The sequence below is a fragment of the Klebsiella sp. R390 genome (assembly GCF_051131745.1).
GTDB lineage: Bacteria > Pseudomonadota > Gammaproteobacteria > Enterobacterales > Enterobacteriaceae > Klebsiella.
This window is the reverse complement of record NZ_CP180445.1, coordinates 1,602,664-1,659,545: the sequence shown is the minus strand read 5'-3', so window position 1 is coordinate 1,659,545 and position 56,882 is coordinate 1,602,664. Positions and strand designations below refer to the sequence as shown.

The following is a 56,882-nucleotide window of genomic DNA, read 5'->3' as shown; positions in this document are numbered from 1 at the left end:
TACGGGTTATCTAATGAGGAACGCATTACCCCCTGGCTGCTTGAGGCGTGCAGGAAATTGTGCTCCGTATCGTAGAACCCGACGTGCATCCCGCCGTGGATCCGGAAGAACACCAGGTCCCCCGGGCGCAGCTGCTGGCGGCTTACGCGAACGCCCATATGCAGCAGATCGCCGGTGGTCACGCGTTCCATCGGCAAATTGAAACGGTCTTTGAGCGTGCGCCAGACAAAGCCTGAACAGTCGACGCCGCTTTGTGCCGTGCCGCCCCATTCATAGGGTGTGCCGTCCCAGGTGTGCATTTGATCGTGCAGGGCCGCGACGACCGGGATCAGATCGTCCGATCCGCTATCGATCGGCTCATAGTGATGGTGGGCCGTCGTTTTGGGTGGTTTTTTAGATGACGATGAACATCCTGCCAAAATCAAAAAAGGAATAAATAATAAAACAAGGGACAGTTTAGGCTTCATATCATTATTTTCATGTCAGGGGATCGACCGTCGTCTTTTATAGCGTATTCTCCATATCGCCAGAAAGGGTTAGTGAAAAATTTACGAAACCTTACGTAGGGAAAGCCATCATATTTCTGTTTTTTAACATGTTGATTAAATATCCGGGAGCGAACAGTGTCGTTGTTTATTAATAAACAATTTCACGCTGAAACCATATTGAGTGAAAAATAATAAGACTCATCTTATTTAACTTTATCTCCCGGCGGTGAGGCAGGTGAAAGATCCTCATCATCCCGCCATTGCGCGACGGGGCTGGCGTCCAGTACTTTGTCCGTTCAGGGAACTTAAGAGGCCAACTTATGCATCTGGATTTTCGCCAACTGCGCAACTTTGTGGCGTTGGTAGAATATGGCAGCTTTCACCGCGCGGCAGAGGCGGTATGCCTGTCGCAATCGGCATTCAGCCGCAGCATTCAGGCGCTGGAGCAGAGCGTCGGCCATCCGTTATTCGACCGGCAAAGTAAACTGCCAACGCTGACGCTGCACGGACAAAAGCTACTGCCTTACGCTCGGCGTTTCCAGGAGCTGAACGTTGAGCTCAGCAGCCTGCTGTGTGAGGCGGATGACGACCAGAATGGTGAAGTGGCGTTCGGCTGTGGGCCAGCTCCCGCGGCACGCCTGATCCCGGCAGCCATCGGGGCGTTTCATCGTCGTCTGCCGCAGGCCAGAGTGCGGTTTCAGGTCGATAACTGGTTTGCCCTGCATCATGCGCTGACCACCCAGCAGTATCCTTTCGTGGTGGCCGATAGCTGGCACGCCGAGTTGGATCCGCAGCTGCGGGTTCAGCCGCTTAGCCCACAACGTTGTTTCTTCGTTTGCCATGCCGATCATCCTCTGGCCCGCCGGGGGCCGGTCTCCATTCAGGAGATGCTGCGCTACCCCTTTGCCGCGCCGTACCTGCCGCCGGGCGTCAGAAAAGTGCTGGCGACCCTCAGCCAGCAGCAGGATTTCACGCCGACGATCCAGTGCGATCACATCTATGCGCTGCTATCGACGCTGGCGGCGACTCAGGCTATCAGCTTTGCCAGTGAGGATGGCTTTGCTCTGTGCCAGCACAGCCATCGCCTGGTGAGGCTGGAGCTCAGCGACCTTCCTGAAGAGTGGCGGCTGATGCAGACCCGGTTTGCCATTATTTCTCCGGTGCACGCCGCCCGCCTACCGCTGGTGGACGCGCTGATCGATATTATTCTGCACACCGACCGCCAGCATCAGATCGCGCTGCTGGCGCAGGAGGAGGGGGCTTAACCGGCGTGTGCCGCCTGGCCTTTCGCATCGTACTGCGGCCAGTGATTTTCCAGCTGTTGCGCCTTCAGGGCCTGTTCGACAAACTGGCCGTCTACCCACTGGCTGACCTCAACGCTGTTACGGATCAATCGGCCCGATTTGGCCTGCTCAACGCTGCTGCTGAAACTGTCGGTGAGGAAAGGATCGATCCGCGGCGAGGTGGTAAAGTTGAGATCCTCCGGGCGCAGATCTTCAAGGAACAGCGCCTGCGGGATCTGGCTCTGCTGCGCCATCTCCGCCGACCAGGCTTCGCGATTGGCCGGATCGCTGATTTCGGCCGCGTTTTTCACTAGCACGTCAATAATTTGCTGGGTAGCCTGCGGCCAGGCCTGGATAAACGCCTGGGTGCCGAGGAAGCCCGCCTGGGTTGTGTTCTGGCGGCCTGAATCACCGCTTTTCACTACCACCTTAATCTTATCGCCACGCAGCGCCAGCAGGGAAACGCCGCCCCATACTGCATCAACACGGCCGGCCGCCAGCGCGGCTTTTCCGGCGCTCCAGTCAAGGTTGATGACCTGCATACTGCGTTCGCTCAGCCCGACGGTTTGCAGCGCCCGGTCGAAGGCCAGCTGGTCCGCCGTCCCGCGATAGACCGCCACGCGCTTACCTTGCAGATCCGCCAGCTGCTTAATTCCCGATGCCGTGGTCGCGGCGAGGTAAGAATCAGAACCCCGGCTGCCCAGCAGCAGGCGCGTCGGGAGGCCGTTGGCCTTGCCGATTATCGCCGCCAGGTCGCCGAGATAGACAAAATCGAGCTGGCGGTTCGCCAGTGCTTCATTCACCGCCGGGCCCGCCCCTTTAAAAAACTGCCACTGCACCTCTATGCCCTGCGGTTTAAACACCGCTTCCAGCTGATGGCGGATAAACGCCATGCCGACCGGGCCTTCAATGAATGGTTTGCTGCCGGCGCTCTGATCCGGCACGCCGATACGAATGGTGCGCAGGCTGTCGGCCTGCGCGCTGGCGACCAGGGCGATGACGGCGGTTATCGCGACGGCGGTACGGATCAAAAATGCTTTCATCATAAAGGGTGACTCCTGAGTTTTTTTCTCACCCTAAAGAGGCTAACTGCCTGCTGTTAAATGCTTTTATTGGCAGAGCAAAGGTAAAAAAAAGCTAAATCACGGTCCGCGTGGTCGCCAGGCTGAGATGCATTTTCTGCATCGGGATTATTCAACAAACGCAATGGTGATAGACGGCATAACACGTTTTTATAGCCACATGATTTCACAACACGTGGACCGTTATGTCGCTGATTCTCATGAAAAGACGCAGATTTTTCTGGCCCACCTTCAGTCTGAACGGTTGGCCCTGGCTGCTGCCCGCGCTGGTGTTGGGGTTGTGGTACCTCGCCGCCGCCGGGCACTGGATGCCGGAACAAATTCTGCCGGCACCGGCGGTGGTGGCAGATACCGCGCTGTCGCTGCTGGGGAGCGATCTGATTGGACAATGGGGCGTCAGCCTTCAGCACCTGGCGAGCGGGCTGCTGTTGGGGGTGATGGCGGGCACTCTGCTGGGGGCGCTGTTTGGCCTGGTACCGGGCGCCGCCCGACGCATTGAGCCGCTGTTTTATGCGCTGGCGCAGATCCCGACCCTCGGTTGGATCCCGTTGTTTATGGTGCTGTTTGGTATCGATAACGGCCTGAAGCTGGCGGTTATCGTCAAAACCACCATCGTGCCGATGACCATCAACACCCAGCAGGCGGTGACCAGCGTGCCATTAACGTTGGGGGAAGCGGCGCAGGTGATGAACTTCTCCCGCTGGCAGCGCCTGCGCTGGCTGGTGATCCCCGCGAGCCTGCCGGGCTGGTTCACCGGTCTGCGGCTGGCGCTTTCTCAGGCCTGGGTCTCGTTGATTGTGGTTGAACTGCTGGCCTCTTCCGAAGGCATCGGCTACCTGATGGTCTGGGGCCGTCAGCTGTTTCAACTGGATATTGTCTTCGTCACCATCGCGGTGGTGGGCCTCAGCGGCTTGCTGATGGAGTGGGCGACCAACCGTCTCTACACCCGGCTGGTGTTCTGGCCGCAGCCTGCGACCGGTCGGCTGGCCTGGAAACCGCAGGCCAGCTGGCAGGCGTTTCAGCTGCCGTTAATACTGCTGGCGCTGTGGCAACTGGCCAGCCAGTGGGGGTGGCTTGATACCGCCTTGTTCTCATCGCCGCTGGCGGTGGCGCAGCGCGCGCTTGCAGGAATGCTCAGTGGTGAGTTGACCGCGGCGATGCTGGCAAGCCTGGGGCGGGCCTGTGCCGGCGGTGCGCTGGGGATTGTCGCCGGGCTGCTGTGCGGATTGCTGCTGGCCTTGCGTCCGCGCGCCGGACAGATATTCACCCCGACGCTGAACGTCCTGCGCCATATCGCGTTGTTTGCCTGGCTGCCGCTGCTGACGGCATGGGTGGGTAACGACAACGGCGGCAAAATCGTATTCATCGCGCTGGCGGCTTTCTTTCCCATGTTCTTCAGTACGTTACAGGCCGTCGGTCAGCGCGATCCGCAGCTTGACGACGTGGCCAGGGTATTACGTTTTGGCGCTGTAACCCGCTTGCGGCAGCTGATTCTGCCGGGAGCCGCGCCGGGGATCTTTGCCGGCCTGCGTCTGGCTTTGATCTACGCGTGGCTTGGCAATATCGGTGCGGAATATTTCATGTCCTCCGGGACCGGCATCGGCAGCCTGATGATTAATGCGCAGCAGCTGCTTGATATGCCGACCATCCTTTGCGGGATGGTGCTGATTGGCCTCACCGGAGCGGCGCTGGATAAAGCCGGACGTTTACTGGAATTTCGCGCCACCCGTTGGCGCCAACAGGAGCAACGATGACCGCATCGACTTTGGTCTCTTTTCACCATGTGCGTAAGTCCTGGCAACAGGTGACGGCGCTACACAATTTTAGCCTCGATATTGCCGCCGGCGAGCTGGTGGCGCTGGTCGGCAGCAGCGGATGCGGTAAATCGACGCTGCTGCGGATGCTGATTGGCCTTGAACCGGTCACGCAGGGGGAGATCCGCGTGAACGGCCAGCCGGTGGTTGGGCCAGGAAAAGATCGCGGCATCGTGTTTCAGGAGCCGCGGCTGTTTCCCTGGTTGAAGGTTATCGACAACGTCATGCTTGGCCTGGCGGATGAACCGCTAAGCCGGGCGGAGAAGCGCCAGCGCGCGCTGGAGATGCTGGCGCGCGTTCAGCTGACAGAGTTCGCTGATGCGCTGCCGGCGCAGCTTTCCGGCGGCATGGCCCAGCGGGTCGCGATTGCTCGCGGGCTGATCGCACGTCCGCAAATTCTGATGCTTGATGAACCCTTCGGCGCGCTGGATGCCCTGACACGCCACACCTTGCAGCAGGAGCTGCTGCGCATTCACCGGCAGGCGGGGACCACCACGTTGCTGGTGACCCACGATGTGGAAGAGGCCGTGGCGCTGGCCGACCGGGTGGTGGTGCTCTCGCCGCGCCCGGGGCGGATCCGTGAAGTGGTGACGCTGGCGCTACCGCATCCCCGTCAGCGCGACGAGGCGGGCTTCGCTGCCGCCTGCCGCCAGATTCGTACATTGATTACTACTGCCTGATTTGACTATTTAAGGAGTGACAACATGGGACATCCTTCCGTCTACCCGACCGGGGCCACGCTTTACGATCCGCAGCGGGCGTGGAGCGGCTATACCGTTTTCCAGGCGACCGAACATGGCGCAGTGCTGGTAGACATGAACGGCAACGTGGTCCGCGAATGGCCTGAGCTACATGGCTTTCCGAATAAAATCCTGCCCGGCGGGGCGATCCTTGGCCACAGCGGCGAGCGCGATCCCCGTTACGGCATGCAGGATATGCTCGATCTGATTCAGGTAGACTGGGAAGGCAATATCACCTGGCGATTTGAGCGCTATGAGCAGGTCAGCGACCCCGGTCATCCGCCGCGTTGGATGGCACGTGCGCACCATGATTATCAGCGGGCCGGGAACCCGGTGGGCTATTACGCGCCGGGGCTGGAGCCACAGGTAGAGGGCGGCAATACCTTAATTCTTGCCCATACCAACCTGGTTAACGAGGCGATTTCCGACAAGCTGTTGCTGGATGACACCATCATCGAAGTCGACTGGCAGGGCAACGTGGTATGGGAATGGCGATGCAGCGATCATTTTCACGAGCTGGGCTTTGACGAGGCGGCGCGGACGGCGTTACGCAATAACCCCAATATGCGTGCCAGCGGCGGCGGCATGGGCGACTGGATGCACATTAACTCGATGTCGGCGCTGGGGCCCAACAAATGGTATGACGACGGCGATGCGCGTTTCCATCCAGACAACATCATCTGGGATGCGCGGGAATCCAATATCATCGCCATCATCGACAAACAGAGCGGGCGGATTGTCTGGCAGCTGGGGCCGGACTACAGCAAGCCGCAGCTGAAACATCTGGGCTGGATTATCGGCCAGCACCATGCGCATATGATCCCTCAGGGCTTACCGGGCGCTGGCAATATTTTGATCTTCGATAACGGCGGCTGGGCCGGATACGGCGCCCCCAATCCGGCGTCGGCGGACGGCGTGAAAAATGCCTGGCGCGACTATTCGCGGATCCTCGAGATCAACCCAGTGACGCTCGATATCGAATGGCGCTATTCGCCGTATGAAGCGGATCTTCCGCAGCCGACCGATTCGTACCGCTTCTATAGCCCTTATATCAGCAACATGCAGCGCCTTGAAAACGGCAATACCTTGATTAACGAAGGGTCCAACGGACGTGTTTTTGAAGTCACCCGCGATCATGACATCGTCTGGGAATACATCTCACCGTTCTGGGGAAAAACGTTAAATAACAATATGGTTTACCGCGCCTATCGGATTCCGTACCACTGGATCCCGCAGCTGGCGCCGCCGGCAGAAACCGCGATCGCGGCGGTGGATGTGCGCACCCTGCGCCAGCCCGGCGCGGCGGCGGCAGGTCCGGCTCAGAGCGTGGTGCGCGTTGCCGGTGTGCAACCCTACAGCAAAAGCGCCGATGCGCTGTGTGTAGCAACCGACAACGATACCCTGCTACGCAGCCCGAAACTGTTCCGCGTTGCCGAGAGCCGCTTTGAACCTGTGAGCACGCCAAGTGAACTGGCTGGCGAGCATCCGATCCTGCTGTTTGTCGGGGCCGAGCGCTGCGTTCACTGCCGTAAGCTGTGGCAACGGCTGAGCCATGAGACGCTCGCCGACCAGATTGCGCCTCTTGAGACGCGTTACCTCGATGCCGATCGCCATCAGGCGCTGGCGCAACAGCTTGGCGTTCGCGGGTTGCCGGCGCTGCTGGTGCTGAAATCTGGCAAGCCGACGGCGCGGGCCCCGGCGGACCCGTCCGTGGACAGCCTGATTAACTGGCTGCAGAGCGCGGTACTGTAAGTCTGGCGCGTCAGGCGCAGACAGAGCAGGGCGGCCCGCGATCGTGGCGGGCCGCCGTCTGGCAAATGTGACCGTTTTGCCGTTCGTTTTGCTACCCTTTGCCCTACGTACAGGCGAGTCATTCTCCTGTCATCTTCGTTAAGCATGCTCTGGCGAGCCAATTTTTGCTGAGTAGGGAAAGTGCATCATGTCCAACAATCTGACGATTTTCGACCTGGATAATACCTTGATTAAGGGCGACAGCAGCACGGTCTGGAGCCGCTTTCTGGTACGGGAAGGTTGGGTGAGCGATCCGGCGTATCTGGCGCGGGAAACCCTGCTGATGGATGATTACGATCGTGGTGAGATGAATATCGCCGACTATGTTGCGTTACTGCAGGCGCCGCTGATCGGCGTGCCGCAGGCTGAGGTTGACGCGCTGGTGGCCCGCTGCGTGCGCGAAGAAATTATGCCGCGGGTCTACCCGCAGGCGTGGGATCTCCTGCAAACCTTACGCGCACAGGGCGAACAGATGCTGGTGATTTCGGCCTCGGTGAGTCTACTGGTTCATGCGGTGGCGCAGGCATTGGGGATTGAGCAGGCGCTGGGTATCGATGTGGAGATGGCCGATGGCGGCTACAGCGGCGTGATTGCCGGCACGCCGAGCTATCAACAGGGGAAAGTGGTGCGGCTGGCAGCGTGGCAACGGGCCCATCCTGAATATTCGGGTGAGGTGACCTTCTACACCGATTCGATTAACGACCTGCCGCTGTGCCTGCATGCCGACCATGTCCGGCTGGTCAATCCCTGCCCGCAGCTCACGGCGGCAAATGCCCGGCACCAGTGGCCGGTGCTGGAGTGGCGGCTGTAATCTCCCCGGAGGCGGTACTGCGCACCGGTCCGGGCTACCAGACTGCACTGGCCTGTAGCCCGGACAGGCGCATTGCGCCGCCTCCGGGAAACGCTAATCAGCTTTAAATAGCGGTACCACGCTGCCGCCAATATACCGGCGGCGCAGCCACGCGGAGAGCGTATCCATCGCCATCACCACCGCGACCAACAACAGAGTAATAAACATCACCACGTCCCAGTTCCACAGGCGCATATTCTCCGCATAAATCAGGCCGATACCGCCGGCGCCGACGAAACCTAACACCGCGGCGGAACGGGTATTCGACTCAATCTGATACAGGCTCAGCGCCAGAAACGTCGGGAACGACTGGGTAAAAATGCCGAAGCGATGTTTCTGCAAGCCGTTGGCGCCCACGGCGGTCAGCCCGCGCCCTGGCGAACGGTCGACCGCTTCATGCCCTTCGGCATACAGCCGCCCGAGCAGCCCGGTATCCTGCATGATAATCGCCAGCACCCCGGCCAGTGGCCCCAGCCCCACGGCACGCACAAAAATCAGCCCCCAGATAGCCATATCAATACCGCGCAGGACGTCAAACAGACGGCGCATCAGCAGAGCGATAAAGCCGGGGATAAGCCCGCGCATGATGTTGCGCGCCGCGAGGAAAGAGAGCAGCAGCGCAATAACCGTAGCGGTCAGGGTGCCGACGAAGACAATCGCCAGCGTGATGCCGATTTGCGTGAAGTAGTAGCGGAAGGGCCAGTTCCAGAAATCATGCCAGACAAACATCCGCAGCAGATAACGGCTGATTTGCTGCAGCCCGGTCGCCAGCTGCTCGCTGCTGATACCGAACTGCATAAAGAACCAGATGTAATAGAGCACGCTCGCCAGCGTCAACAGCCCGACGAAACGCAAATAGCGCCCCTGAGCCCGATACAACTGCCGATGCTGCCGACGGCTGGCGGCCACATCCGGTTGGTTTTGCCATTGACTCATTTTTTCCCCTCGAGAACCCACTGTCGCAGGCGGCCGGACAGCATATCCAGCAGCGACACCACGATAATAATCAGCAGCAGCGTGATGCTGACTTGATCGTAACGATCCAGTTTGATGTTGGTCATCAGTTCCTGGCCGATCCCGCCGGCGCCCACCAGCCCCAGAATGGTGGACGAGCGGAAGTTAATCTCCAGGCGCATAAAACCGTAGGAGAGAAAGATCGGTTTGACCTGCGGCCACAGCGCAAAACGGATCCGCTGTATCGGCGAGGCACCGCACGCCAGTAGCCCGCGCACCGGCTTGTCCTGAGCACTCTCTACCGCTTCGTAAAACAGCTTGGTGAGGCTGCCGACGGTGTGCAGCATTAGCGCCAGAAAGCCGGGAATTGCGCCAATGCCGAAGGCCATCACGAAAATCACCGCCCACGCCAGCTCCGGCATGGTGCGTAAAAAGGCCACCACCACACGGATGGCAAAGCGCAACGGCGGCGGTGACCAGGCGTTGTTGGCGGCAAGAAACGCCAGCAGGGTGGCGAGAGCTACCGCCACCAGCGTCGACGCCAGCGACAGCTGTAAGGTTTCCCAGATCAGCGGCAGCTGAATCGGCAGCCGGTAGCCCCAGTAGGCCAGCGAGCCTTTAGTGTGGGCGTCGGCAAACAGGGTGCTGATATGGAGCGTCGGCAGCGTCTCATACATGTAATCGAGAAAATTCGGCAGCGAGTGCCAGATGGTGAAGAGATTAAATTCAGCGGCGCTGCCGGCGGCGAAGTAGAGCACCAGTAAGAGCAAGGACCAGCCAAAGGTGTCGCGCTTTTGCCGCGACCGTACCTGCTGGTAATAACGTTCAAATTCGGTGTTCGATATATTCATACGTCGATGGGTCTTCAGCATGCCGCCGCCTCACGCTGGTGGTCGCGGAGGCGGCGTGGGGGCGGGATTAACGCGCGCTCACCAGCTCGCGTTTCATATCGATAATCTGCTGGAAATCGGCCACGCTGCCCGGGCCGATATGCTGGGTACCGCCCATGGCTTTGATAAAGCAGGCGTGGTCTTCGGTATCCAGTTTTTTGATCGCGGTGACCACTTTGGCTTTGAAATCAGCCGGCAGCGCATTGCTGACCAGGATCGGGCCGTTGGGGATCAGCGGCGATTGCCAGATGATGCGGATCTGCTTCATCAGATCGGGATGATCCATACGAATCAGGCGGTTAAAGGCGCCAACGCTGTAGCCGCTGTTGTAGTCGCCGACCATCGAGGTCCAGGTGACCGCCCCTGCGAACTGGCCGTTCAGAACGCCGAGAATGTCCTGCTCGTGGCCGCCGGAGAAGGTGACGCTGGAGAAGAAGTTTTTGTATTTATCATCCGACGTGCCACCGAATTTCTGTTTAAAGGCGTGGTTCGGGATCAGGAAGCCGGAAGTGGAGTCCGGGTCAGCGAAGCCAAACGCTTTGCCTTTCAGATCGTCTAACGTTTTGTACGGGCTGTCGGCTTTCACGATCACCACTGAGTGGTAGCCGCGGGACTGATCTTTATCATCCACGGCGATCCCGACAATATCGACCGCTTTCGGGTTATTGATATAAACGGAAGCGTAGGACGAAGGCGACATGCTCAGCACCACGTCAACTTTACCGCCCAGCAGACCCTGGATAACGCCGGAATAGTCGGAAGAGTTACGTAATTTAGTATCGACGTTCAGCTCTTTATCGAGGAACTGTTTGACGCACTGGTTATCACCAATTTGCTGGGTGGCGTTCTGGCCCCCAAGGATCCCCAGATTTAATTCTTTTGGCTGTTCCGCAGCACCTGCCTGCCAGGCCATCATTATTCCCGCAACCGCTGCGGATAAACGAACTGCACCAGTGATGTATTGTTTCATTATGTTGTCCGTGTGAGTGGCAATTAATGCAATTGGCTAATTTCATCCCCGTACAGCTGATGCAGAATGTCCTGCGTCAGCCGTGAAGGATGGTCGTCAAAAATAATGTTGCCCTTCGCCACGCCAATAACCCGCGTGCAATACTCTTTCACCAGCTCCACCGAATGCAGGTTCACCATCACGCTGATGCCCTGTTCGCTGATTTCGCGCAGGACATTCATGATGCGCTGCGTATTTTTGGGATCGAGAGAGGCAACCGGCTCGTCGGCCAGTAAAATGCCAGGGTTCTGCATCAGCGCGCGGCAGATGGCGACGCGTTGCATCTGGCCGCCGGAGAGATTTTCTGCACGCTGTAGCGCGTGGGGCAGCATGTTCATCCACTCCAGCAGCGAAATGGCGCGCGCCCGGTCGGCGTCAGGGAAGATCTTAAACAGGGATTTCAGCGTTGAGGTCTGGCTCAGGCGGCCCAGCAGCACGTTGGTCAGCACGTCGAGGCGTGGCACCAGGCAAAAGTCCTGGAATATCATGCCGCATTCGCTGCGCCAGGCGTTTAACGCCCGGCCCGTCAGCTTCGCCACATCGTGGGGCATGCCCACTTCCGGGTAGCTGAGGATCTCGCCGCCGGTGGCGCTGTGGGTGCCGTTCAGCACATGCAGCAGGGTGGATTTCCCGGCGCCAGAGCGGCCGATCACCCCCACCAGTTCGCCGGCATGGAGATCGAAACTGATGTTATCCAGCACGGTTTGCTGCGCGCTGTAAGACTTATTCAGGTTGCGCACGCTTAAGACTTTCCGCTGCCGGGCGCCATCCGGCTGAACCGCTGGCGGATAATCGCTGTCGCTGACCATGGCAAGAGAACTATTCATCAGAGTGTCCAGATTCGTCATTAAACTGGGCACTATTAATGGTGTTTTATGTGATCGTTATATGACGGTAAGGCGAAAGAATGGTGAACGGCGCGGTTATTGCGTGAGCACAGACGGCGAAACCGACAGGGAAAAACGGGCCCTGGCGCAGGATGCCAGGGCCAGGCAGACGGCCCGTCAGGCGGCCTGGCCGCGGGCGTGGCGTCGGGTAAAGCGGCGGTTGGCCAGCAGGCTCAGGCCACAGCACAGCAGATAGTAGACCACGCCGGTGAAGACAAAAATCGCCAGCGGGTAGATCTGTACCCGGTTGTTGACCTGACCGGCGACGGTGGTCAGCTCCGGGACGTTAACGATAAACGCCAGCGACGTGTCTTTCAGCAGATTGATAAAAATCCCCACCAGCGACGGCTGCACGTTGCGCAGCGCCTGGGGCAACAGGATAAAGCGCAGCGTTTGCCCGGCAGAAAAGCCCTGGCTGCGCGCGGCTTCAGGCTGACCGGCGGGTAACGACTGCAGGCCGGCCAGTACCGAATGCATCACCGACGCGGCGGTAAACCACGCCAATGCCAGGGTGACCGTTACCGCGCCCGGCAGGTCGCTCCCGGTGAGCATCGGCAGCAGATACCATAGCCAGAAAATAACGAAAATTAGCGGAATACCGCGAATTAGCTCGGCCCACAGAAACAGTACCCGACGCACCGTGCCGCCGTAACGCCAGGCAGCCCCGGCCAGCACAATGCCGAGAGGCAACGCCAGCGCCGCCGCGCCAATCGCCATCATTAGCGTCAGGGCAACGCCGCCGGGAATGCCTTCTGCCAGTCGGCCCCACAGCAGGTAATCGAGGTTATCGGCGATCACCGCCAGATTAGCGTTCATGCGACAGGCTCCTGAGCGGCGTTTTGCCCGGGCCGAGACGCGTCAGCACCATCCCCATGATCACCCCGAGCGCCAGATACAACGCCGTACCGACGGCAAAAGCCTCCAGCGCGTGGGCGTTATAGCTCTCGATTTGCCGTACCTGGTAGGTCAGTTCAGCAAAGCCGATGCCGCTGGCGAGCGACGAGAGCTTCATCAGGTTCAGATACTGGCCGACGATCGGCTGCCAGGCGTTACTCAGCCCCTGGGGCAGCAGGATATAGCGCAGTTCGCGCCACGGCGTGAAGCCTTGCGCGAGGGCCGCTTCCCGCTGGCCGTGGCTGACGGCACGTAGCCCGGAGGCGATCTCTTCCACCAGAAACGCCGAGGTGAACACCCCCAGCCCCCACATGGAGCAGAGAAACTCCGGCGTCAGCCACCAGACGTTGCCCGGCAGAATGGACCAGGCGTGGTCAGCATTAATGAAATCCCGCACCGGCAGCGGCAGCAGGTTCCAGGCAGCGAAATACCAGAACAGCAACTGCACCAGCAGCGGGGTGTTGCGAAACAGCGAAACCCAGCAGGCGACCAGGCTGCGCCCGGCTCGCCCGCCGCCTAAACGCAGGGCCAGCAGCACAATGGCCAGCAATGTGGCCAGCAGGATGCCGGCGACGCTGACCCACAGGGTGGTGAGAAAGCCGGAAATAATCCACTGTAGCGGCTGCCCGCTCAGCACGCCGTGCCAGTCGAGTAGCGGGGTCATTCGAGGCTCTCCTGGTGCAGCGGATCCAGTACTTTTTGCAGAAAGCGCCGGGTGCGGGCGTGCTGTGGCCGGGCGAAAAAGTCCGCCGGAGGTGCCACTTCGAGAATATCGCCGCCGTCGATAAACACCACCCGGTCGGCAATATCGCGGGCGAACTGCATCTCGTGAGTGACCACTACCATGGTGATGCCGCTGTGGGCCAGCTGTTTCATGACCAGCAACACTTCGCCAATCATTTCCGGATCGAGCGCTGAGGTTGGCTCATCGAAGAGGATAATTTGCGGCGAGGAGGCGAGCGCCCGGGCGATAGCGACGCGCTGTTGCTGGCCGCCGGAGAGCTGAGAGGGCATATGTTGCGCCTTGTCTTCCAGCCCGACCTGTTGCAGCAGCTCCAGCGCCCGCCCGCGGGCGGCGTTTTTTTGCCAGCCGTGGACGCGCTCCAGCGCGAGGGTGATATTTTCCTGTGCCGTCAGATGGGCATAGAGATTGAACTGCTGAAACACGAAGCCGACGCGGCTGCGTAGCTGACGCAGGGCGCTGCTCGTCAGCTGGCGGGTGGGTTTCCCGTCGATCAGTATCTCGCCGCTGCTGAGGGATTCGAGCTGGTTGATCAGGCGGATCAGGGTTGATTTCCCCGATCCCGACGGGCCAAGGATCGCCACCACTTCTCCCGGCTCAATCTGCAGGTCGATCCCGTTGAGGACCTGATGGTCGCCGTAACGCTTGGCCGCCTGGCGAAATTCGATACTGGCGCGCTGCAAATGCGAAAAATCCGCGGCCGAAGCCGCGGAGCGTGAAAACAGACCCGATAACATATTATTTCGCTTCTATGGTAAACGCGCGCGGCTGTGGGGTTTTGGTGGCAGGACCAAACCAGACATCATAGATTTTTGCCGCCTGGCCGGACTGCTCCAGCTTCACCAGCTCGTCGTTGACCGCCTTCAGCAGCGCGGGTTCACCTTTTTTAACCCCCACACCAATCTCCTCTTTGCTCAGCAGGTCGGGGATGATTTTAAAGCTGGCTTTGTCCGGGGCCTCCGCCAGCAAACCGGCCAGAATGGTGCTGTCCTGGGTAATGGCCTGGACGTTGCCGTTGCGCAGCGCGGTCAGCGCCAGCGGAATATCGTCATAGGAGAGCACTCGCGACTGCGGGAAACGTTGGTGCAGCGCCTGTTCGCCGGTGGTGCCTTTGACCGCGCCGATCCGCGCCTTGCTGTAGCTGTCGAGCTGGTCCGGCGATTTGACCGGCACGAGGAACTGCTGGCCGGTAACAAAATACGGTGTTGAGAAATCAATCACCTGAGCGCGTTCCGGGGTGATAGTGATGTCGGCGACGATCAGGTCAGCCTTGCCGGACTGCAGCAGTGGAATACGGTTGGCCGGGTTAGTCGCGACCAGTTCCAGTTTTACTCCCAGCGACGTTGCCAACGCTTTGGCAAAATCGACGTCATAGCCCACCAGCTGGTGGGTTTTTGGATCAACCGAGCCAAACGGCGGGTTGGCATCAAAAGTGGCGACTTTGACCACGCCTGCGGCCTTGATATCGGCCAGTTGGTCTGCCTGGGCCTGGGTGGTCAGCGCCAGAATCCCCAGTGCTAACGCGAGTGTTGTTTTTGCCATGCGCATAATCTATTCCCCTGAATCCCTGTTTTTATGTTGTGGCTATTACGCTCCCACAGATTCACCAGACCGGGCAAAGAAGAAAAAATGCTTATTTATATCGAAATACACATAAGGAAGTTATGGGTATCGCTGCGCCGGCTATGTGGACATACCGGGCGATGGGATCGCGGGCAATATGCATCTTCTGGGATTCGAAACCCGGAATTGATATTTCCCGCCCGACGTCATCTGTGGTTGAAATAACGTCAGACACTTTGCGTCCCAACGGAGGAAAAATGAAAGTAGCACTTTGGCAACGGATCACGGGCTGGCTGGCGTTTTTATCTAACGGTGAAGCCGGGCAGCAAGATACCCAACGCATGATGGAGGCAATATTGCCGGTCGCCAGCCTGTACGGCGTGGATATCGCAAATGTTGAAACCGGGTGGTTCCGTCATGATAAAACATACTGAGCGACGCAGGACGCGTGAAGCCTACTGGAATGAGGTGTGCTTTGTGTAGCGCGAGGCTACTGGCGGTTGCGGTAAACGGGACAGAAGCCGCAGCCGCCAGCAGCTTTAATTGTTGCCAATCCCTAACGGTTTGACCTTGCCATGCAGCGCCGGATTATCGCTTTCATCTTTGAGATGCACGCCGGTAAGACGACGTAAAAACGCCTGCTCCAGCAGCCACGCCAGCTTAAAGGCGGCGGCTTCATATCCCAGCCCGTCCGGGCGAATATTCGAAATACAGTTGCGCTCTGACTCCAGCCGCTGACGATGCGGTTGCCAGGTCAGATAGACCCCGAGGCTGTCCGGAGACGAAAGCCCCGGGCGCTCGCCAATCAATATCGCCACCGCTCTGGCCCGCAGCGTTTCGCCAATATCATCGCCCAGCGCCACCCGCGACTGGTGGGCCAGCACCACCGGCGCCAGGCTGATGCCCAGCGTCTGCAGGTAGGGCAGCAGGGCGCGAATCAGCGGCAACGCCTGACGGTGTACGGCATACGATGACAACCCGTCGCCAATCACCAGCAGCAGGTCCGCCGGACGGGCACCGCTGGCGGCCAGATCGGCACGGCTGGTATCGCTCAACCGCCGTCCGAGATCGGGGCGATTAAGGTAAATATGGCGATCGCTGGCGGCGCTGTGCACCGTTAACGATGACAGCCCCATCTCCGCCAGCGGCGGCTCCAGCTGCTCACTTTCAAATGGCCGATGAATCGCATCGCGGGCCCTGGCATGGGCAAGGCCGAAATTGAGCACTTCACGAGTGGGCAGGCTGGCGCCGCTGCGCCCCAACGCGATCCGCGCATCGGTAAATTCGCGTAGCGGGTTCCAGGCATCGGGTCGGTTCATACGGGGGCTCCTTGCGGCAGGACGGAGAGCAGCGGATGGCGGGCATCGGTCAGGCGCAGGGTGCCGTCCGGGTCGATAATCTGCATTTTCGCCAGCCAGGCGGCAAACTCAGGGGCGTGCTTTAGCCCCAGCAGGCGGCGGGCGTACAGCGCATCGTGAAACGAGGTGCTCTGGTAGTTGAGCATGATATCGTCGGCGCCCGGCACGCCGATGAGAAAGGTCAGCCCGGCGTTGCACAGCAGGGTCAGCAGCGTGTCCATATCGTCCTGGTCCGCTTCCGCATGGTTGGTGTAGCAGACATCGCAGCCGATCGGCAGCCCCATCAGCTTCCCGCAGAAGTGGTCTTCCAGACCGGCGCGGATAATCTGCTTACCGTCGTAGAGATACTCCGGGCCGATAAATCCCACCACCGTATTGACCAGCAGCGGCTCGAAATGACGGGCCACGGCGTAGGCGCGGGCTTCGCAGGTCTGCTGATCGACGCCGTGATGCGCGTTGGCAGATAGCGCGCTGCCCTGTCCGGTTTCGAAATACATCACGTGGTTGCCCAGCGTGCCGCGATTGAGGCTCAGGGCGGCCTCGCGCGCCTCCTGCAACAGTGCCAGGTTGATACCAAAACCGCTGTTGGCCGCCTCGGTGCCCGCCACCGACTGAAACACCAAATCCACCGGCGCCCCGCGTTCAATCAACTGCAGGGTGTTGGTGACGTGGGTCAGAATGCAGGACTGGGTCGGGATGGCGAAGCGCTGGATAATATCGTCAAGCATATGGTTGAGCTGCGCCAGGACCGGCAGGCTGTCGCTGGCCGGGTTGATGCCGATCACCGCATCCCCCGCGCCGTACAGCAGGCCGTCAAGCATACTGGCGGCGATCCCTTTCATGTCATCCGTCGGATGATTGGGCTGCAGGCGGACGCTAAGGTGCCCCGGCAGGCCGATGGTATTGCGAAAGCGGGTGATGACCCGACACTTGCTGGCCGCAAGGATCAGGTCCTGATTGCGCATCAGTTTGCTGACCGCCGCCGCCATTTCCGGAGTGATCGCCCGGGCCACCTGTTGCAGGGTGGCGGTATCGGTGGCGTCATCCAGCAGCCAGTCGCGAAAATCCCCCACCGTCAGGTGACGAATGGCGGCAAATGCCGCGCTGTCGTGGGTGTCGATAATCAGCCGGGTCACCTCATCCTGCTCATACGGAATGAGAGGATTGGCCAGAATCTCCGTCAGCGGGACGTCCGCCAGCGCAATTTTCGCCGCCATCCGTTCTTCGGCGCTATCGGCGATCACCCCCGCGAGGGCGTCGCCGGAACGGGCTGGCGACGCCTTTGCCATCAGCGTTTTCAAACTATCAAAGCGCCATACCTGGCCCGATAGCGTGGTTTTATACATGCCGACTCCTTACGAAACGATGCGCAGCTGCGGATCCAGCAGAGCGCGTTCACGGGCTGAGGCGGTTTTGCGAAACCACAGATAGCCGCCCAGCATCATGGCCGCGAAAATCAGCGCCAGTAGCGGGTTATACCAGACCATCGCGACCAGGCAGAGCACCGCCATCGCCAGCGCGAAGGCCGGAGCCCACGGGTAGAGCGGCGCACGGAATGGACGAATCAGGTTCGGCTCGCTGCGGCGCAGCTTAAACAGCGCCGCCATCGAGGTGATATACATAACAATAGCGCCAAATACCGACATCGTGACGATGCAGGCGGTCAGCGGCATACCGCTGATAGTGATCAACGAGTCGGAGAAAATCGCCGCAATGCCGACCACGCCCCCGGCCAGGATCGCCAGATACGGGGTGCGGGTGCGGCGGTTGAGGGTGGCAAGGCTGGCGGGCAGGTAGCCGGCCCGCGCCAGGGAGTAGATCTGGCGCGAATAGCCCATAATGATGCCGTGGAACGACGCCACCAGGCCAAACAGCCCCAGCCACACCAGCATATGCAGCCAGCCGCTGCTGCTGCCGACCACCATTTTCATCGCCTGCGGCAGCGGATCGTTGATATTGGCGAGAGTGCGCCAGTCGCCGACGCCGCCGGCAAACACCATCACCCCGATAGCCAGTACGGTCAGGGTCAGAATGCCGCCGCCGAGCGCGCGTGGAATGGTGCGCTGCGGGTCTTTGGCTTCTTCGGCCGCCATCGACGCGCCCTCAATGGCCAGAAAGAACCAGATAGCAAAGGGAATGGCGGCAAACATTCCCGGCAGCGCCAGGCCGCTGAAGCTTTCTGCTCCTGCCCAGCCGTTGGCGGTAAAGTTGCTCCATGAGAAGCCCGGTGCGACGACCCCCATAAACACCAGCAGCTCGAAAATCGCCAGCAGGGTGACAATCAGCTCGAAGGTGGCGGCAATCCCGACGCCAAGGATATTCAGCGTCATAAAGACCACGTAGGCGCCGCAGGCCACCCATTTGGGATCCAACGCCGGAAACTGGACGTTAAGATAGGCGCCGATCGCCATGGCGATAGCCGGGGGCGCAAAGACGAATTCAATCAGTGTGGCAAATCCGGCAATAAAACCGCCGGTGGGGCCAAAGGCGCGGTAGGCATAGGCAAACGGCCCGCCGGCGTGCGGAATAGCGGTGGTCAGTTCGGTAAAGCTAAAGATAAAGGCGCAGTACATGGCGGCAATCGCCAACGCCACAATCATAAAACCCATCGTCCCGGCCTGGGACCAGCCGTAGCTCCAGCCAAAATACTCGCCTGAGATCACCAGCCCGACGGCTATCCCCCATAAACGGAAACTGCCGAGCGTTCTTTTTAATGTTGTCGTTTGCCCTGTCATATTCACTGCCTCGCCAGATGAAGAGACTTATAGCGTTGCAAAGAGAATGCCATCTTCCCGGCATGGACTTGCGCGCGCTGGCGTGAGGCGATGCGCAAAAAAGAGGCGGCCTGCACGACGATTGACAACCGTTATGGTGCAGACCGCCTGTTGAGGCTCAGGCGGTGGGCGAGCGGGGTTATTCGCTGACGATGGCGCCAGCATCTTTGCGGATTGCCGGGCCGCTTTTCACCTTCAGAGTGAGGCCTTTGGTCTCCAGTTCGGCGTTACGCACCCGGATGCCGTTCTCGGCTTCAATATTGACGTTGGTAAAATGGAAGCCGCTGAGCGGGGCTTCCGGCGTCCCGATGATATAGGCCGCGGCTTTGCTGTTGCCGGTCGAGGTTAAATTTTCGACGGTGATATTGCTAAAGTGCGGCGTTTTGTACGGGTCGAACGGCTGTTTTGGATCGCTGTCCGGCGGATAGATCTGTTCGCCGAGGGTAAAACCGCCCGCCTGCAGCTGTTTATCGACTTCCGCCTGCACAATTGGTGCCGCTTTGTAGTACGCGGAGAACACCAGCGGGACCTCGACGTCATGCATTTTGGTATTGCGGTAAACGATGTTCTTCACCTCGCCGCCTTTGCCGCGCGGGCTTTTAATGCGGATGCCGTACATCGAGCCCTCAAAGGTATTATTTTCCACCACGACGTTATTGACCCCGCCAGAGCTTTCGCTGCCGATGGAGATCCCGCGTCCCTGCTTCAGGGTGTTGTTGGCGATGTAGATATTACTCACCACCCCATCAGGGAAACGCGGGTCGGCTTTCTCTGCTTTGATGGCGATATGGTCGTCATTGCAGTCGATGTAGTTATTGGTAATGCGGATATTCTGGCTATCAATCGGGTCGATAGCATCGGTATTCGGCGCATGCCAGGGCGAAAGAATGCGCGTGCCGTTGATATCGACATCGTGGGCGTAGCGGGTCACCACGTGGAAACTTGGCGAATGGGTCAGGGTGACGCCGTCGATCAGCACGTTGTTCGCACGGGTGATGTAAATCAGCCGTGGTCGGTCGGTGCCGCCTTTCTTGCCGGTGGCGCGGATATTTTCCCGCCAGCGTTCCCACCACACCGCGCCCTGGCCGTCGATGGTGCCTTCGCCGACGATCGCGACGTTTTGCGCATCGGCGATGCTAATAAACGGCAGCCAGCCATTTTCCGCTTCGGCATATTTGGTTTTGTCATCGCCGCGATAGGCCGCGACTTCGGTCGACGCCACCAGGGTGGCCTCTTTTTCCAGCTTGAGCTGAATATGGCTTTTCAGAAACAAAGGGTTAGTCAGATAGTTGCCCTTGGGGACCAGCACGGTTCCTCCGCCTGCGGCGGCGCAGTCATCAATTGCTTTTTGGATGGCTTCGGTATTGAGCGCAATTTGCAGGCGGTGGCCCTCCGCGCCGTAGCGGGTGATATCACAGACTTTATCGGGAAAGGTTACCTGACTTGCCGCCTGCGCGGGCACAACCGGCAGGATGCCCGCCGCGGTCACGGCAGCCAACAGAGGAAGAGTACGGCGTTTCATGAATGCGTCCTTTTTTGGTTTTGTGTTTTATAAAATTAGCACTCGCATTTTATTATTAGGCATGCGGCGATCACGATTTACGCTTTGTGGTTAATTTGCCTGAATATTGCGCGTTTTTTTCTGGCGTATGCCCATCAAAAAATCGCGCTGGCGGCGAGAATGTGCGGGGGGTTTTGCAATTTGACGTGGGGCAGGGTATAACAAATCCTCTTTGGATGTTTAGATGTCCATACGTTTAGAAGGTAATATGCAAACAACACCACAACAAGGTGGGCAGTTAAAGCGCACCATGAAGACCCGCCACCTGATCATGCTGTCATTGGGGGGCGTTATTGGCACAGGGTTATTCTTCAATACCGGCTATATCATCTCCACCACCGGCGCGGCAGGTACGCTACTGGCCTATCTGATCGGTGCGCTGGTGGTGTGGCTGGTGATGCAGTGTCTGGGCGAACTGTCGGTGGCGATGCCGGAGACCGGCGCGTTTCACGTCTACGCCTCACGATATCTTGGCCCGGCCACCGGGTATACCGTGGCGTGGCTGTACTGGCTCACCTGGACGGTGGCGCTCGGTTCCAGCTTTACCGCTGCCGGATTTTGCATGCAGTACTGGTTTCCGCAGATCCCGGTGTGGATCTGGTGCGTGCTGTTTTGCGTGATTATCTTTGGCCTGAACGTGATTTCTACCCGCTTTTTTGCCGAAGGGGAGTTCTGGTTCTCGCTGGTGAAGGTGATCACGATTATCGCGTTCATTATTCTCGGCGGCGCCGCGATTTTCGGCATTATTCCGATGCAGGATGGCTCGCCGGCTCCTGGTCTGCATAACATCACCGCCGAAGGCTGGTTCCCGCACGGCGGGCTGCCGATCCTGATGACCATGGTGGCGGTGAACTTTGCGTTCTCCGGTACCGAGCTGATTGGCATCGCGGCGGGAGAGACGGAAAACCCGCATAAAGTGATCCCGGTGGCCATTCGTACCACCATCGCCCGGTTGATTATCTTTTTTATCGGCACCGTCTTTGTGCTGGCGGCGCTGATCCCGATGCAGCAGGCCGGGGTGGAAAAAAGCCCGTTCGTGCTGGTGTTTGAAAAAGTCGGTATTCCGTATGCCGCGGATATTTTTAACTTCGTGATCCTGACGGCTATCCTCTCAGCGGCGAACTCCGGGCTGTATGCCTCCGGGCGGATGCTGTGGTCGCTGTCGAATGAAAAAACGCTGCCGGCGTGCTTTGCCAAAGTGAATAAAAACGGCGTCCCGCTGACTGCGCTGTCGGTCAGTATGCTAGGCGGCGTGCTGGCGCTGTTCTCCAGCGTCGTGGCGCCGGATACGGTCTTTGTGGCGCTGTCGGCGATTTCCGGTTTCGCGGTGGTGGCGGTATGGCTAAGCATTTGCGCCTCGCACTTTATGTTCCGCCGTCGCCATCTGCAGCAGGGAAAAGCGCTGAGCGACCTGCACTATCGTGCGCCGTGGTATCCACTGGTGCCGGTGCTGGGCTTCATTTTATGCCTGGTGGCCTGCGTTGGCCTGGCGTTTGACCCCAGCCAGAGAATTGCGCTGTGGTGCGGGATCCCATTCGTGGCGCTGTGCTATGGTGCCTACTATCTGACCCGTTCACGGAAATTGACCCAGGAGCCTCAACATGTCGCAGAATAATCCGTTAACCGCCATCCTCGCCAGCCAGCCCTTTGTCCTGCTTGATGGCGCAATGGCGACGGAGCTGGAAGCTCGCGGCTGCAATCTGGCCGACAGCCTGTGGTCGGCAAAAGTGCTGCTGGAAAACCCGCAGCTGATCCGCGATGTGCATCTCGATTACTTCCGCGCCGGGGCGCAGGTGGCGATCACCGCCAGCTATCAGGCGACACCGGCCGGGTTTGCCGCCCGCGGGCTGGATGAGGCCCAGTCGAAAGCGCTGATCAGCCGTAGCGTTGAGCTGGCGCGCAAGGCGCGGGAGGCTTATCTGGCGGAGAACCCGCAGGCCGGCACGCTGCTGGTGGCCGGTTCCGTTGGGCCGTACGGCGCGTTCCTGGCGGACGGATCGGAGTATCGTGGCGACTATGTGCGCAGCCGCGAAGTGTTTCAGGATTTTCATCGCCCACGCGTAGAGGCGCTGCTGGATGCCGGGGCCGATTTGCTGGCCTGCGAAACCCTGCCATCGTTTGCTGAGACAGCCGCGCTGGCGGCGTTGCTGAGTGACTACCCAAGCGCGCGGGCCTGGTTCTCGTTCACCCTGCGTGACAGCGAACATCTGAGTGACGGAACGCCGCTGCGTGAGGCAATAACTCTGCTGCAGGGCTACCCGCAGGTGGTGGCGGTGGGGATTAACTGCATCGCGCTGGAAAACACCACCGCAGCGCTGGCGTATCTGCAGAGCCTGACTCCGCTGCCGCTGGTGGTGTACCCGAACTCCGGTGAGCATTACGACGCGCAGAGTAAAACCTGGCATCATCATGGCGAAAGCTGCGCCACGCTGCAGGATTATCTGCCGCAATGGCTGGCGGCAGGGGCGAAGCTGATTGGCGGCTGCTGCCGGACCACGCCGAAGGATATTGCCGAGCTCAACGCACGGCGCTGAGGTCGCGTCGACTTACCCGACCTGCTGCTGTTACGCGCTGCAGGCCGGGTAAGGCGTCAGCCGCTATGCATCACGCCGCATCGGCTAAGACAAACATCCCGTAGGGGTGGATTTCAAGGTAGTAGTGCTCGCCGACGTCCGGCTGCAGGCGGGTGGCGTTGACCTGCAATAAGATCTCCTGCCCGTGCCACTCCACCGTCACCTCATACTGCGGCCCCATATACGCCACGTGGCGGATCACGCAGCGCTGGCTCTCCTCGCCACGATCGCTCAACGTAATCGCTTCCGGACGCACGCCGACGGTGCCCGCACCTTGAGTGACAAAATGCGCTGGTCGCGGCAGACGGTAGCCGGAGATATCGACCACCTCCTGGTGGAAGGTGGCCGGAAACAGGTTGGCGTCCCCCATAAAGCTCGCCATAAAGCGGGAGGCGGGCTGGCGGTAGAGATCCTGCGGCGAGCCCATCTGCATAATATGCCCCTTGTTCATCACCAGCACGGTATCGGAGACCGCAAAGGCTTCGCTCTGATCGTGGGTCACGTACAGCGAGGTGATATCAAACTGCTTTTGCAGCTCGCGGATCTTGTCACGCATGCTGCGGCGCAGGTTGGCGTCGAGGTTGCTCAGCGGCTCATCAAATAACAGCACTTTCGGCTTGAGGATCAGCGCCCGCGCCAGCGCCACGCGCTGCTGCTGACCGCCGGAGATCTGATCGACATAGCGGTTTTCGAATCCTTCCAGATCCACCATCGCCAGCGCCTCTTTGACGCGGGTTTTCACTTCGCTGCGCGATACGCCCAGCATTTTCAGGCCATAGCCGACGTTTTCTCCCAGCGACATATGCGGGAACAGGGCGTAGGACTGAAAGACCATGCAGATATCGCGCTGCTGAATCGAACGATGAGTCACGTCTTCGCCATCAATGAAAATCTGCCCTTCACTGGGTTTTTCCAGCCCGGCCACCAGGCGCAGTATGGTGGTTTTCCCGCAGCCGGAAGGGCCGAGCAGGGTCACCATTTGCCCCTGGGGGATCGTCAGGTTGATGTTGTCGATAACCATGTTGCTGCCGAATCGCTTGGTGACGTTGCGCAGTTCAACAAAATTTTTCTGGCTCATAGTGCGCTCCATTACGCCTGGTTTTTGGCTTTTGAGCGGGAGATGCGTGCTTCCCCGATCAGCCAGTCAAAGATGAAAATAATGGTCAGCATGACCACGATCAGAATCGAACCGTAGGCGATCGCCACCCCGTACTCGCCATCCTCCACCCGATTGAGGATGTAGGCCGTCGCCACGCGGGTATCCGGCGTCACGAGGAACACGATGGCGCTGACGGTGGTAATGGCGCGCACAAAGCTGTAGATCAGCGCCGAGAGGATCGCCGGGCGCAGCAGCGGCAGCAGTATGTGGGTGATGGTGCGTAAGCTCCCGGCGCGCAGGCTGAGGGAGGCTTCGTCCAGCGACTTATCAATCTGGCCTAACCCGGCGATCCCGGCGCGGATCCCGACCGGCACGTTACGCATCACCATCGAGATAATCACGATGGCCGCGGTGCCGGTGAGATACACCGGGGCGCTGTTAAAGGCGAGAATATAGGAGACGCCCGCCACGGTGCCCGGTACCGCGAAGCACAGCATGGTGGTGAATTCGATGGTCTTTTTGCCTTTGAACTGCTGGCGCACGACGACCCAGGCGATCAGCAGGCCGAAGGCGGCGGTGATCGGCGCGGCGATCCCGGCATACAGCAGGGTGTCGAGCAGGGAAGGCCAGGCTCCGTCGCTCATGCCCTGGCCAAACAGCTTGATAAAGTTATCCAGCGTCAGGGTGTAATCGACCCCCCAGTTGACGGTAAAGCTGCCGTAGAAAATGCTGCCGTAGAGCAGGGCGTTAAAGGCGATCCACACCGCCAGAATGGCAATCACGCTCCACACCAGAGTGACCGGCAGCGGCTGAACGTCGCCGCGGTAGGACTTACCCGATACCGTGACGTAAGAGCGCTTACCAATCCACATATACTGGATGCAGAACACCAGCAGCGAGAACAGCAGCAGGAAGGCGCCCAGGGTGCTGGCGGCCTGATAATCGAGCTGCGAGCCGGTGATATAGAAGTAGATTTGCGTCGCCAGTACGTCGAAGTTACCACCAAGCACCAGCGGGTTACTGAAGTCGGCTAGCGACTGGACAATCACAATCAGGAAGGCATTTGCGAGCGCCGGTTTTAGCAGCGGGACAAACACGCCATTAAAGGTTTGCCAGCGGCTGGCGCGCAGGGTGTACGACGCCTCCTCCAGCGAAGGATGAATGGTTTTGATTGCCCCATCGAGGATCATAAAGGCCATCGGGGTGAAGGCCAGCACCTGCGCCAGCCAGATGCCGGTAAAGCCGTACAGCCAGTTGGTGTTGGTCAGACCGAACCACTCGACCATAAACTCGGTGACGTAGCCGGAACGGCCCATCATCAGCGTGACGCCCAGACCGACGACGAACGGCGGGGTGACGATGGGCAAAATCGAGAAAATGCGGCCAATAATGGCGCTTCGCTGGGCGATGCGGGTGGTGTAAATCGCCAGCACCAGGCCAAAGAAGGTGCAGCCGACGCCGACCGCCATCGACAGGGCGATGGAGTTGAGGATCACCTGGACAATGTGCGCCTGCGACAGCACGGCCATAAACGCCAGCGGAGCAAACTCGCCCGCCTCATTGGTGAACATCGGGATGAAAATAGCGATGCTTGGCCAGACGATAAACACGCCAATTAACGCCACGATGGTGACCAGAGAGCCAATCACAAAGCGATCGCCGCCCAGCCATTCGAGGCGCGTCAGGGCGGTGGTCATAATGGCGCCCAGCGCGACAAACAGGACGATGGTGGCGTAGCCCAGGCCGCGGCCGGCAACGGTGGCGCTGATAACGATAAACGCCATGCACAACAGCGCCCAGCCGGCATCGAGGTAGTGACGGCTGCGCTGCTCGCGCCTGGCCTCGTGGAACGGACGGATCAGCAGCAGGCTCGGCAGCAGATACCACAGCCAACTGACCGTGAACTGTGACCAACCGTAGGCCGCGAGAATTTCATCGCTGGTGGACTCCAGCAGACCGTAATCCAGGCTCCAGCTTGGCAGCAGGGCAAACGCCAGCCAGCCGAGCAAAACCCAAAGGAATATCGCATCCCGTTTTTTCGCGGGATGGAGTGCAAGTGTGTGTGACATAGCGATTCCGGTAAGGTTGGCCGGGTAAGGCGCTGACGCCATCACCCGGCAAATGAACGCAATGCGGGTTTATTTACCCATCTTCACTTCGCTAACCCACTTATTGATCAAGGCTTTACGAACATCGGTAGAACCGTATTTATCCATGTCGTAGTTGATAAGCTTCAGGTCATCGAGCTTCAGCGAGTTTGGCGAGGTTTCGGCAGTGGTGTTGGTCAGGATCTGATAGGACTTGCCTTTCTTCCATGCCAGCTCCTGGGCCTCTTTCGACAGCACCCAGTCAACAAACAGTTTGGCGTTGTCGAGGTTGCGCGCGCCCTTCAGAATGCTGATACCGCCAATTTCATAGCCGGTGCCTTCACATGGGGAAATGAGCTCCAGCGGGGCGCCCTGTTCTTTTTCCAGCGAGTAGTCGTGCAGGAAGCCGATGCCGATGGCCGTTTCACCGCGGGCGGCGTTGCGCGCCGGGGCAATACCGGATTTGGTGTACTGAGAGACGTTGGCGTTGAGCTGCTTCAGGTAATCAAAGGCCTGATCTTCCCCCCACAGCTGGGCGAAGGTTGCCAGCGCGGTGTAGGCGGTGCCGGAACTTTGCGGGTCGGCAATCTGAATTTCGCCTTTGTATTCCGCTTTGGTCAGATCCTTCCAGCATTTCGGGACCGGCAGGTTTTTCTCTTTCAGGCGCTGGGTGTTGACGCCGAAGCCGAGAATACCGACGTACACCGCCGAGGAGTAGTTACCTTTCAGCTTCGCCGGATCGCGAAACTGCTCCATCACCTGCGCCAGGTTGGGGGATTTATAGGGCTGCAGCAGACCCATTTCACCGGCCTGAGACTGCGGGTCAAGGGTGCCGCCGTACCAGACGTCCGCCTGCGGGTTTTTCTTCTCGGCATCGACCTTCGCCAGGGTACTGCCGGAACCGTTGCGGATGAATGACGTTTTCACGTCATATTTTTCTCCGAAGGCTTTGGTTTCGGCTTCACACATTTCATTGGTGGCGCTGCAGTAGACTACCAGGCGACCTTTGGCATGTGCCGCGCCGCTCAGGGTGGCCAGCGCAATGCCGGAAGCTATCAGGGTAGTGACCAGAGTTTTTTTCATTGTTTTATCCTTTGACCAGAAGCGGGGGTCATGCCCGCCATCAGCAGCGGCATCAGCAATAGCCCCATAAGTACTGCCGCGACCGAGAGCGAACTGAACATCCCGGGCCAGCCGTAGCGTTCAATAACCAGTGACAGCGGCCAACCTGCCAGCGCCGCGCCCAGATAGGCGAACAGGCCGAGAAAACCACTGATCGAACCCGCCGCCGCTTTGTGTCCGGCTTCCACCGCCGCGAGGCCAATCAGCATCTGCGGGCCAAACACGAAGAAGCCCACCGTAAAGAAACAGATCGCCAGCAGGGCATAGTGATGCACGGGAGCCAGCCACAGGGCGGCGACGGACACCATCAGCCCGAGCGTAAACAGCAAAATCATCGGCGCCCGCTGGCCGCTGAACAACAGATCCGAACCCCACCCGGCAAACAGCGCGCCGAGTAAACCGCCGGCTTCGAACAGCATCACCGTGGCATTGGCGCTGAGCAGGTTGACGCCGTGGCTCTCCGTCAGCCAGATGTTGCCCCAGTCGTTAAGCGCAATGCGGATCAAATAGACCAGCACATACGAGACGCCCAGCAGCCAGAGCATCGGGTTGTTGAGCATCGTGGTGCGCCACATTTCCCACAGCCCCATTGGCGGGCTTTGCTGCTCCTGACGCAGCTCTAACGGGTCGTTACGCCAGCGGCCAACCGACGGCAACCCCTCTTCCTGCGGCGTGCCTTTGAGCTGGAGCATCAGCCATAAGCCCGCGGCCATGCCAATGGTTCCGGGGGCCAGCATCGCCGCCTGCCAGCCCCACCAGTGGGCGGCGAAGGCGCTAATCAGTGGGATAATCGCCCCGCCGATGTTGATCGACATATTCCAGCATCCCCACCAGAAGCCGCGTTCATTGCGCGAATACCAGTGGGTCAGCAGCCGGGCGCAGGGCGGCCATCCCCAGCCCTGAAAAAAACCGTTCAGCGTCCAGACCGCCAGCAGCAGCGTCAGCGACTCGCCGAAGGCGAACACCACGTTCAGCAGGCCGGTGGCGAACAACCCAATGCCCATAAACCAGCGCTGTCCATGGCTGTCGTGCCACAGCCCGGCGGTAAATTTCGACAGCCCGTAGGTCAGATAAAACAGCGACCCCAGCAGACCGATATCGCCTTTATCCAGACCGAGATCCGTTTGTAACGCCGGAAGCACGTAGTTGACGCTTTTTCGCGTCAGATAAAACGCCGCATACCCGATGACCATGCACATCAGCAGCCGTGGGCGAAGCGCCCGGTAGCGTTGGTTGATCTCGCGTGTTGTGCCTGAGTGCATGGCCGCCTCCGTTGGGCTGACTATAAGAAAGGGACGACGAAAGGGGATGAGATAAAGTCCGGAGTCGCTAAGACTTTTTCCTGGTCAGGTGCCGCTTAGTTGCAAATTTGTGGGCAGGTTAACAATTACCCGCGTGCCGTGCTGCGATTCGAGGCTCAACGCTCCGCCGAGGGCGCTGACCCGTTCGCGCATCCCCTGAATGCCAAATCCGGCTATTTTGTCAGGGCTGATACCGACGCCGTTATCCTTCACTTCCAGGCGTAACGTCTCGCCCTGCTGAAGCAGGGTAATCACCACTTCGCTGGCACCGGCATGTTTGCAGATGTTATTCAGCAGCTCCTGCAGCAGCCGGTAGAGGGTAAAGCGCACGGTTTCGCTTTCCGGCGTGGCGGTCAGGCGGTAGTCAAACTGACAGCGAATGCCGCGTTCGGCAAACGCGCAGTCGTTAAGCAGGTGCAGTAGCGCCTCTCTGAACGACAGCTCGTCAAGAGCCGGCGGGCGTAGCTGGCGCAGCAGCTGGCGGGTGGAGTGATGGATCCGCCGGGCGAGATCGTTAATCTGGCTGGCGGCCGCCTGGGTCTGCGCCGGATCCTGCGAGCGCTTAACCAGCTGGGACTGAATCTGAATGGCGGTAATGTTTTGCCCGATCTCATCGTGCAGCTCACGCGCCAGGCTTTTGCGGGTGTCTTCTTCGGTGTGGATCAGCTTTTCGGTCAGCGCCCGCCGCGCGGCCAGTTCGGCCTCCAGCCGCTGGCGGTAGTGGTGCAGGTTCTGCGCCAGGTGCTGCTGGCGGCTGATGGCGATGCCCAGCCCGATACCGAGCAGCGCCTGGGTCGCCAGAAAAATCTCCAGTTCAACCAGATTGCTGAACCCGACGCCAACCTGGCGGGCGATGGTGATCATCATGCTGCCCAGCAGGCCGGAGAGTACGCCGCCCTGCCAGCCAAACTTCCAGGCCATCACCACGTTGGGGAGAAACACCACGATCAGCAACAGCCGCTCAATTTCCGGCGACAACACCATCTGGGTGCCGATGCCGATGATAAAGAACAGGCTGCACCAGATAATCAGCGAGGTGCGAAGCGGTGGATTACTGGTATCCAGCCCCAGCAGGTGGTAGCGGTGCTGCTGGCGTAAAAATTCAAAGATCAGGTAGACGAACGGCGTCAGCAGCACGCCGCCGGTAAAGGCGGCCAGCCCGAGCAACATTGCCGGGCTTTCCACCAGCGGCGACAGCAGGGCGGTGTTCAGTAACGCCGCGGCGGTTACCGTCGCCAGCAGCAGCGTCAGCCGCTGCCAGTACAGGGGAAAACGGTGCCAGAAGGTCTGGGCGAGGCGAGCGGGAAGCAGATTAATCAACGGGCTGGCCAGCAGGGCATAGCCGCTGAGCAGCTGTTCGCCGTGTAGCCACCACAGCATTACCATGGGCGGTAGCATCAGGGCCGGCCAGTAGCGGCGGGAGAGGAGGATCAGCAGCGCCAGATAGACCCCGTGCGGCAGGAACAGCGCCGCCTGTTGGCCGTTGTGGGTCAGGTAAAATCCCAACGTCCACAGCATTAGCCAACCGCTCCCCCAGGCCAGCACGATGAACAGCGAGATCACCCAATAGCGGAGATTGCGCGACATCAATGGCCGGTCAGCAGCTGGTGATCGAGGGCAAAATGGACCAGATCTATCGTGCTCTGGCACTGTAGCTTGCCTAACACGTTCGCACGATGCACGTGCACGGTTTTATGGCTAAGCTCGAGGCGGTAGGCTATCTCCTTGACGCTATCGCCTTTCACTAACAGATCAAACACTTCACGTTCACGTGGCGTGAGGATGTCCAGTACCGGTGACGGCTGTTGCCCGCCGCGCAAAGCGCGCAGCGCATCGGCGCACAGGTAGTGGCCGCCTAGCCCGACAGAGCGCACCGCCTGCACCAGCTCTTCCGGCCCGCAGCGCTTGGTTAAATAGCCGCTGGCGCCGGCATCCAGGGCGCTCTGCACAAAGGTCGGGGTATCGTAGATACTCAGGATGATGGCGCGAAAGTCGGGTTTCTGGGCGCGCAGGCGTTTCAGCAGGCTCAGGCCGTTTTCGTCCGGCATGGCGATATCGATCACCGCCACGTTGATGTCATCGCGCAGCAGGGCTGGCCATGCCTGCGCCGCGCAGCTGTACTGGCCCGCAACATCAAGGCCCTCTTCGAGACTGAGCAATTGCGCAAAGCCGGAGCGCACCACCACATGATCGTCAACCAGCACCACTCGAATCATGTTTCTTCTCTCTTAGCAGATCATGGCGCCTATGATGCCTGCCGCCGCTGCGCTGGCAATCAGTCTGGTGCAGTTATGCAATGAATGTAACAAAATCGTAATACACGTCATCCTTCCCGCGGCCTCTTTGCCGCTTCCTGAATGAATTTTTGTATAAGCATTGCCGGTTTTTTTCTAAAAACGCTTTGTTCTTAGCAAGAATTTTTAATTACTTCATCAAACGCATCAGGCCGGAAATACTGCTCCCATAACATACACGTCCCTAAATAATTCGAGCGCAGCCAACGTGCATGCGGCTCGAAATATGACGGGAGATAAGGGAAGCAGACACTATGGCATTAACATCGCGCATCACACTGATTACCGCCCTGGCCCTCGCCGCATTCCAGGCCCAGGCGGTCAACGTCACCGTGGCCTATCAGACCTCTGCTGAACCGGCGAAAGTCGCGCAGGCGGATAACACCTTTGCGAAAACCAGCGGCGCTACCGTGGACTGGCGCAAATTCGATAGCGGGTCGAGCATCGTGCGCGCGCTGGCCTCCGGCGATGTGCAAATCGGTAACCTCGGTTCCAGCCCGCTGGCGGTGGCCGCCAGCCAGCAGGTGCCGGTTGAAGTCTTCCTGCTGGCGTCGAAGCTTGGCAATTCCGAAGCGCTGGTGGTGAAAAAGAGCATCACTAAACCCGAAGATCTGATCGGCAAACGTATCGCGGTGCCGTTTATCTCCACCACCCACTACAGCCTGCTGTCGGCGCTGAAACACTGGGGCATTAAGCCTGGCCAGGTGCAGATCATCAACCTGCAGCCACCGGCGATTATTGCCGCCTGGCAGCGCGGTGACATTGACGGTGCCTACGTCTGGGCGCCGGCGGTGAACGAGCTGGAAAAAGAGGGTACCGTGCTGACCGATTCGTCGCAGGTGGGCGAGTGGGGCGCACCGACGCTGGATGTCTGGGTGGTTCGCAAAGATTTTGCCGAGCAGCATCCTGACATCGTGAAAGCCTTTGCGAAGAGCGCGATCGAGGCCCAGCAAGCCTACATCGCCAATCCGGAGCAGTGGCTGAAGCAGCCGGATAACATCAGCAAACTGGCGCGCCTGAGCGGCGTGCCGGATGTCGATGTTCCGGGGCTGGTGAAGGGCAATACCTATCTGACCGCCGCCCAGCAGGCGCAGGCGCTGAATGGTCCGGTGAACGAGGCGATCGTCGATACTGCGAAGTTCCTCAAAGAGCAGGGCAAAGTGCCCGCCGCCGGTAGCGACTACAGCCAGTTCGTCACCGATCGTTTTGTGAAGTAAGGGGGCTTTGATGCTGCAAATCTCGCATCTTTCTGCCGATTACGCGGGTAAACCGGCGCTGGCAGATATCAACCTGACGCTGGACAGCGGCGAATTGTTGGTGGTCCTCGGGCCATCCGGCTGTGGCAAAACCACGCTGTTGAACCTGATTGCCGGATTTGTGCCTTACCAGCACGGCAGCATCACCCTGGAAGGAAAGCGGGTTGAGGGACCGGGCGCCGAACGCGGCGTGGTGTTTCAACATGAAGGGCTGCTGCCGTGGCGTAACGTGCAGGATAACGTTGCCCTCGGGCTGCAGCTGGCGGGCGTGGACAAAACCGTGCGCCGGGAAACGGCGGCACGGATGCTGAAAAAAGTCGGGCTGGAAGGGGCGGGGAAACGCTTTATCTGGCAACTCTCCGGCGGCCAGCGCCAGCGGGTCGGCATTGCCAGAGCGCTGGCGGCAAACCCGCAACTGCTGTTGCTCGATGAGCCGTTTGGTGCGCTGGATGCTTTCACCCGCGAACAGATGCAAACCCTGCTGCTCAGCCTGTGGCATGAGACGGGAAAACAGGTACTGCTGATTACTCACGATATCGAAGAGGCGGTGTTTATGGCCACCGAGCTGGTGCTGCTGTCGCCGGGGCCGGGGCGGGTGCTGGAGCGTTTGCCGCTCAATTTTGGTCGCCGTTTTGTTGCCGGGGAGTCCTGCCGCAGCATCAAATCCGACCCGCTGTTTATCGAACAGCGTGAATACGTCCTGAGCCGGGTATTTGAACAACGGGAGGCCTTCTCATGAGCGTCGTGATCAATGATAAACCGCGCCCGCGGGCGTTGAAGTGGCGCTGGCCGCTGTCCCGTCAGCTGACGTTGAGCTTCTCGACGCTGGTGGTGCTGCTGGCGGTCTGGTGGGGCGTGACCGCCGTTGGGCTGATTAGCCCGTTGTTTCTTCCGCCGCCGGAGCAGGTATTTCATAAGCTGCTGGTGATTGCCGGGCCGCAGGGCTTTATGGATGCCACGCTGTGGCAGCATCTGGCCGCGAGCCTGACGCGGATCGTGATCGCCCTGGCGGCGGCGACGATCGTTGGCATTCCGGTAGGGATCGCGATGGGGCTGAATCCGACGGTGCGCGGGATCCTCGATCCTCTCATTGAACTGTATCGCCCGGTGCCGCCGCTGGCGTGGTTGCCGCTGGTGATTATCTGGTTCGGGATCGGCGAGACGCCAAAAATATTACTGATCTATCTCGCGATTTTCGCCCCGGTGGTGATGGCGACGCTGGCGGGCGTGAAAAGCGCCCAGCCGGTACGCATTCGCGCGGCGCAATCCTTAGGCGCCAGCCGGGCGCAGGTGCTGTGGCTGGTGATCCTGCCCGGCGCGTTACCGGAAATTCTGACCGGGCTGCGTATCGGGCTTGGGGTTGGCTGGTCAACGCTGGTGGCCGCGGAGCTGATTGCCGCCACCCGCGGCTTAGGTTTTATGGTGCAATCTGCTGGTGAATTCCTTGCCACCGATGTGGTGCTGGCCGGCATTGCGGTGATAGCGATTATCGCGTTTCTGTTAGAACTGGGACTGCGCGCGTTGCAGCGCCGACTGACGCCCTGGCATGGAGAAATACAATGAGTGAACGTCTGAGCATTACCCCGCTGGGGCCGTATATTGGCGCGCAAATTACCGGTGCCGATCTGGCCCGTCCGCTGAACGATAACCAGTTTGAGCAGCTGTATCATGCGGTGCTGCGTCATCAGGTGGTGTTCCTGCGTGGGCAGCACATCACCCCGCAGCAGCAGCGCGATCTGGCGTTGCGCTTTGGCGATCTGCATATTCATCCGGTGTATCCGCACGCGCCGGGCGTGGATGAGATCATTGTGCTCGATACCCATGACGATAATCCGCCGGATAACGATAACTGGCATACCGATGTGACGTTTATTGAGACGCCGCCTGCCGGGGCTATTCTGGCGGCGAAGGAGCTGCCGGTGACCGGGGGCGATACGCTGTGGACCAGCGGCGTGGCTGCTTACGAGGCGCTCTCTGCACCGTTTCGTCAGCTACTCAGCGGGCTGCAGGCGGAGCATGATTTCCGTAAATCGTTCCAGGAGTATAAATACCGCAAAACCGAGGCGGAGCATCAACGCTGGCTGGAGGCGGTGAGCAAGAACCCACCGCTGTTGCACCCGGTGGTGCGTACCCATCCGGTGACCGGCAAGCAGGCGCTGTTCGTGAACGAAGGGTTTACCACCCGCATTGTCGACGTGACGGAAAAAGAGAGCGAGGCGCTGTTAAATTTCCTGTTTGCCCATATCACGAAGCCGGAGTTTCAGGTGCGCTGGCGCTGGCAGCCTGACGATGTGGCCATCTGGGATAACCGGGTGACGCAACACTACGCCAATGCCGATTACCTGCCGCAGCGGCGCATCATGCACCGGGCGACTATCCTTGGTGACAAACCCTATTACCGGGCTACGGCTCAGCGTGATGTTGAGGCTTTGTAGCCCGGCTGGCGTAACGTGCGGCCTCCGGGAAGAGAGCCGTTACGCCGACTTTTGCGCGTCCAGATGGGTGCCAATATAGCGCTGGTAGCGATTCGCTTTCAGATAGGTCAAATCCACCAGCACCAGGCCATCGACGCAGTTGTTGAAATCCGGGTCGCTGCCGAAATCGATAAACTGCACGCCGCCCGGTTCGCAGACCTCAGAATACTGTTTATACAGTGGTGGAATGGCGCAGCCGAGATTGCCTAACAGCGACTTCAGCCTCGTCAGATCCTCGTTATAATCTTCGCCCCCGAACTGCGCCAGAACGTCGGGCAGCGAGGCGGGATATGGCCGACGGGACTCCGCTAGCGGATGCGTGGCCGGGAACCACAGGCGATAAAAAGCCACCAGTAGATCGCGTGCTGCAGGCGGCAGGCCGCCGGAAATAGAGACCGGGCCAAACAAGTACCGGTAGTGCGGGTAGCGCGCCAGGTAGGCCCCGATGCCGGACCACAGGTAATCGAGCCCACGGCGTCCCCAGTAACGCGGCTGGATAAAGCTGCGCCCCAGTTCGATGCCGTGAGTCAGGATATCCTCCATCCTCGCATCGTAATGAAACAGGCTGTAGCTGTAGATCCCTTCCAGCCCGCGTTTTTCCCGCTGCTGGCCGGTGGGCATAAAACGGTAGGCACCAACGATCTCCAGGTCTTCTTCATCCCACAGAATCAGATGCAGATAATCGTCGTCATACCCGTCGACGTCGCGTCGTTTGCCGCTACCTTCACCGACCGCACGAAAGGCAATTTCTCGCAGGCGGCCCAGCTCGCGTAGCAGCGGGGCATCCTCCTGCTCCTGACGCTGCCACAGATAGATCATTTTGCCGTCTGCCGTGCGCCCCAGGCATTCGGTCTGGCTGAGCTCGCGCTTGAGCAGCGCACGGTCTTCCGGTCGGGCAATCGCGCTTTCGGTTTTAAATATGCCTGGCAGGCCCTTGCCCAGCCGTTCGACATGGCGATAACAGCGATCCGCCAGTTCGCGGGGCGAGGCCTGCGGCTGGTACCAGGAGGACCAGGCAATTTGTTGGCCGATGCCGATCGGCAGGCTGCTGTTGCGGCGACGGAACATCTGCTGCATCAGCAGCAGCATCGGCAGGTTGTCGGAGAGCAGCGTGCTGGCATAAAACAGCGCGCTGTTATGGGCGCGGATCGAGACCGGAAGCAGCGGGGCGCGGTATTTGGTGGCCAGCTTGATAAAACCGGGGTGCCATTTTTTATCGCGAATACCGCGACGCGTCAGGCGCGAGACCTCGCCCGCCGGGAAAAAGATCAACACGCCGCCGTTCTGGAGCTGATGATCCATCTGCTGCAGGGCGGCTTTGGCGGTACGCCCGTTGATGTTATCGACAGGAATAAACAGCGAGCTGAGCGGCTCCAGATGGCTTAACAGGCGGTTGGTGACGACTTTGACATCGCGGCGCACGCGGGAGACTGCATAGAGTAGCGCGAGGCCGTCAAGCGTGCCGGTGGGATGATTTGAGACGATCACCAGCGGGCCGTGTTCGGGGATTTGTTCCAGATCGTGTGCCGAAATGGCGCAGCGGATATTGAGATGTTCGAGCACCTGTTCGACCGTATCAAGCCCTTTCAGATGGCGATGGCGAGCGGCAAATTGTTGAAACTCGTCTTCATGCAGTAATTTTTTGAGTAGTTTTTTTTGCCAGGGGGCAGGCCTCGCCTGAGGCCACAGGTCGTCGAGTACATTGTCGAGACTAAACATAGCGCTTCCTCCTCCGTCCTGCCCAGACAGTAGAAGGTGCAAATGTCGCTCAGATTACAGTTGGGTGAACATTGCGTATCGCGGTATGCAGGTATGTTCCCGGATGGCGGTGCAGGCACCTTATCCGGGCTACAGTGCACGAGTATGTAGCCCCGGTCAGCGCAGCGCCACCGGGGGAGATGACCTTCAACGCTCTCCGCAGGGGAAATCATCCTTCTCTCCGCCCCAGTCTGCAGGATATAACCCTAACCGCACATCCCGATGAAAGGTTGAAAAAGGCCAGTCTTGTACCTGGTGTACCCAGCCATGTTTGAGCGGATTCATGTAGATATAGTCAATATGACGCCGGTAGTCCTGCTGATGTCGAATCGTGTGTTCCCAGAATCGAGGCTGCCAGACCCGGTGCAGTTTCAATGCACGGGTAAACCCTCTTTTTATGTCCCGCCAGCGAGCAGAAAAATCACAATCATGTTCAGGCAACGTCCAGATGCAATGCAGGTGTTCCGGCAGGACGACCCATGCATCGATAATAAACGGCTTGCGTTGTTTGACGGTGAGAATCGCGCGGCGTAATTCCCTGATTTCCTGAGTCAGAAGTGAGCTTCTTCTGTTGCGCAAATTGACGGTGAAAAACCAGGTTCCACCTTGAATGTAGTTACGACGATAGGCGACCACGGCGAGCTCCTTGCTCAGAACGGATTACGTGAGAGCAGGAAGATAAATGCGGAGAGATGCAGAAACAACGACCACGGGAAAAGAATGGAAAGGCGCTCGTAAAATACCCGTAACCGCAGCGAGACCAGGGCATCCCCGGAGGCGGCGCGTGGCGCCTGTCCGGGCTACAAGGCTACATCATCGCGGTGGGCTGTAGCCCCGGTCAGCGTAGCGCCACCGGGGGGGCCTGACGGGAAATTAACGCAGGATTTTCTTCTCGGCCAGATCGAGGGCGAAATAGCTGAAGATCAGATCTGCCCCGGCACGTTTAATGGCGCCAAGACTTTCCAGTACCACTTTTTCTTCATCAATAGCGCCTGCCTGGGCGGCAAACTTGATCATCGCGTATTCACCGCTGACCTGATACGCACCGAGCGGCAGGTCACTGCGTTCACGGATATCACGCAGGATATCCAGGTAGGCGCCAGCCGGTTTGACCATCAGGCAATCTGCTCCCTGGGCCTCGTCCAGCAGGGATTCACGAATCGCTTCGCGGCGGTTCATTGGGCTCATCTGATAGGTTTTACGATCGCCTTTCAGCGCGGTGCCGGCTGCTTCACGGAACGGGCCGTAGAACGATGAGGCAAACTTGGTGGAGTAGGACATGATGGCGGTATTGGTGAAGCCAGCAACGTCCAGCGCGTGGCGAATGGCCTGCACCTGACCGTCCATGGCGGCGGATGGCGCAATAAAATCGGCGCCAGCGGCTGCGGCAACCACCGCCTGCTTACCCAGATTCTCCAGAGTGGCATCGTTGTCGACGCCGTGGTCGCACAACACGCCGCAGTGGCCGTGTGAGGTGTATTCGCAGAAGCAGGTATCGGACATCACGATCATCTCCGGTACCGCGTCCTTACTGATGCGGGACATACGCGCCACCAGGCCGTTCTCATTCCAGGCATCGCTGCCGGTTGCATCGGTATGGTGGGAAATACCGAAGGTCATTACCGAGCGGATACCGGCGTTGGCGATGCGTTCGATTTCGCGGGCCAGGTATTTCTCTGGAATACGCATCACGCCAGGCATCGCTTCGATGGCTTTGTAATCGTCGATTTCTTCTTCAACAAAGATCGGCAACACCAGGTCGTTCAAACTCAGTGTTGTCTCTTCAAACATAGCGCGCAGGGAAGCAGATTGACGCAAACGGCGGGGGCGAGTGATTAAATCTGTCATGGTTTGCCTGATTTTGTGAAATGAAAAACCGTAGTATACCTGAACCAGGGTACGAACGTTTTACGAAAGTGGCTTAAACCCGGCCTTGCCAGGGGCGATCGTTGAGCCGAATAGTGCACGTCAGACTGTAATGCATATCATGATTATTATATTTACAGCTTATGAATTCATTATTTTTCTATTTTAAATAATTATTTATTTTATTTTTACATGCGTCGTGGGTTATTTATTTGTTGTTGTTTTATTTACTGTTGAATATATCTATGTATTGAATGGATGCCTTTTTGATGGTTAATTAAATGAAATTAATGCCTTTAATTTATGAAGCCTAAAGGTGTGTTGGTGGGTTAATTGTCCGGATTCGGACTTTGTCTAAAGAATAATTGAACCTTTCGTTGCGGTCGCCGCATAATCGCTCTTGCGAAGTGTAATATTCTTCTATGCATTGATAATTGATGGATCAACTATATTACGTCCCTGAGGAGGGATGACAAATGCACCTTTGGAAAAATAAATTTGTAGTTTCACAATTAGCATTTGCCTGCACATTGGCAATCACCTCTCAGGCAAGTGCTTTTACTAATCTATCTGGAACTGACTACACCACCTTTAGCCACCATAACGACGCATCCTATACGGATGATGTTTACTATAAAGGCTACGTCGGCTGGAATAACTATGCGACGAATAGCATTTATAACGGTGATATTTATCCGGTAATTAATAAGTCTGTCGTTCATGGCGTTATTTCTACCTACTATCTGGATGATGGCCTTTCTACCAACTCAAATAGCAATAGCCTGACCATTAAAGACAGCACCATTCACGGGATGATAACCTCTGAGTGCATGACGACCAACTGTACGAATCGTGATGCCACGGGTTATGTTTATGATCGTCTGGCGCTGACCGTTGATAATTCGACTATTGATGATAACTATGAGCATTATACCTATAACGGCACGCACGCTGATGGTTCTGCAGATACTCATGTTGTCGACATTTACGATCTGGGGACCGCAATTACTCTGGATCAAGAAGTTGACCTGGTCATTAAAAATAACTCCCACGTGGCGGGGATCTCGCTGACTCAGGGTTATGAGTGGCAAGATATTCACGACAACACCGTCAGTACAGGCGTTAACAGCAGCGAAGTGTTTAACAACACGATCGATGTTGCGAACTCCACCGTGACTTCTGGTTCATGGTCAGACGAAGGGACCTCTGGCTGGTTTGGTAACAACAATAACGCCAGCGATTACAACGGCTCTAACGGGAATGGCGTTTTTAACGCCGATGATGTCGCGATCTCTGCGATTGCCAATCCGCATGCGGATAACGCGATGCAGACGACCGTTAACCTCACCAACTCTACCTTAATGGGGGATGTCTTATTCTCCAGCAACTTTGACCATAATTTCTTCCCGAACGGCGCGGACAGCTATCGTGACACCGATTCTGCGGTAGACACCAACGGTTGGGATGGCACCGATCGTATGGATGTTACGCTGAATAACGGCAGTAAGTGGGTCGGTGCTGCCATTTCCGCGCATCAGGTTGATTCTGATGGTGATGGCGTTTACGACAGCTTTGACGTCGGCACCGAAGCGACGGCAACGTTGCTTGATATCACAGCGAACAGCCTGTGGCCATGGTCAACCTATGGGATCGACAACAGCAACTCGGCCTATAACGAAGGCGACCACATTGTTGGCAACGAAGTCTATCAGAGTGGCCTGTTCAATGTGACGCTGAACAACGGCTCACGCTGGGACACCACCAAAACCTCTCTGATTGATACGTTGAACATCAACAGCGGCTCTCTGGTGAACGTCGCGGATTCTACGCTGGTTTCTGACGCTATCTCTCTGACCGGCGGCTCTGCGCTGACGATCAAGGAAGACGGTCATGTCGCGACCAACGCGTTGACTATCAACAACAGTACCGTAACGATTGCCGATGATGTAGCTTCTGGCTGGGGGGAGGGTGATGCCGCGCTGTATGCCAACACCGTTAATATCACTAACGATGGTGTTCTCGATGTGGGCAAGAGCACCGCGTACGCGCTGCACGCCGATACGCTGAACCTGACCAGCTCGACGGATGCAAAAGGAAAAGTCCATGCTGGCGTGTTCAATGTTAACAGCAACCGTTTCGTACTGAACGCCGATCTCACGAACGATCGTACTCGTGATACTACTAAGTCCAACTACGGTTACGGCATTATCGCCATGAACTCTGATGGTCACCTGACCATTAACGGCAATGGCGATGCCGACACCACTTCCGATCAGTCTGAAGTGGATAACGCGGGCGATAAAGTGGCGGCGGCGACCGGCAACTATAAAGTTCGTATTGATAACGCAACGGGTACTGGTTCTGTCGCCGATTACAAAGGCAAAGAGCTGGTCTATGTTAACGACAAAAACAGCACGGCTACCTTCTCTGCGGCGAACAAAGCCGATCTCGGCGCCTATACCTATGAGGCTAAGCAGGTGGGCAACACCGTCGTGATGGCGCAGCGGTCACTGACCGATTACGCGAACATGGCGCTGAGCATCCCGTCTGCTAACACCAATATCTGGAATCTGCAGCAGGATACCGTGGCAACACGTCTGACCCATTCTCGTCATGGTCTGGCTGACAACGGCGGCGCCTGGGGTAGCTACTTCGGTGGTAACTTTGACGGTAGCAACGGCACCATCAACTACGATCAGGATGCTAGCGGCGTCATGGTGGGCCTGGATACCAAAATTGATGGTAACTATGCCAGGTGGATCGTCGGGGCGGCTGCCGGCTTTGCCAAAGGCGACCTGAAGGATCGTACCGGCAAAGTAGATCAGGACAGCCAGACGGCTTACCTTTACTCGTCTGCGCGCTTTGCAAACAACGTCTTTGTTGATGGTTCTTTGAACTACTCTCACTTCAACAATGACCTGTCTGCCAATATGAGCAACGGCCAGTATGTCGATGGCAGCACCTCTTCTGATGCCTGGGGCTTCGGTCTGAAACTGGGTTACGATGCAAAACTGGGTGATGCAGGTTATGTGACGCCGTACGGCAGCATATCGGGTCTGTTCCAGTCTGGTGACGATTATCGTCTGAGCAATGGCATGAAAGTTGGCGATCAGTCTTACGATAGCCTGCGCTACGAACTGGGTGTTGATGCCGGTTATTCCTTCGCTTACAGCGATGACCAGGCACTGACGCCTTACTTCAGACTGGCCTACGTTTATGACGACGCGAATAACCACACCAGAGTCAACGGCGATTCTATCAATAACGGCACCGAAGGTTCTGCGGTACGTGTTGGGCTGGGTACTCAGTTCAGCTTTACCCGTAATTTCAGCGCCTATACTGATGTGAATTACCTCGGTGGCGGCGATGTTGATCAAGACTGGGCTGCGAATGTCGGGGTTAAATACACCTGGTAAGTTGGTTTGCCGTGATATAAACATCGACAATGAGTTAATCTAAAATACGCCCGTCAAATATTTGACGGGCGTATTATCTTCAGGAGTGTGTAATGCTATTGCTGAATAAACCACTCAATGAATTTGATCGGTTAAATCGGTGTTTTTCAACCTATGGCACCCATTTCGATTTTTATGGTGAAAAGCAGGTTATATTCTCGAACGATATATATTGCAACAACACGATCGTGATTTTATCTGGCACCGTCTCTTTGCACAGAGACGAAAGCATACTCGTTGGTATCGCGCAGGCCCCCTTTATTATTGGTCTGGCAGAAGGGGTAATGAAAAATGAGGCGAAATATACGTTAATGACCGAAGGGGAGTGTACGGGATTCAGCCTGCCATCCTCACAGGCAATGACGCTCATTGATCAGAATAATTTGTGGCGCGACGCATTTTGCTGGCTGGTATGGCATAGCCGCATTATGGAACTCCGCGACCAGCAACTCATTGGTAATAATTCCTACGAGCAAATTCGCGCCATGCTACTGTCGATGAACGACTGGGATGAGCAATTACGTTCTCGTATTGGTGTTATGAATTATATCCAGCAAAAAACCTGTATCTCACGTTCTGTGGTGGCTGAAGTGCTCGCCGCCCTGCGTAAGGGCGGCTATATCGAAATGAAGAAAGGCAAGCTGGTTTGTATCAATCATTTGCCTTCGGAGTACTGATCAGGATTCAGGCGCCGGAGCCGGCTGTCCGCCGCTCAACTCGCTGACCAGGTCGTTGATACCGTTGCTCATATTACTAAAGCGGGTCAACGATGAGCGGGTGACGACGACAAACGCACCGATGTTTGCCTGTGGATTCATCGCCATATAGGTAATAAACCCGCCACCGCCGCCGGTTTTCTGAATAATGCCCGGCTGACCATTTTTAGGTTTCATATAGACCCAACCGAGACCGAGCGCATCGGCTTTGCCCGGCACGTCCATCCCGATAACGCGGGTGAGCTGACTACGTTGATAAATCAGCGTTTGCATACGGTCGGCCTGTTGTCCGCGGGTATAAAAATCGGAGGAGAGGAACTGCTGCATCCAGCGCATCATGTCGCCCGGCGTCGAGTACACGCCGCCGCTGCCGATAGCCGCCAGGGTATTGTTACACGGGCTGGCGCCTTTCTCGGCAACCATCAGGCGTCCGCACTGGTTCGGTGACGGCGTAAAGGTGGTGTCTTTCATCCCCAGCGGACGAGTGATCTGCTCTTCAAACAGCTGCGGGTAGGGTTTACCAGACGCGGTGGAGAGGGCGTCTGCCAGCAGATCAAACGCGAGGTTTGAGTAGGCTGCCTGAGTGCCGGGCGCTGCTTTCAGCGATGCCGTTGACAGCCATGACCAGCGTTGATCGCGGGTTGGCCAGACGAAGACCGGACGATGTGCTGCCCCGCCCGGCTGCTCACGCGGTAGGGCGCTGGTATGGGTTGCCAGGTTTACCAGCGTAATCGGGGTTCCCTGGTAGGTCGGAACCCGGGCTCCCGGCGGCGCATATTTGCTGAGCGGATCGTTAAGCTTCACGACGCCCTGATCGAGCATCTTCACCAGCATCTCGCTGGTCATCAGTTTACTTAGTGACGCAATGCGGATCACCGAATCCAGCTGCGGATGCTCATTGTTGCCCGGGCGCGTTTCGCCAAAACTGCGGAAAACACGCTGATTACCGTCGATAACCACCAGCGCCATACCGGTGGCACCGCTGCCGTAATAGATATGGTTGGCGTAACGATCGACAACATCGGCAGCAAATTCAGGGTCAACGATCGGTTGAGCTGCCTGGACCGAGGTCCACGACGCCGCGCAAAGTGCAGCAAAAACAAGCAGACTACGTTTCAACGGTGGTATCCATAATGATGAGTAGAAATATAGAACGTATTTATACTACGAAGTGAGGCGGAGCGATGTGCAATAACGACAATATTTCGCGGAAAAACGTAACCGTGGGTAAAAAGGATTTTTTTATGATTTCAGATATTCGCATTGCCCGGCGGACGCGTATGATGAGTCTTTGATTTATCAGGTCATGAGAGAGAAAAATGGCGGCTCAACGGGTGGTAATGGTAGTTGATATGCAAAATGGCGTTTTTGCGACGCCGCGCATTGAGCGTGAGCGCTGCGTTACCCAGATTAACCATCTGATACGCGCCGCGGATCGCGTTATTTTTATTCAGCATGCTGAGGACGGCGGTCTGGAGGAGGGCAGTGACGGGTTTGCACTGCTGGCGGAGCTGGAACACCCTGCAGACTCCATTCATGTCACCAAAACAGCCTGCGATGCCTTCTATAACACTCGACTTGAACAGGTCTTGCGCGAGCAGGGGATCCAGCAGTTCGTGATTTGTGGCTGCGCGACTGATTATTGCGTCGATACCACCATCAAAAATGGCGCCAGTCGCGGCTATGCCATCACCGTTGCCGAAGATGCGCACACCACGGCCAATCGTCCCGCTGCGCCGGCTAAAATACTCATCGACCACTACAACGACGTCTGGCGTACCTTAACCGTACCCGGCAATCCTTTACATGTGAAACCCGTAGAAACAATTCTGACTGAATGGCGGACGAACTAAGCCACTGATTTTCGGTCTTATCACCCAACCACTTTCCACGGCTGCCGCCACTATGCAGCAGGTATACTCGTGGTACACAGCATAGCCAGAATGATAAAGCAGTTAGCAGGAGTACATGATGTTTAAATCTTTTTTCCCCAAACCGGGGCCATTTTTTCTCTCAGTTCTTGTCTGGTCGCTGATTGCCGTGATCTTCTGGCAGGCGGGAGGAGGTGACTGGCTGCTGCGTTTAACCGGAGCCTCGCAGAACGTTGCCATCAGTGCCGCGCGTTTCTGGTCGCTGAACTATCTGGTCTTTTACGCTTACTATGCGCTCTGCGTGGGTATTTTTGCTCTGTTCTGGTTTATTTATAGCCCGCATCGCTGGCAATACTGGTCGATTCTCGGGACCTCGCTGATTATTTTTGTCACCTGGTTCCTGGTAGAAGTCGGGGTGGCGATTAACGCCTGGTATGCGCCGTTCTACGATCTTATCCAGACCGCCCTGGCGACGCCGCATAAGGTCAGCATTAACCAGTTTTATCAGGAAATTGGCGTGTTCCTCGGGATTGCCATCATTGCGGTAATCATTGGGGTGATGAACAACTTCTTCGTCAGCCACTATGTCTTCCGCTGGCGTACGGCGATGAACGAACACTATATGGCGCACTGGCATCATCTGCGTCATATCGAAGGTGCTGCCCAGCGTGTGCAGGAAGATACCATGCGCTTTGCCTCCACCCTTGAAGATATGGGCGTCAGCTTTATCAACGCTGTCATGACCCTGATTGCCTTCTTGCCGGTACTGGTAACCCTGTCCGAACATGTGCCGGATCTGCCGATTGTCGGCCATCTGCCCTATGGCCTGGTGATTGCGGCGATCGTGTGGTCCCTGATGGGGACTGGCTTGCTGGCGGTGGTCGGGATCAAGCTGCCGGGGCTGGAATTTAAAAACCAGCGTGTCGAAGCGGCGTATCGTAAAGAGCTGGTGTACGGGGAAGATGATGCCGCGCGCGCTACGCCGCCGACGGTGCGGGAGCTGTTCAGCGCCGTGCGTCGCAACTATTTCCGCCTCTATTTCCACTACATGTACTTCAACATCGCGCGGATTCTGTACCTGCAGGTGGATAACGTTTTCGGTTTGTTCCTGCTGTTTCCGTCGATTGTTGCCGGTACCATAACGCTGGGTCTGATGACGCAGATCACCAACGTTTTCGGTCAGGTACGCGGTTCGTTCCAGTATCTGATTAGCTCGTGGACCACGCTGGTGGAACTGATGTCCATCTACAAACGTCTGCGCAGCTTTGAGCGCGAACTCGACGGTAAAGATCTGCAGCCAGTGACCCAAACGTTGAGTTAACCCTGAAACCCCCATGACAGAGGCAGACTGAAGGATGATGCGTAGACAAGGAAAGTGCAGGACCACCGCGGTACCACGTCGTGTTTCGTGCGCGCTGACGCTGCTAGCCGGGGGGATCCTCAGCGCCTGTACCAGCCAGCAGGCGCCGGTGCTGAAAGAGGGTGAAAAGGCCGTTGACGTGGCGACGGTGGTGCGGCAGAAAATGCCCGCCAGCGTCAAAGACAGGGAGCAATGGGCGCAGGCGATAGCCAAAGCTTTTGAGAGCCAGAAGCTGGCCCCGACGGAAGAGAACGTCTGCTCGGTGCTGGCTGTCGCCCAGCAGGAATCCAACTATCAATCGGATCCGGCGGTGCCAGGGCTCAATAAAATTGCCTGGCAGGAGATCGACCGCCGGGCTGAGAAACTGCACATCCCGGTGTTCCTCGTGCATACCGCGCTGAAAATTTCTTCGCCCAACGGCAAGAGCTACAGCGAGCGGCTGGACAGCGTGAAAACGGAGAAACAGCTCAGCGCCGTGTTTGATGATTTTATCGGTATGGTGCCGATGGGGCAGAAACTGTTTGGCTCACTCAACCCGGTACACACCGGTGGCCCGATGCAGGTGAGCATTGCCTTCGCCCAACAGCATACCGATGGCTATCCGTGGAAAATCGACGGGACCGTGCGTCAGGAGGTGTTCAGCCTGCGCGGTGGCCTGTGGTTTGGGACCTATCATCTGCTCAACTACCCGGCGAATTATAGCGTACCGTTATACCGCTTTGCCGATTTCAACGCTGGCTGGTACGCCAGTCGGAATGCCGCGTTCCAGAATGCGGTCAGTAAGGCGACTGGCGTGAAGCTGGCGCTGGATGGCGATCTCATTCGTTATGATAGCGATGAAGCAGGAACGACGGAGCTGGCGGTACGCCGCTTAGCCGGGTCCCTGAAGATGAGCGATGATGATATCCACCGTCAGTTGAAACAGGGCGACAGCCTGGCGTTTGAAAAAACCGATCTCTATCAGCAGGTTTTCCGTCTGGCGGATAAGAAAGCCGGCAAAGCGCTGCCGCGCGAGATACTGCCTGGGATCCAGCTTGAGAGTCCTAAAATTACGCGTAATCTGACGACGGCGTGGTTTGCCAAGCGGGTAGATGAACGACGCGCCAGTTGTATGGCGCGCCGCTAGCGGTTGTTGCTCCAGCGCAGGATAAGCCCTAACACCCCAATCAGCATGCAGCCGAGCAGAAAAGGGATCAGCCCAAACAATGTCCCCACCGCCAGGCCAATCTGGATGCGCGGTGCGTTGTTGTCCTGGATTTGCATCAGGTGCTCAAAAACGCCAGGAGCATGCACCAGCATGCTTAACATTTGCGCGCCAGCCCAGAAGCAGAACAGGACAAACAGGGTGTAGGCGATATTGCTGCTGGTGATGGCCCCTCTTTTTTTGCTGCTAAAAATAGATTTTGAAAAGGCGAATTCAGCCATTTAACCCTCCGAACCTCACTGAGCTGCTGCCTTTACATAGCAGCATGTCGATGATTCTGGCAGCGAGCGCGCGCAGGCAGTATCAGATTGCTGCTAATTTCCGACCAGGAATAGTCCTGTTTTTTGCCCGGCATCCTGCTGAAGACCAGGCTGCGAAAAGTAGAGCGGCATCCCAATGTTTGATAATTCTCCGCGCCGCTACAGACCGCGAATTCCGGCTGTGCGAAGATGCGTTTTTTGTTGTCGGAGTGGTTATGAAACTCACTGAAAAAATCCGCCGTGACTGGCATTACTATGCGTTTGCGCTGGGGTTAATTTTTATTCTGAACGGCGTGGTCGGGCTGGTGGGGTTTGAAACGCAGGGCTGGCAATCCTATGCCGTCGGGCTGGTGACCTGGGTGATTAGCTTTTGGATCGCGGGGAAGATTATTCGTCGTCGCCAGACCGAAGAGGCCTAGCGCAGGCTGAGGACAGTCCGGGTAGGGCGACACGCGCCGCTACCCGGGAAGCACATTAGTTCATTGATGTTTTGAGCGCGCGGTCTGCCGCATGGCGCTCCAGCGCCAGTTCAATCAGGCGGCTGATCAGGCTGGTGTAGTCCAGCCCGCTGGCCTGCCACAGTTTCGGATACATGCTGATGTTGGTAAACCCTGGCAGGGTGTTGATTTCATTGATGATGACTTCATCGTCCTGGGTCAGGAAGACATCGACGCGCGCCATGCCGCTGCAGCCCAACGTCTGATAAGCACGCACGGCAATTTCACGGATCTTATCGTTGATTGCGTCAGAGATAGCGGCAGGAACCACCACTTTGGCTCCCTGATCGTCAATATACTTGGTGTCGTAGGCGTAGAACTCGCTGTTGAGAACGATTTCGCCACAGGTACTGGCCTGCGGATAGTCGTTGCCCAGTACCGCACATTCAATTTCACGCCCCTTAATTCCTTGTTCAACGACAACTTTATGGTCGAATTCAAAGGCCAAATCTACCGCTTGCTGATATTGCGCTTCGTTGTTTACCTTGCTGACACCAACCGATGAACCCTGATTCGCAGGTTTGACAAACAGCGGCAGGCCCAGTTTTCCCTGCACCTGCGCGAAGCTGAGCTGCTGACGGTTGGCGCGGGTTAAGGTGATGAATGGGGCAATCGACAGCCCGGCGTCGCGCAGCAGACGCTTGGTCACGTCTTTATCCATGCAGGCCGCGGAGCCGAGCACATCGGAACCGACGAACGGCAGGTTGGCCATGCGCAGCATACCCTGCAGTGAGCCGTCTTCTCCGAGGGTGCCGTGAACGATCGGGAAAATCACGTCGATGGCGGCCAGCGGTTGCCCGCTGTCGGCATTGATCAGCTGCTGTGCCTCACGACCTGGGATTTGCGCCAGCGTGACGTCTGAAGGACGTAGCGCGATACGGGCTGGATCCTGCGGGTTTAACAGGTAGTTACCGGCGTCGTTGATATGCCAGAGTCCCTGTTTATCAATTCCGAGCAGAACCACGTCAAAGCGCGTTTTATCAATCGCTTCCACGATATTCTTCGCTGACTGCAGCGACACTTCATGTTCTGCCGACTTGCCGCCAAAAACGATCCCAACCCTCATCTTAGCCATTTCAACTTCCATCCAGATAACATCAAAGCACATAACATAGCATGTGAAATGACGGCATGGCTGCCAGAATCTCACTCTCTGAAAGCAGGGGGTTAAAAGCTGTGCGTTGAATCGGCTCCCGGGTCCGTTGGTGGGGTGGTCTCAGCACAACACGCTGAGGGTTGGCCGGTTGGTGCTTATTTTCCCCGACGAAATAACGTATTGGACGATAAAGCACTAAACTCATCGTCAGCGCATCTCTGGTAATACGTCGCCGCCAGGAAATTGCTAAGCTAGATAATAATTCACAAAAAATTAATGAATACGTGTAGTTATGGAATCCTGGAAGGTCAATCTTATCTCCGTCTGGTTCGGTTGTTTCTTTACCGGTCTGGCGATCAGTCAAATTCTCCCCTTTTTGCCGCTCTATGTTTCTCAGCTCGGCGTGACTTCGCATGAGGCGCTGTCAATGTGGTCGGGGCTGACGTTTAGCGTCACTTTCCTCGTGTCGGCGATTGTCTCCCCCATGTGGGGCAGCCTGGCGGATCGAAAAGGGCGCAAGCTGATGCTGCTGCGTGCCTCCCTCGGCATGGCGATTGCGATTCTGCTCCAGGCCTTTGCGACCAACGTCTGGCAGCTGTTTATTCTGCGCGCGATAATGGGGCTGACCTCTGGCTATATCCCGAATGCCATGGCGCTGGTGGCCTCTCAGGTTCCGCGAGAGCGCAGCGGCTGGGCGCTCAGTACGCTCTCCACCGCGCAAATCAGCGGCGTGATTGGTGGGCCGCTGCTCGGCGGTTTTCTCGCCGACCACGTTGGCCTGCGGGCGGTGTTTTTCATCACCGCGATCCTGCTGACGGTGAGTTTCCTTGTCACTTTGTTCCTGATTAAAGAAGGGGTCCGCCCGCAAACCAGCAAAGCCGACCGCTTAAGCGGCCGGGAAGTATTTGCCTCGCTGCCGTACCCTGGGCTGGTCATTAGCCTGTTCTTCACCACCCTGGTGATCCAGCTCTGCAATGGCTCCATCGGGCCTATTCTGGCGCTGTTTATCAAATCGATGGCGCCGGACAGCAACAATATCGCCTTTCTTGCCGGGATGATTGCCGCAGTGCCGGGGGTCTCCGCGCTGATATCCGCGCCGCGTCTGGGCAAACTTGGCGATCGGATCGGTACCTCACGAATTTTACTGGCGACGCTGGGCTGCGCAGTAGTGATGTTCTTCGCCATGTCGTTTGTCACTACGCCGCTGCAGTTAGGGATTTTGCGCTTTTTACTGGGCTTTGCCGATGGCGCGATGCTGCCCGCGGTACAAACCCTGCTGCTCAAGTACTGCAGCGATAACGTCACCGGGCGCATCTTCGGCTATAACCAGTCGTTTATGTACCTCGGTAACGTCGTCGGCCCGCTGATTGGCGCCTCGGTCTCGGCGATGGCTGGTTTCCGCTGGGTGTTTATTGCAACCGCCATTATCGTGCTGATTAACCTCTGGCAGCTGGCCGTGATGTTGCGCCGCAGCCGCCGTACCGCCGCGTAATACTGCTTCCCACGGCGTTTACGCGAGAGCGTAAATGCCGTGGCGAGATCGTTTCCTCCCGCAAATGCATCACCGATCACAAATTGATCATTTTCCCTTCAGGTATGCTTTAATTTTCTACTGTTACGCGTATACAGTTACGCATAACAGTCACAGAAAAAGACATTTCTATGAAAAATCTATTCGATTTATCCGGCAAGCGTGCCCTGATTACCGGCTCCGCCCGGGGGATTGGTAACCTGCTGGCCGAGGGATTAGCCGAGTACGGGGCGGAGGTGATTATTAATGACCGTACTCAGGAGAAAGCGGATCGTGCGGCTGAGGCGCTGGTCGCCCTCGGGTACCGTGCGACGGGGGTAGCCTTTGATGTCACCCGCCGTGTCGAAGTCGAGCGGGCCATCGGCCACATCGAAGCAGAGATCGGGCCGATTGATACTTTGATCAATAACGCTGGGATCCAGCGCCGCTATCCGTTTAGTGAATTTCCTGAAGAAGAGTGGGATCAGGTAATCGAGGTCAACCAGAAAGGCGTATTTCTGGTCTCACAGCAGGTGGTGAAATATATGATGGCGCGCCGGGGCGGTAAAATTATCAATATTTGTTCCATGCAGAGTGAATTAGGACGTAAGACCATTACGCCGTATGCCGCATCGAAAGGGGCGGTAAAAATGCTCACCCGCGGCATGTGTGTGGAGCTGGCGGAATATAATATTCAGGTTAATGGTATCGCCCCTGGCTATTTTGCAACGGAGATGACCAGCGCATTAGTGAATGACCCGGAGTTTTCTGCCTGGTTATATCAACGCACCCCGGCCGCCCGCTGGGGAAAACCGGAAGAGTTAATTGGCGCCGCGGTGTATCTGGCCTCCCCGGCGGCAAATTTTGTTAATGGCCATCTGCTGTTTGTTGATGGCGGGATGCTCGCCGCCGTGTAACCGTGTAACCGTGTTGTCGTGTATCGGGCAGCTCTGCCTGCCTGATATACGGTGAAACCCAGAATAATTAAACCCATTTGATTACATCGTTAATCTGAGGATGGCATATGCAAATGCTCGCCAAATTACCAGCGCGCCGCTGGTGGTATTTAATGCCGATTATATTTATTACCTATAGTCTGGCCTATCTCGACCGCGCGAATTATGGTTTTGCCGCTGCGGCAGGTATTGAAAATGATTTAGGTATTACCAAAGGTACCGCGTCACTAATTGGTGCATTATTTTTTCTGGGTTATTTCTTTTTCCAGGTTCCCGGTGCGATATATGCCGTAAAACGCAGCGTGCGGAAAATGATATTCGTCAGTCTGATTTTATGGGGCTGCTGCGCGGCGGCCACCGGGTTCGTCAGCAATATTCCGATGTTAATGGCTATCCGCTTTATTCTCGGGGTGGTGGAAGCGGCGGTTATGCCGGCGATGCTGATTTATATCAGCAACTGGTTTACCAAAACCGAGCGCTCCCGGGCCAATACCTTCCTGATCCTTGGTAACCCGGTGACGGTGCTCTGGATGTCCATCGTCTCCGGCTACCTGATTCAGGCCTGGGGCTGGCGTGAAATGTTTATTATTGAAGGCATTCCGGCGGTGCTGTGGGCCGTTTGCTGGTGGATCCTGGTCAGGGATAAGCCCGAGGAAGTCTCCTGGTTGAATGCCGGGGAGAAGCAGGCGCTGCAGGAAGCGATGGACCGCGAGCAGAGCGCGATTAAGCCGGTACGTAACTATGGTGAGGCGCTACGTTCACGTAATGTCATTATGCTGTGCGCCGTCCATGCTCTGTGGAGTATCGGGGTATATGGCTTCATGATGTGGATGCCGTCAATTCTGAAAAATGCAGCGCAGATGGATATCGTGGCAGTAGGCTGGCTGGCAGCGGTGCCGTACCTGGCGGCAATTTGCCTGATGCTGACGGTCTCCTGGCTCTCGGATAAGTTCCAGAACCGTAAACTGTTCATCTGGCCGCTGTTGCTGATTGCCGCGCTGGCATTCTTTGGTTCCTGGCTGATCGGTGACCACGCATTCTGGTTCTCCTACGCCTTGTTAGTGATCGCCGCCGCCTGCATGTATGCCCCATACGGACCGTTCTTCGCACTTATTCCTGAGCTGCTGCCACGCAACGTCTCCGGGGTGTCGATGGGGCTTATCAACAGTTTTGGCGCGCTGGGCGCTTTCCTGGGTGCCTGGCTGGTGGGCTACCTGAATGGCGTGATGGGCGGGCCTGGTGCCTCATATACCTTTATGGCTATCGCGCTGCTGGCCTCGGTGGTGTTGATGTACAACGTGCGGGCCAATGACGATCGCACGCCGGCGTTAATGACCACAAATAAGCTTGCGGGTTAACAGAAACGAAGCGCCTGTGGTAAGGTTCTCTGCGAGCATATGAGTCGTTTGTCGCAGAGAACCCGATGAAAAACAACCGGATGACATTACAGGATATCGCCAACCTGGCCGGACTGAATAAAATGACGGTCAGCCGTTATTTAAGAGACCCAGGCCAGGTGTCGCAGCGCAGCCGCGAACTGATTGCGAAAATCATGGAAGAGCATAACTATATTCCCAATCGGGCGCCGGAAATTTTGCTCAATGCACGCAGTAAAACAATCGGCGTGCTGATCCCTTCCTTCCGGAATCAGATTTTCGCCGATGTCCTCGCCGGGATTGAATCCGTCACCTCCGCCCACCAGTATCAGACCCTGATTGCCAACTACGGCTATGATCCGCAGCGTGAAGAGCGCGAAGTGCTCAATTTGCTCTCCTACAACATTGACGGGCTGATTCTGACCGGAACGCAGCACAGCGAGCGCATGATTCAGTATGTCCGCGCCAGCGGGATCCCGGTGGCGGAGCTGATGGATATCGGTGGGCAGCCCCTCGATATTCAGGTCGGGTTTGATAACGAGAAAGCCGGCTGGGATATGACCAACGCTTTCCTCGACAGCGGTAAACGAAAAATCGCCTTTTTTGGTTCGATGGACGACCCTCGCGATCTGAGCCGTTTTCGCGGCACCGAACGCGCCGTGGCGGCCTATGGTCTGAAGGCATATCACATCACGCCGCGCAGTATCTCGTCGGTGGCGCTGGGTCGCCAGATGTTCCTGCAAATGCAGCACTCGCACCCGGATATTGACGCGATTTTTTGTACCAATGACGATCTGGCGGTCGGCGTGCTGCTGGAGTGTCAGGCACAGGGCATTGCCGTCCCGGAGAAGATAGCGATTGCCGGTTTCCACGGGCTGGAAATTGGTCGCGCACGCCTGCAAAAAATTGCCAGCGTCATTACTCCGCGTTATGACATTGGGAAAACGGCGAGTGAAATACTCATTGCCCGGCTTGCCGGTAAAGACGCGGCAGATAGCGTGAATATGGCTTACCAGATTTATTATGGCGATACGTTATAATTACCAACGAAATCGCAATATATTTTTTTATTATTATCTATTGAATTTTTTTTATGAAACGTATTTCTCTGGTGTTGAGTTTATTCTTGGTGCTTCACCGAAAGAGCAAAACGTTTCGCTTATTATTATGCGGGATCAGGAATCATTTTTAAAAAATAATACTGGTATCCAACGGCGAATGTATGACATAACTAGCGAATAATGGAACTCGCATAAGGATACCGTGCTGTGAAGAATCTCATTGCCGAACTACTGGTGAATCTGGCTCAAAAGGAAGAAGAGGCAAAGGAACTGACGGTGCAGGTTGAGGCGCTGGAAGTTGTCGTAACAGCGTTACTGCGCCATATGGCACAGGACAAGCAGCAGGCATTAATTCATGATATTGAGGACGCTATTGCCCAGGCCAGCCCCGGCCCGCTGGTGGACGATCGCGATGCGCAACGGTTGCAGCAATATATAAAAAAGCTGTTGCGGCATCCGCGTAGCTAGTTCTTTTGATCGGACACGGATGCCGTCATTTTACTGTCACAACACTTTTATAAAGTCTTCTTCGTTTTGATTTTGAATATTTTTATACCCTAAATAATTCAAGTTGCATAAAGGCGGCAAGGCCGCAAATCCCCTGGGCTTACACCGGTAAGTGGTTGGGGGCGCGGGTGCAGACAACACCTATGCCGCTTGAAGAATGACGGGCACACATGGAGAAGACTAAAGTGAAATTAAGTGTGATATTTATTGCCCTGTTACCTCTGCTAGGCTCCACGGCTATTCATGCCGAAACAACTGCAGCCCCGGTTCTGGAAAATCGTGCCGCTCAGGGCGATATCACCACGCCTGGCGGTGCACGCCGGTTAAGCGGCGATCAGACCGCCGCACTACAGGCCTCGTTAATCAACCGGCCGGCAAAAAATATTATTCTGCTGATTGGCGACGGGATGGGTGATTCAGAAATTACCGCCGCACGCAATTATGCCGAAGGCGCGGGCGGTTTCTTTAAAGGGATTGATGCCCTGCCGCTAACCGGCCAGTACACCCACTATTCTCTGGACAAGAAAACCGGTAAACCGGATTACGTGACTGACTCTGCGGCATCCGCTACCGCCTGGACCACCGGCGTGAAAAGCTATAATGGCGCGCTGGGGGTCGATATCCATGAAAAAGATCACCCGACGATCCTGGAAATGGCCAAAGCCGCTGGCCTGGCCACCGGTAACGTCTCCACCGCAGAACTGCAAGACGCGACGCCAGCAGCGCTGGTCGCCCATGTCACCTCGCGGAAATGCTATGGTCCAAGCGTGACCAGTGAAAAATGCGCCAGCAATGCGCTGGAGAAGGGCGGGAAAGGTTCAATCACTGAACAGCTGCTTAATGCTCGCGCCGACGTCACTTTAGGTGGCGGGGCCAAAACCTTCGCAGAAACCGCCACCGCCGGCGAATGGCAGGGAAAAACGTTGCACGACCAGGCCGTAGCCCGCGGCTACCAGATGGTCACCGACGCCAGCTCCCTGGCCGCCGTACGTGAAGCAAATCAGGACAAACCGCTGCTGGGTCTGTTCTCTGATGGCAACATGCCGGTACGTTGGGAAGGGCCGAAAGCCTCCTTCCACGGCAATATCGATAAGCCAGCGGTGACCTGTACTCCGAACGACAAACGCGATGCCTCCGTTCCGACGCTGGCGCAGATGACTGAAAAAGCGATCGATCTGCTGAGCACTAACGAGAAAGGATTCTTCCTGCAGGTGGAAGGCGCCTCCATCGATAAACAGGACCATGCGGCGAATCCGTGCGGCCAGATCGGCGAAACCGTTGACCTGGACGAAGCGGTACAGAAAGCGCTGGAGTTTGCCAAAAAAGAGGGCAATACCCTGGTCATTGTTACCGCTGACCATGCTCACGCCAGCCAGATTATCCCGGCAGAGACTAAAGCACCCGGCCTGACCCAGGCCTTAACCACCAAAGATGGTGCGGTGATGGTCATCAGCTACGGCAACTCTGAAGAAGCCTCGATGGAACATACCGGCACGCAGCTGCGTATTGCCGCCTATGGTCCTCATGCGGCAAACGTGGTGGGCTTAACCGATCAAACCGATCTGTTCTACACCATGAAGGACGCGCTGGGCCTCAAATAACCTAATGCCGGTAGCGAATTGTCGCTATCGGCTGGTATTTTTGTCATCAGCGACCAGACTTACAGAGATTGACTGACAGAAGGATGGTGTAATGAAAATAACATTTCTTGTAACCCTACTTTTTGGTTTGATCTTTGTGACAGCGGTGAGTGCCGCGGAGAAAGCGCAAACGCCCCAGCAGCAAAAAATGACGGTCTGTAACAAAGAGGCCTCATCGAAAGCGCTGAAGGGGGATGAGCGTAAAACGTTTATGAGCCAGTGTCTGAAGAAAGACGCCCCGGCGAAGGACGGTAAAGCGTTGACGCCTCAGCAGCAAAAAATGGGCGAATGTAACTCGCAGGCCACTCAGCAGTCTCTGAAAGGGGACGATCGTAATAAGTTTATGAGCGCCTGCCTGAAAAAACAGGTCTGATGCGTCTGAGACCGACATAACCTACGGCAACGGGTGAGGCCTGGCCTCACCCGATATGACGACAGGGATCAGGAACGGCTCAGTTTTTCTGATTTTTCCATGCATTTCACCATCGCTTCGATCACCGCAGAACGGAATCCTTTCTCTTCCAGCACTCGTACCGCTTCGATGGTGGTCCCGCCAGGCGAGCAGACCATATCTTTCAGGGTACCCGGATGTTCTCCGCTTTCGAGCACCATTTTGGCCGAGCCCATCACCGCCTGAGCGGCGAATTTGTACGCCTGGGCGCGCGGCATTCCGCCGAGGACTGCGGCATCCGCCATCGCTTCGATAAACATAAAGACGTAGGCTGGCGCAGAGCCGCTGACGCCCACTACCGGGTGGATCATCGGTTCGGCAATAATTTCCGCCTGGCCAAAGCAGCGGAAGATCGTCAACGCTTCGGCGATTTCTTCGCTGGTGACCAGCGCGTTAGGGGTGACGGAGGTCA

The 56,882-nt window shown here is 57.3% G+C and carries 52 protein-coding genes (2 of these 52 only partly in view); 25 read left to right on the top strand and 27 right to left on the bottom strand.

The window, feature by feature from the left end; all coding sequences use genetic code 11:
- Window positions 1-467: the 5' portion of an NlpC/P60 family protein gene (locus ACMYSP_RS07745; protein ID WP_434586244.1), read on the bottom strand. Its footprint begins 100 nt before the window's first position; the window shows 467 of its 567 coding nt (coding positions 1-467); the start codon lies at window positions 465-467; its stop codon lies off the left edge, out of view.
- 341 nt (window positions 468-808) lie between these two features.
- On the opposite strand from ACMYSP_RS07745, the gene ACMYSP_RS07740 reads away from it, so the two are divergent.
- Window positions 809-1,753: a LysR family transcriptional regulator gene (locus ACMYSP_RS07740; protein ID WP_174508172.1), complete on the top strand. Its 945-nt coding sequence runs from the start codon at window positions 809-811 to the stop codon at window positions 1,751-1,753.
- Here the strand turns inward: ACMYSP_RS07740 and ACMYSP_RS07735 are convergent.
- Complete coding sequence (locus ACMYSP_RS07735) at window positions 1,750-2,817, bottom strand: ABC transporter substrate-binding protein (protein WP_434586243.1); 1,068 nt, start codon at window positions 2,815-2,817, stop codon at window positions 1,750-1,752. The genes ACMYSP_RS07740 and ACMYSP_RS07735 overlap by 4 nt on opposite strands.
- A 221-nt stretch (window positions 2,818-3,038) precedes the next feature.
- Here ACMYSP_RS07735 and ACMYSP_RS07730 point away from each other — a divergent pair, with 221 nt between their 5' ends.
- The 4 genes from ACMYSP_RS07730 (at window position 3,039) to ACMYSP_RS07715 (ending at window position 8,009) form a co-directional block, all read left to right on the top strand.
- On the top strand, window positions 3,039-4,607 hold the full coding sequence (locus ACMYSP_RS07730; RefSeq protein WP_434586242.1) for an ABC transporter permease: 1,569 nt from the start codon (window positions 3,039-3,041) through the stop codon (window positions 4,605-4,607).
- Window positions 4,604-5,347 (top strand): ABC transporter ATP-binding protein, encoded by a 744-nt coding sequence (locus ACMYSP_RS07725; protein WP_434586241.1) that lies wholly within the window; start codon window positions 4,604-4,606, stop codon window positions 5,345-5,347. Before ACMYSP_RS07730 ends, ACMYSP_RS07725 begins: the two co-directional genes overlap by 4 nt.
- 24 nt (window positions 5,348-5,371) lie before the next feature.
- Window positions 5,372-7,159: an aryl-sulfate sulfotransferase gene (locus ACMYSP_RS07720; RefSeq protein ID WP_434586240.1), complete on the top strand. Its 1,788-nt coding sequence runs from the start codon at window positions 5,372-5,374 to the stop codon at window positions 7,157-7,159.
- A gap of 187 nt (window positions 7,160-7,346) precedes the next feature.
- The gene (locus ACMYSP_RS07715) at window positions 7,347-8,009 is read left to right on the top strand and encodes an HAD family hydrolase (protein ID WP_434586239.1); all 663 of its coding nucleotides are present in this window, start codon (window positions 7,347-7,349) and stop codon (window positions 8,007-8,009) included.
- A gap of 93 nt (window positions 8,010-8,102) precedes the next feature.
- On the opposite strand, the gene phnE (ACMYSP_RS07710) is transcribed toward ACMYSP_RS07715, so the two are convergent.
- The 8 genes from phnE (ACMYSP_RS07710) to ACMYSP_RS07675 form a co-directional block, all read right to left on the bottom strand.
- The gene (phnE, locus tag ACMYSP_RS07710) at window positions 8,103-8,984 is read right to left on the bottom strand and encodes a phosphonate ABC transporter, permease protein PhnE (RefSeq protein ID WP_434586238.1); all 882 of its coding nucleotides are present in this window, start codon (window positions 8,982-8,984) and stop codon (window positions 8,103-8,105) included.
- Complete coding sequence (phnE, locus tag ACMYSP_RS07705; RefSeq protein WP_434587038.1) at window positions 8,981-9,853, bottom strand: phosphonate ABC transporter, permease protein PhnE; 873 nt, start codon at window positions 9,851-9,853, stop codon at window positions 8,981-8,983. Before phnE (ACMYSP_RS07705) ends, phnE (ACMYSP_RS07710) begins: the two co-directional genes overlap by 4 nt.
- 67 nt (window positions 9,854-9,920) lie before the next feature.
- The gene (gene phnD, locus ACMYSP_RS07700) at window positions 9,921-10,862 is read right to left on the bottom strand and encodes a phosphonate ABC transporter substrate-binding protein (RefSeq protein WP_434586237.1); all 942 of its coding nucleotides are present in this window, start codon (window positions 10,860-10,862) and stop codon (window positions 9,921-9,923) included.
- Window positions 10,863-10,885: 23 nt separating this feature from the next.
- Window positions 10,886-11,728 carry a phosphonate ABC transporter ATP-binding protein gene (phnC, locus tag ACMYSP_RS07695; RefSeq protein ID WP_434586236.1) on the bottom strand — a complete coding sequence of 281 codons (843 nt, stop codon included), beginning with the start codon at window positions 11,726-11,728 and terminating at the stop codon, window positions 10,886-10,888.
- Window positions 11,729-11,905: 177 nt separating this feature from the next.
- On the bottom strand, window positions 11,906-12,604 hold the full coding sequence (locus tag ACMYSP_RS07690; RefSeq protein ID WP_434586235.1) for an amino acid ABC transporter permease: 699 nt from the start codon (window positions 12,602-12,604) through the stop codon (window positions 11,906-11,908).
- Window positions 12,594-13,346, bottom strand: coding sequence for an amino acid ABC transporter permease (locus tag ACMYSP_RS07685; protein WP_434586234.1), 753 nt, complete (start codon window positions 13,344-13,346; stop codon window positions 12,594-12,596). Before ACMYSP_RS07685 ends, ACMYSP_RS07690 begins: the two co-directional genes overlap by 11 nt.
- Complete coding sequence (locus tag ACMYSP_RS07680; protein ID WP_434586233.1) at window positions 13,343-14,161, bottom strand: amino acid ABC transporter ATP-binding protein; 819 nt, start codon at window positions 14,159-14,161, stop codon at window positions 13,343-13,345. Before ACMYSP_RS07680 ends, ACMYSP_RS07685 begins: the two co-directional genes overlap by 4 nt.
- A gap of 1 nt (window position 14,162) precedes the next feature.
- A complete protein-coding gene (locus ACMYSP_RS07675) occupies window positions 14,163-14,972 on the bottom strand; it encodes an ABC transporter substrate-binding protein (protein ID WP_434586232.1) in 810 nt (269 codons plus the stop codon).
- Window positions 14,973-15,244: 272 nt separating this feature from the next.
- Between ACMYSP_RS07675 and ACMYSP_RS07670 the strand changes: the two genes are divergently transcribed.
- A complete protein-coding gene (locus tag ACMYSP_RS07670) occupies window positions 15,245-15,421 on the top strand; it encodes a hypothetical protein (protein WP_434586231.1) in 177 nt (58 codons plus the stop codon).
- Between the two features lie 105 nt (window positions 15,422-15,526).
- Here the strand turns inward: ACMYSP_RS07670 and eutC are convergent, their stop codons facing one another.
- The 4 genes from eutC to ACMYSP_RS07650 all read right to left on the bottom strand — a co-directional run bounded on the left by eutC (window position 15,527) and on the right by ACMYSP_RS07650 (window position 20,641).
- Window positions 15,527-16,306, bottom strand: a complete 780-nt coding sequence (gene eutC / locus ACMYSP_RS07665) for an ethanolamine ammonia-lyase subunit EutC (protein WP_434586230.1) — start codon at window positions 16,304-16,306, stop codon at window positions 15,527-15,529.
- Window positions 16,303-17,691: an ethanolamine ammonia-lyase subunit EutB gene (locus tag ACMYSP_RS07660; RefSeq protein ID WP_123755615.1), complete on the bottom strand. Its 1,389-nt coding sequence runs from the start codon at window positions 17,689-17,691 to the stop codon at window positions 16,303-16,305. The genes eutC and ACMYSP_RS07660 overlap by 4 nt, the downstream gene beginning before the upstream one ends.
- 9 nt (window positions 17,692-17,700) lie before the next feature.
- Window positions 17,701-19,080, bottom strand: coding sequence for an ethanolamine permease (eat, locus tag ACMYSP_RS07655; protein WP_434586229.1), 1,380 nt, complete (start codon window positions 19,078-19,080; stop codon window positions 17,701-17,703).
- 178 nt (window positions 19,081-19,258) lie between these two features.
- On the bottom strand, window positions 19,259-20,641 hold the full coding sequence (locus ACMYSP_RS07650) for a glycoside hydrolase family 28 protein (protein WP_434586228.1): 1,383 nt from the start codon (window positions 20,639-20,641) through the stop codon (window positions 19,259-19,261).
- Between the two features lie 247 nt (window positions 20,642-20,888).
- On the opposite strand from ACMYSP_RS07650, the gene mmuP reads away from it, so the two are divergent.
- On the top strand, window positions 20,889-22,295 hold the full coding sequence (gene mmuP / locus ACMYSP_RS07645; RefSeq protein ID WP_123755618.1) for an S-methylmethionine permease: 1,407 nt from the start codon (window positions 20,889-20,891) through the stop codon (window positions 22,293-22,295).
- Window positions 22,282-23,214, top strand: coding sequence for a homocysteine S-methyltransferase (gene mmuM, locus ACMYSP_RS07640; RefSeq protein ID WP_434586227.1), 933 nt, complete (start codon window positions 22,282-22,284; stop codon window positions 23,212-23,214). Before mmuP ends, mmuM begins: the two co-directional genes overlap by 14 nt.
- Window positions 23,215-23,284: 70 nt before the next feature.
- Here the strand turns inward: mmuM and fbpC are convergent, their stop codons facing one another.
- The 6 genes from fbpC to ACMYSP_RS07610 form a co-directional block, all read right to left on the bottom strand.
- A complete protein-coding gene (gene fbpC, locus ACMYSP_RS07635) occupies window positions 23,285-24,331 on the bottom strand; it encodes a ferric ABC transporter ATP-binding protein (RefSeq protein ID WP_434586226.1) in 1,047 nt (348 codons plus the stop codon).
- A gap of 11 nt (window positions 24,332-24,342) precedes the next feature.
- Entirely contained in the window at window positions 24,343-26,421 is a 2,079-nt protein-coding gene (locus tag ACMYSP_RS07630; protein ID WP_434586225.1) for an ABC transporter permease, read from the bottom strand.
- A gap of 69 nt (window positions 26,422-26,490) precedes the next feature.
- Complete coding sequence (locus ACMYSP_RS07625) at window positions 26,491-27,522, bottom strand: ABC transporter substrate-binding protein (RefSeq protein ID WP_434586224.1); 1,032 nt, start codon at window positions 27,520-27,522, stop codon at window positions 26,491-26,493.
- The gene (gene uhpC / locus ACMYSP_RS07620) at window positions 27,519-28,823 is read right to left on the bottom strand and encodes an MFS transporter family glucose-6-phosphate receptor UhpC (RefSeq protein WP_434586223.1); all 1,305 of its coding nucleotides are present in this window, start codon (window positions 28,821-28,823) and stop codon (window positions 27,519-27,521) included. Before uhpC ends, ACMYSP_RS07625 begins: the two co-directional genes overlap by 4 nt.
- Window positions 28,824-28,907: 84 nt before the next feature.
- Window positions 28,908-30,449, bottom strand: a complete 1,542-nt coding sequence (locus ACMYSP_RS07615) for an MASE1 domain-containing sensor histidine kinase (protein WP_434586222.1) — start codon at window positions 30,447-30,449, stop codon at window positions 28,908-28,910.
- Window positions 30,449-31,078, bottom strand: a complete 630-nt coding sequence (locus ACMYSP_RS07610; RefSeq protein WP_434586221.1) for a response regulator — start codon at window positions 31,076-31,078, stop codon at window positions 30,449-30,451. Before ACMYSP_RS07610 ends, ACMYSP_RS07615 begins: the two co-directional genes overlap by 1 nt.
- Window positions 31,079-31,410: 332 nt before the next feature.
- On the opposite strand from ACMYSP_RS07610, the gene tauA reads away from it, so the two are divergent.
- The 4 genes from tauA to tauD are packed head-to-tail and all read left to right on the top strand — an operon-like array spanning window position 31,411 to window position 34,847.
- Window positions 31,411-32,373, top strand: coding sequence for a taurine ABC transporter substrate-binding protein (gene tauA, locus ACMYSP_RS07605; RefSeq protein WP_434586220.1), 963 nt, complete (start codon window positions 31,411-31,413; stop codon window positions 32,371-32,373).
- A 10-nt stretch (window positions 32,374-32,383) separates the two neighbouring features.
- A complete protein-coding gene (tauB, locus tag ACMYSP_RS07600; protein ID WP_434586219.1) occupies window positions 32,384-33,151 on the top strand; it encodes a taurine ABC transporter ATP-binding subunit in 768 nt (255 codons plus the stop codon).
- Window positions 33,148-33,975 (top strand): taurine ABC transporter permease TauC, encoded by an 828-nt coding sequence (gene tauC, locus ACMYSP_RS07595; RefSeq protein ID WP_434586218.1) that lies wholly within the window; start codon window positions 33,148-33,150, stop codon window positions 33,973-33,975. The genes tauB and tauC overlap by 4 nt, the downstream gene beginning before the upstream one ends.
- Entirely contained in the window at window positions 33,972-34,847 is an 876-nt protein-coding gene (gene tauD, locus ACMYSP_RS07590) for a taurine dioxygenase (protein WP_434586217.1), read from the top strand. Before tauC ends, tauD begins: the two co-directional genes overlap by 4 nt.
- A 39-nt stretch (window positions 34,848-34,886) precedes the next feature.
- Here the strand turns inward: tauD and ACMYSP_RS07585 are convergent, their stop codons facing one another.
- The 3 genes from ACMYSP_RS07585 to hemB all read right to left on the bottom strand — a co-directional run bounded on the left by ACMYSP_RS07585 (window position 34,887) and on the right by hemB (window position 38,492).
- Complete coding sequence (locus ACMYSP_RS07585) at window positions 34,887-36,605, bottom strand: lysophospholipid acyltransferase family protein (RefSeq protein WP_434586216.1); 1,719 nt, start codon at window positions 36,603-36,605, stop codon at window positions 34,887-34,889.
- Window positions 36,606-36,791: 186 nt separating this feature from the next.
- On the bottom strand, window positions 36,792-37,280 hold the full coding sequence (locus ACMYSP_RS07580) for an REP-associated tyrosine transposase (protein WP_434586215.1): 489 nt from the start codon (window positions 37,278-37,280) through the stop codon (window positions 36,792-36,794).
- A gap of 237 nt (window positions 37,281-37,517) precedes the next feature.
- Window positions 37,518-38,492, bottom strand: a complete 975-nt coding sequence (gene hemB, locus ACMYSP_RS07575) for a porphobilinogen synthase (RefSeq protein ID WP_123755632.1) — start codon at window positions 38,490-38,492, stop codon at window positions 37,518-37,520.
- 494 nt (window positions 38,493-38,986) lie between these two features.
- Between hemB and ehaB the strand changes: the two genes are divergently transcribed.
- Both ehaB and ACMYSP_RS07565 read left to right on the top strand, forming a co-directional pair.
- Complete coding sequence (gene ehaB / locus ACMYSP_RS07570) at window positions 38,987-41,926, top strand: autotransporter adhesin EhaB (protein ID WP_434586214.1); 2,940 nt, start codon at window positions 38,987-38,989, stop codon at window positions 41,924-41,926.
- A 92-nt stretch (window positions 41,927-42,018) separates the two neighbouring features.
- Window positions 42,019-42,642, top strand: coding sequence for a helix-turn-helix domain-containing protein (locus tag ACMYSP_RS07565; protein ID WP_434586213.1), 624 nt, complete (start codon window positions 42,019-42,021; stop codon window positions 42,640-42,642).
- On the opposite strand, the gene ampH is transcribed toward ACMYSP_RS07565, so the two are convergent.
- Entirely contained in the window at window positions 42,643-43,800 is a 1,158-nt protein-coding gene (gene ampH, locus ACMYSP_RS07560) for a D-alanyl-D-alanine-carboxypeptidase/endopeptidase AmpH (RefSeq protein ID WP_434586212.1), read from the bottom strand.
- A 221-nt stretch (window positions 43,801-44,021) separates the two neighbouring features.
- Between ampH and ACMYSP_RS07555 the strand changes: the two genes are divergently transcribed.
- From ACMYSP_RS07555 to ACMYSP_RS07545, 3 genes are all read left to right on the top strand, one after another.
- Window positions 44,022-44,534, top strand: a complete 513-nt coding sequence (locus ACMYSP_RS07555) for an isochorismatase family protein (protein ID WP_434587037.1) — start codon at window positions 44,022-44,024, stop codon at window positions 44,532-44,534.
- 118 nt (window positions 44,535-44,652) lie between these two features.
- The gene (sbmA, locus tag ACMYSP_RS07550; RefSeq protein ID WP_434587036.1) at window positions 44,653-45,873 is read left to right on the top strand and encodes a peptide antibiotic transporter SbmA; all 1,221 of its coding nucleotides are present in this window, start codon (window positions 44,653-44,655) and stop codon (window positions 45,871-45,873) included.
- Between the two features lie 37 nt (window positions 45,874-45,910).
- On the top strand, window positions 45,911-47,038 hold the full coding sequence (locus tag ACMYSP_RS07545) for a DUF1615 domain-containing protein (RefSeq protein ID WP_434587035.1): 1,128 nt from the start codon (window positions 45,911-45,913) through the stop codon (window positions 47,036-47,038).
- Here ACMYSP_RS07545 and ACMYSP_RS07540 read toward each other — a convergent pair.
- Window positions 47,035-47,337 (bottom strand): DUF2755 family protein, encoded by a 303-nt coding sequence (locus tag ACMYSP_RS07540; RefSeq protein WP_434586211.1) that lies wholly within the window; start codon window positions 47,335-47,337, stop codon window positions 47,035-47,037. The genes ACMYSP_RS07545 and ACMYSP_RS07540 overlap by 4 nt on opposite strands.
- A gap of 254 nt (window positions 47,338-47,591) precedes the next feature.
- On the opposite strand from ACMYSP_RS07540, the gene ACMYSP_RS07535 reads away from it, so the two are divergent.
- On the top strand, window positions 47,592-47,795 hold the full coding sequence (locus tag ACMYSP_RS07535; protein ID WP_123755638.1) for a DUF2754 family protein: 204 nt from the start codon (window positions 47,592-47,594) through the stop codon (window positions 47,793-47,795).
- A 55-nt stretch (window positions 47,796-47,850) separates the two neighbouring features.
- Here the strand turns inward: ACMYSP_RS07535 and ddlA are convergent, their stop codons facing one another.
- The gene (gene ddlA, locus ACMYSP_RS07530; RefSeq protein ID WP_434586210.1) at window positions 47,851-48,948 is read right to left on the bottom strand and encodes a D-alanine--D-alanine ligase; all 1,098 of its coding nucleotides are present in this window, start codon (window positions 48,946-48,948) and stop codon (window positions 47,851-47,853) included.
- Between the two features lie 313 nt (window positions 48,949-49,261).
- On the opposite strand from ddlA, the gene ACMYSP_RS07525 reads away from it, so the two are divergent.
- The 7 genes from ACMYSP_RS07525 to psiF all read left to right on the top strand — a co-directional run bounded on the left by ACMYSP_RS07525 (window position 49,262) and on the right by psiF (window position 56,392).
- A complete protein-coding gene (locus tag ACMYSP_RS07525; protein WP_434586209.1) occupies window positions 49,262-50,461 on the top strand; it encodes a multidrug efflux MFS transporter in 1,200 nt (399 codons plus the stop codon).
- 170 nt (window positions 50,462-50,631) lie between these two features.
- Entirely contained in the window at window positions 50,632-51,396 is a 765-nt protein-coding gene (gene idnO / locus ACMYSP_RS07520) for a gluconate 5-dehydrogenase (protein WP_434586208.1), read from the top strand.
- A gap of 107 nt (window positions 51,397-51,503) precedes the next feature.
- Entirely contained in the window at window positions 51,504-52,793 is a 1,290-nt protein-coding gene (locus ACMYSP_RS07515; RefSeq protein WP_434586207.1) for an MFS transporter, read from the top strand.
- Between the two features lie 65 nt (window positions 52,794-52,858).
- Window positions 52,859-53,851, top strand: coding sequence for a DNA-binding transcriptional regulator IdnR (gene idnR / locus ACMYSP_RS07510; protein ID WP_434586206.1), 993 nt, complete (start codon window positions 52,859-52,861; stop codon window positions 53,849-53,851).
- Between the two features lie 228 nt (window positions 53,852-54,079).
- Complete coding sequence (gene iraP, locus ACMYSP_RS07505) at window positions 54,080-54,340, top strand: anti-adapter protein IraP (RefSeq protein ID WP_434586205.1); 261 nt, start codon at window positions 54,080-54,082, stop codon at window positions 54,338-54,340.
- Between the two features lie 209 nt (window positions 54,341-54,549).
- Window positions 54,550-55,980: an alkaline phosphatase gene (gene phoA / locus ACMYSP_RS07500; RefSeq protein WP_434586204.1), complete on the top strand. Its 1,431-nt coding sequence runs from the start codon at window positions 54,550-54,552 to the stop codon at window positions 55,978-55,980.
- Window positions 55,981-56,071: 91 nt separating this feature from the next.
- Complete coding sequence (psiF, locus tag ACMYSP_RS07495) at window positions 56,072-56,392, top strand: phosphate starvation-inducible protein PsiF (protein ID WP_434586203.1); 321 nt, start codon at window positions 56,072-56,074, stop codon at window positions 56,390-56,392.
- A gap of 68 nt (window positions 56,393-56,460) precedes the next feature.
- Here psiF and proC read toward each other — a convergent pair whose 3' ends face one another.
- A protein-coding gene (gene proC, locus ACMYSP_RS07490; RefSeq protein WP_434586202.1) for a pyrroline-5-carboxylate reductase crosses the window boundary here: on the bottom strand, window positions 56,461-56,882 show its 3' portion. The gene runs 388 nt beyond the window's last position; 422 of the gene's 810 nt are visible here — the last part of the coding sequence; its start codon lies off the right edge, out of view — the gene reads right to left on this strand; the stop codon is at window positions 56,461-56,463.

What these genes read in the sequence shown, in the direction of transcription:
- ACMYSP_RS07540 (WP_434586211.1), bottom strand. Translation starts at nt 47,337, where the DNA reads ATGGCTGAATTCGCCTTTTCAAAATCTATTTTTAGCAGCAAAAAAAGA.
- ACMYSP_RS07740 (WP_174508172.1), top strand. Translation starts at nt 809, where the DNA reads ATGCATCTGGATTTTCGCCAACTGCGCAACTTTGTGGCGTTGGTAGAA.
- ACMYSP_RS07715 (WP_434586239.1), top strand. Translation starts at nt 7,347, where the DNA reads ATGTCCAACAATCTGACGATTTTCGACCTGGATAATACCTTGATTAAG.
- ACMYSP_RS07515 (WP_434586207.1), top strand. Translation starts at nt 51,504, where the DNA reads ATGCAAATGCTCGCCAAATTACCAGCGCGCCGCTGGTGGTATTTAATG.
- phnE (WP_434586238.1), bottom strand. Translation starts at nt 8,984, where the DNA reads ATGAGTCAATGGCAAAACCAACCGGATGTGGCCGCCAGCCGTCGGCAG.
- fbpC (WP_434586226.1), bottom strand. Translation starts at nt 24,331, where the DNA reads ATGAGCCAGAAAAATTTTGTTGAACTGCGCAACGTCACCAAGCGATTC.
- mmuM (WP_434586227.1), top strand. Translation starts at nt 22,282, where the DNA reads ATGTCGCAGAATAATCCGTTAACCGCCATCCTCGCCAGCCAGCCCTTT.
- ACMYSP_RS07725 (WP_434586241.1), top strand. Translation starts at nt 4,604, where the DNA reads ATGACCGCATCGACTTTGGTCTCTTTTCACCATGTGCGTAAGTCCTGG.
- ACMYSP_RS07555 (WP_434587037.1), top strand. Translation starts at nt 44,022, where the DNA reads ATGGTAGTTGATATGCAAAATGGCGTTTTTGCGACGCCGCGCATTGAG.
- ACMYSP_RS07730 (WP_434586242.1), top strand. Translation starts at nt 3,039, where the DNA reads ATGTCGCTGATTCTCATGAAAAGACGCAGATTTTTCTGGCCCACCTTC.
- mmuP (WP_123755618.1), top strand. Translation starts at nt 20,889, where the DNA reads ATGCAAACAACACCACAACAAGGTGGGCAGTTAAAGCGCACCATGAAG.
- ACMYSP_RS07670 (WP_434586231.1), top strand. Translation starts at nt 15,245, where the DNA reads ATGAAAGTAGCACTTTGGCAACGGATCACGGGCTGGCTGGCGTTTTTA.
- tauD (WP_434586217.1), top strand. Translation starts at nt 33,972, where the DNA reads ATGAGTGAACGTCTGAGCATTACCCCGCTGGGGCCGTATATTGGCGCG.
- ACMYSP_RS07735 (WP_434586243.1), bottom strand. Translation starts at nt 2,817, where the DNA reads ATGATGAAAGCATTTTTGATCCGTACCGCCGTCGCGATAACCGCCGTC.
- ACMYSP_RS07565 (WP_434586213.1), top strand. Translation starts at nt 42,019, where the DNA reads ATGCTATTGCTGAATAAACCACTCAATGAATTTGATCGGTTAAATCGG.
- ehaB (WP_434586214.1), top strand. Translation starts at nt 38,987, where the DNA reads ATGCACCTTTGGAAAAATAAATTTGTAGTTTCACAATTAGCATTTGCC.
- phnC (WP_434586236.1), bottom strand. Translation starts at nt 11,728, where the DNA reads ATGAATAGTTCTCTTGCCATGGTCAGCGACAGCGATTATCCGCCAGCG.
- ACMYSP_RS07685 (WP_434586234.1), bottom strand. Translation starts at nt 13,346, where the DNA reads ATGACCCCGCTACTCGACTGGCACGGCGTGCTGAGCGGGCAGCCGCTA.
- phnD (WP_434586237.1), bottom strand. Translation starts at nt 10,862, where the DNA reads ATGAAACAATACATCACTGGTGCAGTTCGTTTATCCGCAGCGGTTGCG.
- eutC (WP_434586230.1), bottom strand. Translation starts at nt 16,306, where the DNA reads ATGAACCGACCCGATGCCTGGAACCCGCTACGCGAATTTACCGATGCG.
- ACMYSP_RS07615 (WP_434586222.1), bottom strand. Translation starts at nt 30,449, where the DNA reads ATGTCGCGCAATCTCCGCTATTGGGTGATCTCGCTGTTCATCGTGCTG.
- uhpC (WP_434586223.1), bottom strand. Translation starts at nt 28,823, where the DNA reads ATGCACTCAGGCACAACACGCGAGATCAACCAACGCTACCGGGCGCTT.
- ACMYSP_RS07660 (WP_123755615.1), bottom strand. Translation starts at nt 17,691, where the DNA reads ATGTATAAAACCACGCTATCGGGCCAGGTATGGCGCTTTGATAGTTTG.
- ACMYSP_RS07625 (WP_434586224.1), bottom strand. Translation starts at nt 27,522, where the DNA reads ATGAAAAAAACTCTGGTCACTACCCTGATAGCTTCCGGCATTGCGCTG.
- ACMYSP_RS07675 (WP_434586232.1), bottom strand. Translation starts at nt 14,972, where the DNA reads ATGCGCATGGCAAAAACAACACTCGCGTTAGCACTGGGGATTCTGGCG.
- ACMYSP_RS07535 (WP_123755638.1), top strand. Translation starts at nt 47,592, where the DNA reads ATGAAACTCACTGAAAAAATCCGCCGTGACTGGCATTACTATGCGTTT.
- ACMYSP_RS07680 (WP_434586233.1), bottom strand. Translation starts at nt 14,161, where the DNA reads ATGTTATCGGGTCTGTTTTCACGCTCCGCGGCTTCGGCCGCGGATTTT.
- ACMYSP_RS07720 (WP_434586240.1), top strand. Translation starts at nt 5,372, where the DNA reads ATGGGACATCCTTCCGTCTACCCGACCGGGGCCACGCTTTACGATCCG.
- eat (WP_434586229.1), bottom strand. Translation starts at nt 19,080, where the DNA reads ATGACAGGGCAAACGACAACATTAAAAAGAACGCTCGGCAGTTTCCGT.
- ACMYSP_RS07610 (WP_434586221.1), bottom strand. Translation starts at nt 31,078, where the DNA reads ATGATTCGAGTGGTGCTGGTTGACGATCATGTGGTGGTGCGCTCCGGC.
- ACMYSP_RS07585 (WP_434586216.1), bottom strand. Translation starts at nt 36,605, where the DNA reads ATGTTTAGTCTCGACAATGTACTCGACGACCTGTGGCCTCAGGCGAGG.
- idnR (WP_434586206.1), top strand. Translation starts at nt 52,859, where the DNA reads ATGAAAAACAACCGGATGACATTACAGGATATCGCCAACCTGGCCGGA.
- hemB (WP_123755632.1), bottom strand. Translation starts at nt 38,492, where the DNA reads ATGACAGATTTAATCACTCGCCCCCGCCGTTTGCGTCAATCTGCTTCC.
- sbmA (WP_434587036.1), top strand. Translation starts at nt 44,653, where the DNA reads ATGTTTAAATCTTTTTTCCCCAAACCGGGGCCATTTTTTCTCTCAGTT.
- ACMYSP_RS07650 (WP_434586228.1), bottom strand. Translation starts at nt 20,641, where the DNA reads ATGAAACGCCGTACTCTTCCTCTGTTGGCTGCCGTGACCGCGGCGGGC.
- phoA (WP_434586204.1), top strand. Translation starts at nt 54,550, where the DNA reads ATGGAGAAGACTAAAGTGAAATTAAGTGTGATATTTATTGCCCTGTTA.
- tauA (WP_434586220.1), top strand. Translation starts at nt 31,411, where the DNA reads ATGGCATTAACATCGCGCATCACACTGATTACCGCCCTGGCCCTCGCC.
- tauC (WP_434586218.1), top strand. Translation starts at nt 33,148, where the DNA reads ATGAGCGTCGTGATCAATGATAAACCGCGCCCGCGGGCGTTGAAGTGG.
- ACMYSP_RS07525 (WP_434586209.1), top strand. Translation starts at nt 49,262, where the DNA reads ATGGAATCCTGGAAGGTCAATCTTATCTCCGTCTGGTTCGGTTGTTTC.
- tauB (WP_434586219.1), top strand. Translation starts at nt 32,384, where the DNA reads ATGCTGCAAATCTCGCATCTTTCTGCCGATTACGCGGGTAAACCGGCG.
- phnE (WP_434587038.1), bottom strand. Translation starts at nt 9,853, where the DNA reads ATGAATATATCGAACACCGAATTTGAACGTTATTACCAGCAGGTACGG.
- psiF (WP_434586203.1), top strand. Translation starts at nt 56,072, where the DNA reads ATGAAAATAACATTTCTTGTAACCCTACTTTTTGGTTTGATCTTTGTG.
- ACMYSP_RS07630 (WP_434586225.1), bottom strand. Translation starts at nt 26,421, where the DNA reads ATGTCACACACACTTGCACTCCATCCCGCGAAAAAACGGGATGCGATA.
- ACMYSP_RS07690 (WP_434586235.1), bottom strand. Translation starts at nt 12,604, where the DNA reads ATGAACGCTAATCTGGCGGTGATCGCCGATAACCTCGATTACCTGCTG.
- ddlA (WP_434586210.1), bottom strand. Translation starts at nt 48,948, where the DNA reads ATGGCTAAGATGAGGGTTGGGATCGTTTTTGGCGGCAAGTCGGCAGAA.
- ACMYSP_RS07545 (WP_434587035.1), top strand. Translation starts at nt 45,911, where the DNA reads ATGCGTAGACAAGGAAAGTGCAGGACCACCGCGGTACCACGTCGTGTT.
- idnO (WP_434586208.1), top strand. Translation starts at nt 50,632, where the DNA reads ATGAAAAATCTATTCGATTTATCCGGCAAGCGTGCCCTGATTACCGGC.